The 56478-nt window shown below is 50.0% G+C and carries 56 protein-coding genes (2 of these 56 only partly in view); 43 read left to right on the forward strand and 13 right to left on the reverse strand.

The features are described from left to right. Positions 1 to 169: the 5' portion of a PAS domain-containing protein gene (locus tag IOQ59_RS02755; protein WP_193951730.1), read on the reverse strand. It extends 356 nt beyond the left edge of the window; only the first 169 of its 525 coding nucleotides appear in the window; the start codon lies at positions 167 to 169; its stop codon lies off the left edge, out of view. Between the two features lie 91 nt (positions 170 to 260). Between IOQ59_RS02755 and IOQ59_RS02760 the strand changes: the two genes are divergently transcribed. Continuing rightward, positions 261 to 521: a glutaredoxin family protein gene (locus IOQ59_RS02760; RefSeq protein WP_228050645.1), complete on the forward strand. Its 261-nt coding sequence runs from the start codon at positions 261 to 263 to the stop codon at positions 519 to 521. A 45-nt stretch (positions 522 to 566) separates the two neighbouring features. Here IOQ59_RS02760 and IOQ59_RS02765 read toward each other — a convergent pair whose 3' ends face one another. Together IOQ59_RS02765 and IOQ59_RS02770 are read right to left on the reverse strand one after the other, a co-directional pair. After that, positions 567 to 1358 (reverse strand): TatD family hydrolase, encoded by a 792-nt coding sequence (locus IOQ59_RS02765; protein WP_193951731.1) that lies wholly within the window; start codon positions 1356 to 1358, stop codon positions 567 to 569. Positions 1359 to 1429: 71 nt separating this feature from the next. Continuing rightward, positions 1430 to 3382 (reverse strand): transglycosylase SLT domain-containing protein, encoded by a 1953-nt coding sequence (locus IOQ59_RS02770; RefSeq protein WP_193951732.1) that lies wholly within the window; start codon positions 3380 to 3382, stop codon positions 1430 to 1432. 272 nt (positions 3383 to 3654) lie between these two features. Here IOQ59_RS02770 and IOQ59_RS02775 point away from each other — a divergent pair, with 272 nt between their 5' ends. Then, on the forward strand, positions 3655 to 5559 hold the full coding sequence (locus IOQ59_RS02775; protein WP_193951733.1) for an ATP-binding cassette domain-containing protein: 1905 nt from the start codon (positions 3655 to 3657) through the stop codon (positions 5557 to 5559). A 90-nt stretch (positions 5560 to 5649) separates the two neighbouring features. Here IOQ59_RS02775 and IOQ59_RS02780 read toward each other — a convergent pair whose 3' ends face one another. Continuing rightward, a complete protein-coding gene (locus IOQ59_RS02780) occupies positions 5650 to 6096 on the reverse strand; it encodes a universal stress protein (protein WP_193951734.1) in 447 nt (148 codons plus the stop codon). 97 nt (positions 6097 to 6193) lie between these two features. Here IOQ59_RS02780 and IOQ59_RS02785 point away from each other — a divergent pair, with 97 nt between their 5' ends. Further along, positions 6194 to 6700 (forward strand): hypothetical protein, encoded by a 507-nt coding sequence (locus IOQ59_RS02785; protein ID WP_193951735.1) that lies wholly within the window; start codon positions 6194 to 6196, stop codon positions 6698 to 6700. A gap of 59 nt (positions 6701 to 6759) precedes the next feature. Then, a complete protein-coding gene (locus tag IOQ59_RS02790) occupies positions 6760 to 6990 on the forward strand; it encodes a DUF1653 domain-containing protein (RefSeq protein ID WP_193951736.1) in 231 nt (76 codons plus the stop codon). Positions 6991 to 6992: 2 nt separating this feature from the next. Here the strand turns inward: IOQ59_RS02790 and IOQ59_RS02795 are convergent, their stop codons facing one another. Then, positions 6993 to 7697, reverse strand: coding sequence for a DNA topoisomerase I (locus tag IOQ59_RS02795; RefSeq protein WP_193951737.1), 705 nt, complete (start codon positions 7695 to 7697; stop codon positions 6993 to 6995). A gap of 200 nt (positions 7698 to 7897) precedes the next feature. On the opposite strand from IOQ59_RS02795, the gene topA reads away from it, so the two are divergent. From topA to IOQ59_RS02810, 3 genes are read left to right on the forward strand one after another with little or no spacing between them, the layout of a single operon-like run. Continuing rightward, positions 7898 to 10561 carry a type I DNA topoisomerase gene (gene topA, locus IOQ59_RS02800; protein ID WP_193951738.1) on the forward strand — a complete coding sequence of 888 codons (2664 nt, stop codon included), beginning with the start codon at positions 7898 to 7900 and terminating at the stop codon, positions 10559 to 10561. A 25-nt stretch (positions 10562 to 10586) separates the two neighbouring features. After that, complete coding sequence (locus tag IOQ59_RS02805) at positions 10587 to 11111, forward strand: DUF6586 family protein (protein WP_193951739.1); 525 nt, start codon at positions 10587 to 10589, stop codon at positions 11109 to 11111. 4 nt (positions 11112 to 11115) lie between these two features. Next, the gene (locus IOQ59_RS02810; RefSeq protein WP_193951740.1) at positions 11116 to 11385 is read left to right on the forward strand and encodes a hypothetical protein; all 270 of its coding nucleotides are present in this window, start codon (positions 11116 to 11118) and stop codon (positions 11383 to 11385) included. Positions 11386 to 11526: 141 nt separating this feature from the next. Here IOQ59_RS02810 and IOQ59_RS02815 read toward each other — a convergent pair whose 3' ends face one another. Together IOQ59_RS02815 and lexA are read right to left on the reverse strand one after the other, a co-directional pair. After that, complete coding sequence (locus IOQ59_RS02815) at positions 11527 to 11985, reverse strand: cell division inhibitor SulA (protein WP_193951741.1); 459 nt, start codon at positions 11983 to 11985, stop codon at positions 11527 to 11529. Then, positions 11982 to 12596 carry a transcriptional repressor LexA gene (lexA, locus tag IOQ59_RS02820; RefSeq protein ID WP_228050646.1) on the reverse strand — a complete coding sequence of 205 codons (615 nt, stop codon included), beginning with the start codon at positions 12594 to 12596 and terminating at the stop codon, positions 11982 to 11984. Before lexA ends, IOQ59_RS02815 begins: the two co-directional genes overlap by 4 nt. 175 nt (positions 12597 to 12771) lie before the next feature. Here lexA and dinG point away from each other — a divergent pair, with 175 nt between their 5' ends. The 8 genes from dinG to IOQ59_RS02860 all read left to right on the forward strand — a co-directional run bounded on the left by dinG (position 12772) and on the right by IOQ59_RS02860 (position 20908). After that, positions 12772 to 14841 (forward strand): ATP-dependent DNA helicase DinG, encoded by a 2070-nt coding sequence (gene dinG / locus IOQ59_RS02825; RefSeq protein WP_371871820.1) that lies wholly within the window; start codon positions 12772 to 12774, stop codon positions 14839 to 14841. A gap of 5 nt (positions 14842 to 14846) precedes the next feature. Next, the gene (rhlB, locus tag IOQ59_RS02830; RefSeq protein WP_193951743.1) at positions 14847 to 16205 is read left to right on the forward strand and encodes an ATP-dependent RNA helicase RhlB; all 1359 of its coding nucleotides are present in this window, start codon (positions 14847 to 14849) and stop codon (positions 16203 to 16205) included. A 24-nt stretch (positions 16206 to 16229) separates the two neighbouring features. Further along, on the forward strand, positions 16230 to 16451 hold the full coding sequence (locus tag IOQ59_RS02835; protein ID WP_193951744.1) for a hypothetical protein: 222 nt from the start codon (positions 16230 to 16232) through the stop codon (positions 16449 to 16451). A 198-nt stretch (positions 16452 to 16649) separates the two neighbouring features. After that, positions 16650 to 17678: an NAD(P)H-dependent glycerol-3-phosphate dehydrogenase gene (locus IOQ59_RS02840; RefSeq protein ID WP_193951745.1), complete on the forward strand. Its 1029-nt coding sequence runs from the start codon at positions 16650 to 16652 to the stop codon at positions 17676 to 17678. After that, entirely contained in the window at positions 17675 to 18118 is a 444-nt protein-coding gene (gene sixA, locus IOQ59_RS02845) for a phosphohistidine phosphatase SixA (RefSeq protein ID WP_193951746.1), read from the forward strand. Before IOQ59_RS02840 ends, sixA begins: the two co-directional genes overlap by 4 nt. Positions 18119 to 18242: 124 nt before the next feature. Next, positions 18243 to 19097, forward strand: coding sequence for an alpha/beta fold hydrolase (locus IOQ59_RS02850; protein ID WP_193951747.1), 855 nt, complete (start codon positions 18243 to 18245; stop codon positions 19095 to 19097). Between the two features lie 47 nt (positions 19098 to 19144). After that, positions 19145 to 19972 (forward strand): DUF4892 domain-containing protein, encoded by an 828-nt coding sequence (locus IOQ59_RS02855; RefSeq protein ID WP_193951748.1) that lies wholly within the window; start codon positions 19145 to 19147, stop codon positions 19970 to 19972. A gap of 9 nt (positions 19973 to 19981) precedes the next feature. Next, positions 19982 to 20908 (forward strand): patatin-like phospholipase family protein, encoded by a 927-nt coding sequence (locus IOQ59_RS02860; protein ID WP_193951749.1) that lies wholly within the window; start codon positions 19982 to 19984, stop codon positions 20906 to 20908. 3 nt (positions 20909 to 20911) lie between these two features. Here IOQ59_RS02860 and IOQ59_RS02865 read toward each other — a convergent pair whose 3' ends face one another. Further along, positions 20912 to 21472, reverse strand: a complete 561-nt coding sequence (locus IOQ59_RS02865; RefSeq protein ID WP_193951750.1) for a Smr/MutS family protein — start codon at positions 21470 to 21472, stop codon at positions 20912 to 20914. A gap of 100 nt (positions 21473 to 21572) precedes the next feature. Here IOQ59_RS02865 and prmB point away from each other — a divergent pair, with 100 nt between their 5' ends. From prmB to phaR, 6 genes are all read left to right on the forward strand, one after another. Next, positions 21573 to 22490, forward strand: a complete 918-nt coding sequence (gene prmB, locus IOQ59_RS02870; protein WP_193951751.1) for a 50S ribosomal protein L3 N(5)-glutamine methyltransferase — start codon at positions 21573 to 21575, stop codon at positions 22488 to 22490. A 75-nt stretch (positions 22491 to 22565) separates the two neighbouring features. Then, the gene (gene aroC / locus IOQ59_RS02875; protein ID WP_193951752.1) at positions 22566 to 23657 is read left to right on the forward strand and encodes a chorismate synthase; all 1092 of its coding nucleotides are present in this window, start codon (positions 22566 to 22568) and stop codon (positions 23655 to 23657) included. 175 nt (positions 23658 to 23832) lie between these two features. Continuing rightward, a complete protein-coding gene (gene speE, locus IOQ59_RS02880; protein ID WP_193951753.1) occupies positions 23833 to 24687 on the forward strand; it encodes a polyamine aminopropyltransferase in 855 nt (284 codons plus the stop codon). A 98-nt stretch (positions 24688 to 24785) separates the two neighbouring features. Continuing rightward, on the forward strand, positions 24786 to 25949 hold the full coding sequence (locus IOQ59_RS02885; RefSeq protein WP_193951754.1) for an MFS transporter: 1164 nt from the start codon (positions 24786 to 24788) through the stop codon (positions 25947 to 25949). 69 nt (positions 25950 to 26018) lie between these two features. After that, a complete protein-coding gene (locus IOQ59_RS02890) occupies positions 26019 to 26273 on the forward strand; it encodes a DUF6489 family protein (RefSeq protein ID WP_193951755.1) in 255 nt (84 codons plus the stop codon). A gap of 47 nt (positions 26274 to 26320) precedes the next feature. Then, the gene (gene phaR, locus IOQ59_RS02895; RefSeq protein WP_193951756.1) at positions 26321 to 26797 is read left to right on the forward strand and encodes a polyhydroxyalkanoate synthesis repressor PhaR; all 477 of its coding nucleotides are present in this window, start codon (positions 26321 to 26323) and stop codon (positions 26795 to 26797) included. Between the two features lie 224 nt (positions 26798 to 27021). Here the strand turns inward: phaR and phaC are convergent, their stop codons facing one another. The 3 genes from phaC to IOQ59_RS02910 form a co-directional block, all read right to left on the reverse strand. Next, positions 27022 to 28086 (reverse strand): class III poly(R)-hydroxyalkanoic acid synthase subunit PhaC, encoded by a 1065-nt coding sequence (phaC, locus tag IOQ59_RS02900; RefSeq protein ID WP_193951757.1) that lies wholly within the window; start codon positions 28084 to 28086, stop codon positions 27022 to 27024. A gap of 3 nt (positions 28087 to 28089) precedes the next feature. After that, a complete protein-coding gene (locus IOQ59_RS02905; RefSeq protein ID WP_193951758.1) occupies positions 28090 to 29082 on the reverse strand; it encodes a poly(R)-hydroxyalkanoic acid synthase subunit PhaE in 993 nt (330 codons plus the stop codon). A 143-nt stretch (positions 29083 to 29225) separates the two neighbouring features. Continuing rightward, a complete protein-coding gene (locus IOQ59_RS02910; RefSeq protein ID WP_193951759.1) occupies positions 29226 to 30095 on the reverse strand; it encodes a LysR family transcriptional regulator in 870 nt (289 codons plus the stop codon). Between the two features lie 189 nt (positions 30096 to 30284). Here IOQ59_RS02910 and leuC point away from each other — a divergent pair, with 189 nt between their 5' ends. From leuC to IOQ59_RS02995, 17 genes are all read left to right on the forward strand, one after another. Then, complete coding sequence (leuC, locus tag IOQ59_RS02915) at positions 30285 to 31706, forward strand: 3-isopropylmalate dehydratase large subunit (RefSeq protein ID WP_193951760.1); 1422 nt, start codon at positions 30285 to 30287, stop codon at positions 31704 to 31706. Positions 31707 to 31720: 14 nt separating this feature from the next. Beyond that, entirely contained in the window at positions 31721 to 32368 is a 648-nt protein-coding gene (leuD, locus tag IOQ59_RS02920; protein WP_193951761.1) for a 3-isopropylmalate dehydratase small subunit, read from the forward strand. Positions 32369 to 32449: 81 nt separating this feature from the next. Continuing rightward, positions 32450 to 33532 (forward strand): 3-isopropylmalate dehydrogenase, encoded by a 1083-nt coding sequence (gene leuB, locus IOQ59_RS02925; protein WP_193951762.1) that lies wholly within the window; start codon positions 32450 to 32452, stop codon positions 33530 to 33532. 142 nt (positions 33533 to 33674) lie between these two features. Next, positions 33675 to 34790 carry an aspartate-semialdehyde dehydrogenase gene (asd, locus tag IOQ59_RS02930; protein ID WP_193951763.1) on the forward strand — a complete coding sequence of 372 codons (1116 nt, stop codon included), beginning with the start codon at positions 33675 to 33677 and terminating at the stop codon, positions 34788 to 34790. Between the two features lie 108 nt (positions 34791 to 34898). Further along, positions 34899 to 35924, forward strand: a complete 1026-nt coding sequence (locus tag IOQ59_RS02935; protein WP_193951764.1) for an aspartate-semialdehyde dehydrogenase — start codon at positions 34899 to 34901, stop codon at positions 35922 to 35924. 121 nt (positions 35925 to 36045) lie between these two features. Beyond that, positions 36046 to 37878, forward strand: coding sequence for a FimV/HubP family polar landmark protein (locus IOQ59_RS02940; protein WP_193951765.1), 1833 nt, complete (start codon positions 36046 to 36048; stop codon positions 37876 to 37878). A gap of 244 nt (positions 37879 to 38122) precedes the next feature. Further along, positions 38123 to 42079, forward strand: coding sequence for a FimV/HubP family polar landmark protein (locus IOQ59_RS02945; protein WP_228050648.1), 3957 nt, complete (start codon positions 38123 to 38125; stop codon positions 42077 to 42079). Between the two features lie 2 nt (positions 42080 to 42081). Further along, positions 42082 to 42921, forward strand: coding sequence for a tRNA pseudouridine(38-40) synthase TruA (truA, locus tag IOQ59_RS02950; protein WP_193951767.1), 840 nt, complete (start codon positions 42082 to 42084; stop codon positions 42919 to 42921). Between the two features lie 42 nt (positions 42922 to 42963). Further along, a complete protein-coding gene (locus IOQ59_RS02955) occupies positions 42964 to 43596 on the forward strand; it encodes a phosphoribosylanthranilate isomerase (protein ID WP_228050649.1) in 633 nt (210 codons plus the stop codon). Positions 43597 to 43621: 25 nt separating this feature from the next. Then, on the forward strand, positions 43622 to 44806 hold the full coding sequence (gene trpB / locus IOQ59_RS02960; RefSeq protein ID WP_193951900.1) for a tryptophan synthase subunit beta: 1185 nt from the start codon (positions 43622 to 43624) through the stop codon (positions 44804 to 44806). A gap of 30 nt (positions 44807 to 44836) precedes the next feature. After that, a complete protein-coding gene (gene trpA / locus IOQ59_RS02965) occupies positions 44837 to 45643 on the forward strand; it encodes a tryptophan synthase subunit alpha (protein WP_193951768.1) in 807 nt (268 codons plus the stop codon). Positions 45644 to 45681: 38 nt separating this feature from the next. Continuing rightward, entirely contained in the window at positions 45682 to 46542 is an 861-nt protein-coding gene (accD, locus tag IOQ59_RS02970; protein ID WP_193951769.1) for an acetyl-CoA carboxylase, carboxyltransferase subunit beta, read from the forward strand. A 90-nt stretch (positions 46543 to 46632) separates the two neighbouring features. Beyond that, a complete protein-coding gene (folC, locus tag IOQ59_RS02975) occupies positions 46633 to 47910 on the forward strand; it encodes a bifunctional tetrahydrofolate synthase/dihydrofolate synthase (RefSeq protein ID WP_193951770.1) in 1278 nt (425 codons plus the stop codon). Then, the gene (locus IOQ59_RS02980) at positions 47903 to 48463 is read left to right on the forward strand and encodes an SPOR domain-containing protein (protein WP_307726986.1); all 561 of its coding nucleotides are present in this window, start codon (positions 47903 to 47905) and stop codon (positions 48461 to 48463) included. Before folC ends, IOQ59_RS02980 begins: the two co-directional genes overlap by 8 nt. Positions 48464 to 48515: 52 nt before the next feature. Further along, on the forward strand, positions 48516 to 49010 hold the full coding sequence (locus IOQ59_RS02985; protein WP_193951902.1) for a CvpA family protein: 495 nt from the start codon (positions 48516 to 48518) through the stop codon (positions 49008 to 49010). A 45-nt stretch (positions 49011 to 49055) separates the two neighbouring features. After that, positions 49056 to 50582, forward strand: coding sequence for an amidophosphoribosyltransferase (purF, locus tag IOQ59_RS02990; RefSeq protein ID WP_193951771.1), 1527 nt, complete (start codon positions 49056 to 49058; stop codon positions 50580 to 50582). An 11-nt stretch (positions 50583 to 50593) separates the two neighbouring features. Continuing rightward, positions 50594 to 51811: an O-succinylhomoserine sulfhydrylase gene (locus IOQ59_RS02995; RefSeq protein WP_193951772.1), complete on the forward strand. Its 1218-nt coding sequence runs from the start codon at positions 50594 to 50596 to the stop codon at positions 51809 to 51811. On the opposite strand, the gene thpR is transcribed toward IOQ59_RS02995, so the two are convergent. Then, a complete protein-coding gene (gene thpR, locus IOQ59_RS03000; protein WP_193951773.1) occupies positions 51808 to 52326 on the reverse strand; it encodes an RNA 2',3'-cyclic phosphodiesterase in 519 nt (172 codons plus the stop codon). The genes IOQ59_RS02995 and thpR overlap by 4 nt on opposite strands. Positions 52327 to 52396: 70 nt before the next feature. On the opposite strand from thpR, the gene IOQ59_RS03005 reads away from it, so the two are divergent. Next, positions 52397 to 53362 (forward strand): tRNA dihydrouridine synthase, encoded by a 966-nt coding sequence (locus IOQ59_RS03005; protein ID WP_193951774.1) that lies wholly within the window; start codon positions 52397 to 52399, stop codon positions 53360 to 53362. Here the strand turns inward: IOQ59_RS03005 and amrS are convergent. After that, entirely contained in the window at positions 53359 to 54426 is a 1068-nt protein-coding gene (gene amrS, locus IOQ59_RS03010) for an AmmeMemoRadiSam system radical SAM enzyme (RefSeq protein WP_193951775.1), read from the reverse strand. The genes IOQ59_RS03005 and amrS overlap by 4 nt on opposite strands. A gap of 170 nt (positions 54427 to 54596) precedes the next feature. Here amrS and amrB point away from each other — a divergent pair, with 170 nt between their 5' ends. The 4 genes in view from amrB to IOQ59_RS03030 are tightly spaced (each overlapping or abutting the next) and all read left to right on the forward strand, a layout consistent with a single transcriptional unit that may run on beyond the window. Next, the gene (gene amrB, locus IOQ59_RS03015; RefSeq protein WP_193951776.1) at positions 54597 to 55376 is read left to right on the forward strand and encodes an AmmeMemoRadiSam system protein B; all 780 of its coding nucleotides are present in this window, start codon (positions 54597 to 54599) and stop codon (positions 55374 to 55376) included. Then, a complete protein-coding gene (amrA, locus tag IOQ59_RS03020) occupies positions 55363 to 55932 on the forward strand; it encodes an AmmeMemoRadiSam system protein A (RefSeq protein ID WP_228050650.1) in 570 nt (189 codons plus the stop codon). The genes amrB and amrA overlap by 14 nt, the downstream gene beginning before the upstream one ends. After that, positions 55922 to 56251 (forward strand): TfoX/Sxy family protein, encoded by a 330-nt coding sequence (locus IOQ59_RS03025; RefSeq protein ID WP_193951777.1) that lies wholly within the window; start codon positions 55922 to 55924, stop codon positions 56249 to 56251. The genes amrA and IOQ59_RS03025 overlap by 11 nt, the downstream gene beginning before the upstream one ends. Further along, positions 56248 to 56478, forward strand: partial view of a cupin domain-containing protein gene (locus tag IOQ59_RS03030; RefSeq protein ID WP_193951778.1) — the 5' portion only. The gene runs 93 nt beyond the window's last position; only the first 231 of its 324 coding nucleotides appear in the window; its start codon is at positions 56248 to 56250; its stop codon lies off the right edge, out of view. The genes IOQ59_RS03025 and IOQ59_RS03030 overlap by 4 nt, the downstream gene beginning before the upstream one ends.

A 56478-nucleotide genomic window follows, 5' to 3' on the forward strand; every position in this document is an offset into this window, starting at 1 on the left:
GAACAATGTTGTGCTGTTTTCCAAGCAGTTCAGCTTCACTGTATCCAGCGATATGCATAAAGACCCGGTTACAGTAGGTAATAATTCCTTTTGTATCGGTTTTGCTAACGATGAACTCGTCATCCCCAAGGCGAATTTCTCGATCAATCGGCGTTATACTAGGCTTCATTTTTCCCTTCCGCTCAACCGGTGGTACGGCTACAGTGCCGGCATCGGAGCTTTAAACCTACAGATTGTAAGCATATTTTCAGGTGATTTGAATGAGAGAGATGTTGCTAATGAGCACCTTGGGGTGCCATTTGTGTGATGTGGCAGCAGAAATACTGATCCACCATATGGATCCGGCGCGGTTTGTTGTGGATGTCGTTGATATCGCAGAAGACGATGCGTTGATGGAAAAGTACGCAGTACGCATCCCTGTATTAGTTGATGAAGTGTCGGGTCGGGAGCTGGGTTGGCCATTCGATCAGGCGCAGTTAGGCGAATTTATTGCCGGATTGCCTGCCGATATGGGTGAGTAGTGCTGGATGTTGAGATCGTTCCCGGCAGTGGCTACCGGGATTGCTTTAGAGATTAAAAAAACGCTGGGTGTTTGCCACTGTTTCTGCGCTGAGTTGCTCTTCTGGCTTATCCAGTAACGTAGCGACTTTTCGGGCAATGTGTGGCAGGTGATAAGGCTCATTGCGACGGGATTTAGGTTTGGGCTTGATATCTCTTGGCAATAAATAGGGCGCATCCGTTTCCAGCATCAGTCGTTCAGCAGGAATATCTTTTAATAGCGGATGAAGGTGGGTCCCACGACGTTCATCGCAAATCCATCCTGTAATGCCAATATGGAGATCCAGATCCAGGTACCCGTACAGGGCCTCTTTTTCTCCGGTAAAGCAGTGAGCTACCGCGTTGCTGATTTGGTCCCGATAGGACTTCAGCATCTCAAATTGTGTCTTAAAGGCGTCTCGTTCATGCAGAAAAAGGGGAAGCCCTGACTCAGCGGCAAGCTCTAGTTGCACTTCAAATGCTTTGATCTGTTGTTCGGGCGTAGAAAAGTTTCGATTGAAGTCTAACCCGGTTTCTCCCACCGCGACAACGCAAGGCTCTTTATACAGATCTCGCAGAGTGTCTGCGGTGGCTGTCGTAAAGCTTTTCGCGTCATGTGGATGCACGCCGGCAGTACAGTAAAGTAAGTCGCTATATTGCTGACAAAGCTTAACCGCTTGCTCACTTCCATCGATGGCGGTCCCTGTGACCACCATTTTTCCGACACCCTGATCAACTGCCCGTTTAAGCACGGCCTCTATATCGTTTCGAAAAGAGGAATCGGTCAGATTAAGGCCGATATCGATCCATTGCGTTTGCATCAGTGACAAATCCGGTTGCTGGCTAAAGTCGGGCGGGATTATACGGAGGCCAGCAGAAGCTGGCCACACCGCTACAGGGATTTGGGTTTTTCGGGTTTAGCGTTCAGCGCGAGTAGCTTTTCTTCATGCTCGCTGAGTAAACTGCCGTTTCTGCCAGACATTCGGTCATAAATCACCCGAAAAGCCAGCACGTTTTGAACATAGCGACGCGTTTCTTTAAACGGAATTGTTTCAATCCAGATATCGAGCGGTAGGTGGCCGCGGTCATTGAGCCATTTTTTTACCCGATGCGGACCTGCGTTATATGCGGCAGTTGCATAGGCTTTGTTGTTGCCAAAAAGATTATACATCTCTCCCAGATAGGCGGTCCCTAAGGCGATGTTTATCTGTGGTTGGTTTAGCTGACTCAGACGCTTATAGGAAATTTTGTGTTTCTTAGCAGTCAGTTTGGCGGTGCCTGGCATTAATTGCATCAGGCCGCGGGCACCAGCATGAGAACGGGCGTTTTTGAGAAACGCACTTTCCTGACGTGCGATCGCGAGTGGCCATGTCAGGTCGATCTTGCGCAGCTCTGCGTTTTGCTCGAACAGTTGTTTATGAGGGGCGGGGAAGCGAATCATCAGTTCATCCCATTCTCGGGTTGAGATCGCTGCGTTGATGGCCCGGTTGTGCCAGCCCCAGCTCAGTGCAAGATAGCCTGCCATCAATTTCTGATCTTTGGTCAGGTTTTTTTCTACACGTCGCCATTCACGGTTCGCATCTACAATGCGATTCAACAGGAACAGTTCTCGTGCCCGAATGAGGCCGGGAATTGATTCCAGTTTCACCAATGCAGGTTTTTGCAGTGGAATGGTTTGTTTGTTGAGTGCGAAGGGTTGGTTGTTCAGCTCCGCAGCAAGAAACCCATAAAAGCTGCGTTCTTGTGACAGTGTGCTCAGAGGCTGCTTTAGCGGAGCCTTTAGACTGAGTTGACGATTGGCAACCGTATTCCAGTAAAGCCAGCGATCAGACTTTTGTTTGGCGTCAGGCAGCTGAAGGATGTACCGATTAACAGACTTCCAGTCTTGCTTACTAAGAGCGACCCGGATACGCCATTCAGTAACCTCCTCAATTTTGAAGAAGGGATCCAGTTTCTGAATCAGAGGTTCGGCCTTCGCATCGAAGTTTGCCGCCAAGCGCAGCGCGAGCGTGCGGTTGAGTTTATCGACGTAACTTTGTTCAGTTTTGGCGAGGGTCTTGCGTTGTTTTAGCCATGAATTGGTGGCTGCAACGCGATCTCTACGTGACCAGCTTTTATAAGCGTATTGGAGTGTCACTGCCCGCGCTTCGCCAGACAGTTGCTTTGTCGTCAGTGTGTCAGCGAGATCAGGTGATTGGCGAATCTTCCAGAACAGTTCAATTTGCTTTTTTTGAGCAGGATCGGTTACTGAGCGTTCGATGTAGCGAGCGAGCGTAACGTTACCCTTGCCAGCAGCCATCCAGAAACGGGTTGACGCCATATCGGATGTTGGTTGCCCTGTTTTTTTCCATGCGTCAAACAATGGGTTGCAGTCGTCTTTCTGAGAGTGTCCAACGAGCCATAACGTTTTTGCCGCTTTTAGTGCTGCTTTCTTCTCGCCGCTGTTCAGGCGGGCTACCTGTAAACGGCAGCTATACAGGTCGTTGTATACCGGTTTTTGGGCGTAGGCAGTTTTATAGTCCGCCCAGCGTTTGTTCTTGAATAAGTGTGACAACCACGCGCGATTTAAACGATAGGCCAAAGGGGTATCTGAATACTGTTTGGTAAACGCAGTGATTTGGCCTTGATTGGTTTTACCCAACTGTTTTCGGAGTAGTTCGAACTCCAGGTAGGGGTAAAGCGGGTAATCGGCCAGCACGCCTTTTTGTTGGTCAAGAGTGGTGAGCGTGCCCATCTCTATGAGCTTGTGACTGGCTAAGAACTGGGTGCGTTGCTGATCGATCGTAACAGCCTGGCTTGTCTGACTGGTGACAAGCAGGGAGAGGCACAGAGCCAATGTTCGCATTAGGGCTTCCTTATGCTGCAGTGTGGTCCGCATGACGTATTGAGTATAACCACATCCGGATATATTGCGGTGTAATCCGGCACTCCTGATATCTAACCCGCTGATTGCCCAGCCAGTCCTTAGTGTTTGCTCAGCCGGAATAGTTCAGATGATGGGCTAAGTCTGTATATCTTTATACGGCAGTGGGGCTATGTTTTTAAATCATTTTTTCACTGAATGAGTGTATTTCAAGTAGAATATGCGCTCTTAAGAAAAGTAGACCAGAGAGTACTATGCCCCTTATTCGTCTCGATAAAGTTTCTGTAGCCTTCGGCGCAAAACCGCTAATGGATCAAATCGACTTTCAGATTGATCCTGGCGAGCGTGTGGCGTTGGTTGGATTGAACGGCGCAGGCAAATCTACATTGCTGAAAGTCATTGGTGGCCATCAGAGTACGGATAGTGGTGAATTCTGGTGTGACCCGGCATGCCGGATTGCTGAATTGCCACAGGCAATGCCTGCTGCAGATGAGCGTACAGTACGACAGGTCGTCAGTGAAGGACTGGCTGATGTTGTTCGTTTGCGTGAAGCATACGATGAGCTGGCGTCGCAGGCTGATGGCGCGGATCTCGCGAAACTGGAAGTGTTGCAGCATCAGATTGAAGCTAGAGACGGCTGGCATCTGGAGCAGCGTGTTCAGAAAATACTGGAACGTCTGGACCTGCCAGGCGACAAGTTAATGTCTCAGCTGTCCGGTGGTTGGCGTCGTCGTGCTGCGCTGGGCGCTGCGCTGGTTCAGGAGCCTCAGCTGCTTTTGCTGGATGAGCCAACCAACCATCTGGACATCGAAACCATCGAGTGGCTTGAGCAGCAATTGATGTCCTTTACCGGCGGTTTGTTGTTTATTTCCCATGACCGCGCATTGGTTGAGAAGTTATCGACACGTATCGTTGAGTTGGACCGTGGTCAGCTCACTTCATTCCCCGGCTCTTATACCACTTACCTCGTGCAAAAAGAGAAGTTGCTGGAGGAAGAGGAGCGCCACAATGCCTTGTTTGATAAACGGTTAGCGCAAGAGGAAACTTGGATTCGTCAGGGTATCAAGGCGCGCCGTACCCGTAATGAGGGCCGTGTGCGTGCGCTCAAAGCGATGCGCAACGAGCGTTCCGATCGACGTAATCGTCAGGGCAAAGCAAACTTTAACCTTGAAGAGGCAAAGAAGAGCGGCAAGATTGTTGCTGAGCTGACGGGGGTGTCGCATGCATATGATGGTCGCAGTCTAATTTCTAATCTGGATTTCATGCTGCAACGTGGGGACCGTGTTGGATTGATCGGACCGAACGGCGCGGGTAAAAGTACGTTGCTCAATATTTTGTTGGGCAAGCTTGAGCCTGAGAATGGAACGGTGCGTGTTGGTACGAATCTGAAGGTTGCCTATTTCGATCAGTTGCGTAGCCAGCTTGATATGGAAAAAAGTGTGATGGATAACATCGCACAAGGCCGTGAAAGCATAGAGCTGAATGGGCGTCAGCGACATCTGATCAGCTATTTGGGTGATTTCTTGTTTGCGCCTGAGCGTGCTCGAACGCCGGTTAAGGCATTGTCTGGTGGTGAATGTAACCGTGTCATGCTGGCTAAATTGTTTAGTCAGCCTGCCAATATTCTGGTGCTCGATGAGCCAACCAACGACCTGGATATTGAAACACTGGAGTTGTTAGAAGAGATTTTGCTTGATTTCGATGGCACCGTCCTGCTCGTGAGTCATGACCGGTCTTTCCTCGACAACGTTGTCACCAGCACGTTGGCATTTGAAGGTCAGGGCTATGTGCGTGAGTATGTTGGTGGTTACAACGATTGGTTGCGTCAGCGACCGGAGCAGACAGCCCTTACGAAGGGGAAATCCCAGGCCAAAGCTGTAGACAGCAAACCTGAAGCAGTGGCTACGCCAGAACCGGCAGCGAAAAACAAGAAGAAGCTCAGTTACAAATTGCAGCGGGAGCTTGATGGTCTGCCAGCACTAATGGAAGCGGCTGAGCAGGCTCTGGAATCGTTGCAAGAGGAGACGGCTGCCGCGGATTTCTATCAGCAGGACCATCAAGTGGTGACTGATAAGCTTGCGGCCTTGCAGGCGCAAGAGCAAAAAGTTGAAGAGCTGATGGAGCGTTGGGTCGAACTGGAAGCGATGCAGGAAGACTGAATCATTCCACCGGTCCCTGTAGCTGGGGAGCAAATTTGATAGTAATACGGGAGGCAAAGCCTCCCGTATTATGAAATGAAGCGGAAAGCGTTACTCTTTTTCTGCGTCCTTCACGCGGACTGCCAGCACATCACAGTTCGCTCCGTGTAATACACTATTCGCGGTGGAGCCGAGCAGCAGGGCTAAGCCGTGGCGCCCATGGCTACCAACGATGATCAGGTCGATCTCTTTCTCTTGGGCAAGTCGGTGGATTTCGGTTTCTGTGTGTCCTGTAATAACCAGTTGCTGTGCCACAGGATAATCCAGTCTTTCAGAGTACTTTTGCAGACGGCTGTGAGCGTGATCATCTAACTGTTCCTGAATGGTGGTCAGATCCATCGGCACGTCGCCACCGTAGGCGAAACTCAGCGGTTCAATTACATGTAAAAGATAGAGCTCTGCCGAGTTAGCAGATGCGATATCCCGTGCTTTGTCGATCAGCTGATCGCATTCAGCAGAGAGGTCTAGTGCAAGAAGAATTTTTCCATACAGGCTCATTGTCGCATTCCTTCTGTTTGGCTCACTTAGAGAGTAGCATAGGGCCCGCCGCTAGGGTGGCAGAGACCTTGATCACCATCAACAACGGAGAGTTTTCATGAAGTGGGCAATCATCATTCTGGTTATGCTATCACTGCTTGGTTCAATTATGTGGGTTATGCCAACACCTCGGCAGCGTTTTCAAGCCGAGTTACGTGCAAAAGCAAAGCCTTTGGGATTTCAGGTCCAGATGGTGAGGTTGACCGCACCTCGAGCAAAAGGGGAAACCGAGGAGGGTCAGTCTTCTGTTATGGCTTACCGGTTGCCACGTTTGAATGTTGATAAAAAAACAGCAAATACCATTGTTCCTTGGCATGCATTTAGGGTCGAATCAATTGCGAATACTGGGCTGCCGGAAGGGTGGAGCTGGGGGTTCGGTGAAAATGTCCTCAGTGATGAAGCGTTGGCATTGCTAAAAGATATGATCGATATATTGCCCGCGGGTGTGTCATCAATCGAATCTACTCCAATTCACGCGACTGTGCATTGGGATGAAAATGGCAGCATTGAAGATCTGGAACTGATAAAAGGGCAGTTGGATCGTATTTTGGAAGCCAGAATCTGATCTCTGAGCTGCATGGCGCCTCGCCAGGTGTCTCTCAACGCAATTTAATAGGAATCAAAATGACGCAAAATTACTTACCTGAACCCGGCCGATATAAGCATTACAAAGGCTCAGAGTACGAAGTGCTGCATTGCGCGCGTCATTCTGAAACGGAGGAGTGGCTTGTCGTCTACAGACAGTGTTATGGCGATGAGGGTATCTGGGTGCGGCCGCTAGCCATGTTCTGCGAGCAGGTGATCCTGGATAGTGGTGAGAAAGTCGAACGTTTTAAGGCGATAGACGTCAACTAGCGTCACATCAACTTATCAATACTGTCAGCCAGGGTGCCGCGTCCGTGATTGCGCTTTGGCTGAATCTTCTCAATTTCATGGTTGACCTTTTCTAGCCGGGCTTGCCTGTCCTGATGGGAAATTGCGCCTTTCAACAGAATAGCTTTCGCGTGTTTATAGTGAGACAGCGCAGTGTTTTTGTCACCTTGTAAAAGCAGGTTGTTTCCCTGAGTCAAATGAGCGTCGGCAACGACGGTGACTTTCAGTAAATGAAGGTCTCGGCGATAGCTTTTTGCGAGTGCTGGACTAATCTTTCCAGCATATGCCATCTGTAAAACGAGCTTTTCGACAAAATTTATATAAATTTGCACGCGTTTGAGTGCGCGGTCGCTGTCGAGTATTTGGTTTGCTGGCAGAGACTGGTCAGCGTCCTCTTTTAGCTGGGTCATCGATGCCAGCAGATCAGAGTCAGGGGCGAGCATTGCAATCTCATCGTACATCGCCATCGCATGAACGTTGAGTTTGTCGATGATCTCAGGGTTGCAGTCGATTTCACGCAGAACTTTCAGGGAGGTGAAAACGGTCTCAGACTGCTGTCTAAGCCAGTTTAGACGGTGCTCCTTGGCTTCGGCTTGCTGCTCACGAGTCGAGATCAGATAGTTGACTGTGATGGCAACTATACCGACGACGCAGATTAAAATGACATACAGCAAATTGTCTTGAAGCATAGAAATATTCTTATGAACCAGCCGTTATAAATTGTTGTAAAAATCAGCCGAATTGTCCCTTTAATATGGGGTTCGGTAAAGTGTATTAGCCTAATTAAACGAACGAAAAAACGAATTCTTTCTTGACCGAACCATTTTCAGTACTTATATAATGCACCGAAATTAAGTTTATAGCCGTTCGCCCGAAGGATCATACCCGTATGGGAAAGTCTCTGGTAATAGTCGAGTCACCAGCCAAAGCCAAGACCATTAATAAATATCTTGGTAATCAGTACGTTGTTAAATCAAGTGTAGGTCATATTCGAGACCTGCCGACGAGTGGCAGCGGCCCTAAAAGCGATCCAAAAGAACGCGCGCGTCAGGCAGCGTTAACCCGGAAGATGAATCCGGATGAGAAAGCTATCTATAAAAAGCGTAAAGCAAAGGCGCAGTTAATTACCCGAATGGGTGTTGATCCCGAAAATGATTGGGAAGCGGCTTACGATATTCTGCCCGGAAAAGAAAAGGTCGTAGATGAGTTACGCCGCTTGGCAAAGTCTGCTGATCAGATCTATCTCGCGACCGATTTGGACCGCGAGGGGGAAGCGATAGCATGGCATTTGCGTGAAGCCATTGGTGGCGATGAAACGCGATACAGTCGCGTGGTATTCAATGAGATAACCAAGAAAGCGATCCAGAACGCCTTTGAAGCGCCGTCAGCGCTCGATATGGATCGTGTGAATGCCCAGCAGGCGCGTCGCTTCCTCGACCGTGTGGTGGGTTATATGGTGTCTCCGCTGCTATGGGAAAAAATTGCACGTGGTCTGTCTGCCGGTCGTGTGCAGTCTGTTGCTGTACGTTTGGTCGTCGAGCGTGAGCGAGAGATTCGGGCGTTTATTCCGGAAGAGTTCTGGGAAATGCATGCCGATACCGCGACGGATGCGGGAGAGGCGCTGCGCCTTCAGGTCGCAAAAGTAGGTGGTAAAGAATTCCGACCGGGATCTGAAGCCGAAACCACAGCGCACCTGAACACATTGAAGGCAAGTGCTTTCAGTGTCTTGAAGCGCGAGGATCGCCCGACAACCAGCAAGCCGTCTGCGCCGTTTATTACTTCTACGCTACAGCAGGCAGCAAGTACCCGAATGGGGTTTGGCGTTAAGAAAACGATGATGCTGGCTCAGCGCCTCTATGAGGCGGGTTACATCACCTATATGCGTACGGACTCCACCAACTTGAGTGGCGAAGCCGTTGAGGCATGTCGCGGTTATATTCAGAAGCACTACGGCGATGATTATCTGCCGGGTGAGGCAATTCGTTACTCCAGCAAGGAGGGGGCGCAGGAAGCGCACGAGGCCATTCGACCTTCCGATGTAACGGTGCCTCCAACATCGCTGACAGGTATGGATCGTGATGCTGAACGCCTGTATGACCTCATTCGTTGCCAGTTTATTGCGTGTCAGATGACACCTGCGCAGTACACCAGCTCACGTATTATCGTAACGGCGGGTGACTTTGAGCTGCGAACTAAGGGGCGTATTTTGCGCTTTGATGGTTACACGCGCGTACTGGCTGCCCGTGGTAAGGGCGATGAAGATGTGATCTTGCCGGATGTGAAGGCAGGTGAAACGCTGATCCTGTCTGAATTGACACCGAAGCAGCATTTCACTAAGCCAACTGCTCGCTTTACCGAAGCAAGCCTGGTTAAAGAGCTTGAAAAGCGTGGGATTGGTCGTCCGTCAACTTACGCATCTATTATTTCCACCATTCAGGATCGTGGTTACGTCGAAGTGCAGAACCGTCGTTTTTATGCGCAAAAAATGGGTGACATTGTTACCGAGCGTCTGACGGAAAACTTCACCGACCTGATGGACTATAGCTTTACTGCGCGCATGGAAGAGTCATTGGATGACATCGCCAGCGGAAGCGCAGATTGGAAAGAGCTGCTGGGGCGTTTCTACGAAGGCTTTGTTCGCCGACTGGATGAAGCGCAGAGTGCCGAAGGCGGGATGCGTCCGAATGACCCAACTGACACCGATATTGAGTGCCCGGATTGTGGTCGTAACATGATGATCCGTACAGGTAGTACTGGTGTGTTCCTTGGGTGTTCTGGATATAGTCTGCCACCGAAAGAACGTTGTAAGTGCACGATCAATCTGGTGCCTGGGGATGAGGTTGTTAGCGTTGATGGCGATGAGGAAGAAGAGTCCCGCATTCTGCGAAACAAGCATCGCTGCAAGTTGTGTGATGCAGCGATGGACTCTTACCTGATTGATGCGAGCCGTAAGTTGCATGTTTGCGGTAATAATCCCGACTGTTCAGGTTTTGAGGTTGAGGGCGGTGAATTCCGCTTGAAAGGTTATGATGGCCCAAGTATCGAATGCGACAAGTGTGGCAATGAGATGCAGCTCAAGACAGGTCGTTTCGGTAAGTTCTTTGGCTGTACGAACTCAGAGTGTAAGAATACCCGCAAACTGCTGAAGAGCGGTGAACCTGCGCCACCTAAAATGGACCCAGTGCCTATGCCTGAGTTGCAGTGTGAAAAGGTAGAAGACACCTACATTCTGCGAGATGGCGCCAGTGGTTTGTTCCTGGCTGCGAGTCAGTTCCCTAAAAATCGTGAAACACGTGCACCAAAAGTGTCCGAGATCATTCCTCATCAGAGTGAGATTGATCCAAAATATAGCTTCCTGTTTTCAGCGCCTGTGAAGGATGCTGAGGGTAATCCGGCAATTATTCGATATAGCCGTAAAACCAAAGAGCAGTACGTAATGAGTGAGGTGGAAAGTAAAGCCACTGGCTGGAAGGCATATTACGTCGACGGTAAATGGGTTGAGGAACAGCCTAAGCCGAAGAAAGCTGCGAAGAAAACCACGAAGAAAAAGTAAACCTGTATAGGTTCAGGGGAAGTTGATGAGCGGTATCTATCTGGCACGGACTAACCAGAAACTGAATTTTTCACGTATTCATATTGAGGCGTTGAAAGAAGCGCAAGGTACAACGGGCTGGAGTAAGCATGCGCTGATCGAATCGTATAATGAATCAGTGCTTTTTCATCTGGCGTCAACGTATGATGCATTTTTGCGTGAAGTGGCAGAGCTGTACCGCTTTGATACCGAAACCTTTGTGGGTTACCGTGCCCTGATGGAGCAGTTTGAGAAGTCGGGTTTCGAAGGTGCGGAGCTTAACGAGCTAGGACAACTGGAAAAAGACCATACAAGTTGGTTGCACAAAATGTTGGCAGCCTATGAGGCTTGTTGGCACGGCAGCGATAAGCGTGTACCGGTAACGGAGACGAGCAGTGTGTCTGAGATACACGTGGTGCAGGTAAATCCTGATCACGCTGAGGACGGTCAGATTATCGTTGAGTATGAAGGTTGGTTGAACGAAATGCGGGCGTTGATTGAGCGGTTGCGTAACGGTATGCAGGAGTGGTAAGTCAGTGTCATTAGTGGATGAAAAGCTGGAAACGTTGCTAGAGATTGTCGAGCTGGAAAACGGAGATCTGGCAATTCGTCGAGCTGAAGATGAAGAGAGTGAGCCGTTGATGGTGGTTGGATTCTCTGACGAGCTGCGCGAGACGCTGGAAGAAAAGTGTATCGAGGTTGGCCGGATGATGCTGACTGCAGGTATTCATATGGTTGCTGAGTCAGGTCACAACTTATCACCGGTTAATGAGCCGGTTGTTGAGACTTTACCGACAATTCACTAATTTTATTCATTCTAAAAAAATACCGTCCTTATTCTGGGCGTCGGTAGGCGTTCGGGATGGGCGGTTTTTCGTTTAATCCTGTCAACAGATCCCTCTGTTTGTGTTCACGTTCCGTGTGAGTGCTGTCGTTTCATGTGTCGTTTAGGCGTTTTGGCGTCCGCGAATTACAATGCCGTGGCTTGAGCCAGTGCGGGCAGCGTCTTCGAGTCCATTCAATTCATCTTCGGATAAATATCCAGGCCAGGTGATGACTGCGTGGCAGGTGCCTGCTTTTAATGCCTGGCATGAGAGTTCGTATACTGAATGGTTGTCATCAGGTTTGAGCAGAATGACCTTGCTCAGGTCTATTCCTGCATCGGCAAGTAGCGCCTTGGGCAAAACAATGGGAGGAGCGACCCAGACAAACCAGCGGTCATCCCTGCTTAGTTGTGCCAGCAAGGGCATGAGCATGGGCATGTTGCTGAGTTCATCATCTCGCATAATGATCTCAGTTACCTTGCCGGAAGCTTGTTTGCTCCTAATGAGCGCCGCAGAAGCTTGATTTGACGTGGTTAGGCTTGGGCGAATCAGTTTAGGGGTTGCGGTCTGATAGCTAATCATAAGTCATTACCTCTGCGTATTACGCCAACGCTCAGTCCCTCTATTGCCAAGCTCTGTTCGCGAAGGTCGACCTCAATCGGGTCGAATTCCTCGTTCTCGGCAATCAGGTACACCATATGTCCTTCCTGCTTAAAGCGCTTTACCGTTACTTCATCATCGATACGTGCAACGACGATCTGTCCATCGTTTACTTGTTGGCACTGATGTACCGCAAGTAGGTCGCCATCCATAATGCCGATATTTTTCATGCTCGTGCCACGTACACGGAGCAGATAATCGGCTTTAGGGTGGAAGAAGTCTGATGAAATCGTGCAGTGGTCTTCGATATGTTCCTGCGCAAGAATGGGAGAGCCTGCGGCTACCTGGCCAATGACAGGCAGTCCAAGGTCCTTTTCTTCTTCCATGACAGGTACGCGAATACCGCGAGACGTACCGGGTATGATCTCAATGGCACCTTTACGGGCCAGGGCTTTCATGTGTTCTTCAGCCGCGTTAGCAGACTTAAAGCCCAGCTCTCGCGCAATATCAGCACGCGTCGGCGGGTAACCGGTTGTTACGATGTAGTGCTTGATGCAGTCCAGAACTTCCGTTTGTCTTTTTGTCAGCTTCATAATCGTATCTGTTTTTTTATACAGTACATGTGATTATATACAGTATCGGAGTTCTGTAAAGCAACTTCTGTTTATATATCCAGTATTTTGATAACATTGCGCAAAACTTGGTTGGACGACGGCGTTGCTCGATAAAAAACTAAAATCAGAAATCCAGTCTGCTTACAGCGCCTTTTTGCAAAACCGTGGACTGAAGCCCCGAGTAAGCCAAAAACTAATGGTTGCTCAGATCGCTCGTACCATTGGTGCTATTCAGCAAACCTCCGAAGGCGAGCGTAACGGCGATAATCATATCTGCGTAGTGGAAGCGGGTACCGGTACCGGAAAAACGCTGGCTTACTTGTTGGCATCAGTACCCATTGCGCAGGCCCGCAAAAAGAAGGTTGTGGTAGCAACAGCGACGGTCGCTTTGCAGGAGCAGCTGGTCATGAAGGACTTGCCGCAGCTAATTGCTGATGCGGGTCTGGTTGTTCGTTACTCTCTGGCCAAAGGGCGGGGTCGATATTTTTGCTTGTCTCAGGCTGAGCGCCATCTGGAAGATCAAAACGAACTGGGGCAGATTGCCTTATATGAAGACGAGATTGCGCGAAAGCTCGATCCTGTCGTTATCGATCAGTACCGAACGCTTTTAAATGAGTTTGCTGCAGGCCGTTGGGATGGCGATCGAGACACGTTAAGTGATGCCATCGATGAGGATGTGTGGCGGCCACTGACCAGTGATCACCTACAGTGCACCAACAGACGTTGTCCGCATTTCAGTATCTGTCCGTTTTTTCAGGCGCGGCAGGCACTTGATAGCGTTGATCTTATCGTTGCGAACCATGACCTTGTTCTTGCAGACTTGTCTTTAGGCGGCGGTGCTATTTTGCCCGATCCGTCAGATACCATTTACATTTTTGACGAAGGTCACCACCTCGGCGATAAAACCACGGGACACTTTGCTTACAGTATGCGGGTACGTGGGTCTCAGCGTTGGTTAAGTAAAACGACCCGTACACTCAATAAGATGCTGCAGGACTGTGGAGGTCATATTGTACTGACGGACTATGTGCAGAAGCTTTCAACGCCCTTCAGCGATATGGAAACATCGTTGGAGCAGCTGCAATTGTTGCTGGATGGGATGTTCCGTGAACGCATAGGGAGTGGTGAAAAACGCTTCCGTTTTGCCCAGGGAGTACTGCCGTTAGAATTACAGGACGTTTGCTCTGGCTTGGCAGGCTCGGCCGAAAAGGTGGTGGCAAAATTCGAGCAAATCGTTGATGTGTTGAAAGAGGCGATGGATGGCGAACTTGCCGATATTCCCCGAGATGTGGCTGAGCGGTGGTATCCGCAGGTTGGGATTTTGTTATCACGGGCGCAGTCGGTGTATTGGTTGTCTCGCTCTTATTCCAAGGCTGATCCCCAAGGGAAATCTCCGACAGCGCGGTGGATTAGCGCATTGGACACCGCTGACGGTGATGATATGGAGTGTCGTAGCAGCCCGGTATCGGCAGCAGATACACTGCGAGAGCATCTTTGGCAGGTCTGTTATGGTGCTGTCCTGACATCTGCCACATTAACGGCTCTTGGAAGTTTCTCGCGAATGAGTGCTGATCTTGGTCTGCCTGACGGATCCAGCTATGAACGTTTGCAAAGCCCGTTTGATTTTTATAGTTGCGGGGAGTTATATGTACCTGCAATGAAAACAGATCCAAAGACACCGGATCAGCACACTGAAGAGGTGGCTGAGTATTTGGAAGAACATCTGCCAAAAATGACATCAGTGCTGGTTTTGTTTAGTTCCTGGCGGCAAATGTTCACAGTGCTTGAACGAATACCTGATTCCATTAAGAATAACGTACTTGTGCAGGGAGATTTGGCGAAACATGAAATCATCTCCCGCCATAAAAAACAGATAGATAAGGATGAGGCCAGCATTATTTTCGGGTTGGCGTCGTTTGCAGAAGGGGTTGATCTACCTGGTTCTTACTTGACCGAAGTGATTATTACCAAGCTGCCGTTTGGTGTCCCGGATGATCCGGTTGATGCAACAATGGCAGAGTGGATTGAGATGCAGGGCGGTAATGCATTTGAAGAGTGGGCAGTGCCCATGGTGTCTATGCGTCTCACTCAGGCCACGGGTCGTTTGCTTCGAACAGAGCAGGACCGGGGCACCATTACCTTGTTGGATCGTCGTGTGGTCAGTCGTCGTTACGGACGAAAGCTACTGGATGCGCTGCCGCCATATCGACGCAACTTTGCTTAATACGGATGAATACTTTGAGTATCGAAGAGAAACAGAACGAGACTACTGCCCCGGTTGAAGCGTCAGGATCAGGTGCTGATCGACCAAAACAGCGTCGCCGCCGTCGGGGTAATAACTCCCGTAATAAGCCGCGTCAGGAGAAAGAGATCCGCGCTGACTGGGATGCATCTAAGTATTCCGTACCTGTGGTTGAAGGCAAAATGCGTTTTCAGGACTTCAACCTGCCGGACGTTGTGCTGCATGCTATTGCTGATCAAGGCTTCGAGTACGCGACGGGTATTCAGGCGGAAACAATTCCTGCGGCGCTGGCGGGAAAAGATATCATCGGCAAGGCGCAGACCGGTACGGGTAAAACAGCTGCTTTCCTGCTGGGGATTATTACCGACCTGCTGGATTTTCCAATTACAGAGCGTCGACGTCTGGCAGAGCCGCGTGCATTGATTGTTGCACCAACCCGTGAACTTGCAATGCAAATTGCAGCAGATGCGGAAGGTTTGTCCAAGCATGCTGATCTGCATGTCGTGTCATTGGTTGGTGGCATGGATTATGACAAGCAACGTCAGTTGTTGAAGAAGAGACCGGTTGATATTTTGGTGGCGACCCCCGGTCGTTTGCTGGATTTTGTGAACAACAAAGAGGTGGATCTCTGGAACGTTGAGGTTTTGGTTCTGGATGAAGCTGACCGTATGCTGTCCATGGGCTTTATTCCAGACGTTCGCAGTATCATTCGTGCGACACCGCGTAAAGGTCAGGATCGCCAGACGTTGCTCTACAGTGCTACGTTTTCGGACGACATTATGAATCTTGCGCGCCAATGGACACTGGATGCGGTGCAGATCGAAATTGAGCCAGAAAAGAAGACCACTGATAACGTTGCGCAGAAAGTCTTTTTGGTGTCCAGCGAAGAGAAGTACAAGCTGCTGCGTAACTATATCCGTATCAACAATATCGAAAAAGTTATTGTGTTTGGCAATCGTCGTCATGAAACTCGCTCGTTGTCTGAGCGTCTGCAGAAAGACGGTATTCGTGCGGCACTGATGTCTGGTGAGATCACTCAGCAGCGCCGTATTCGTACACTCGAGGACTTCCGTAGTGGGAAGATACAGGTGTTGGTTGCAACGGATGTAGCGGGCCGTGGTATTCATATTGATGGCGTGACTCATGTCATCAACTATCAGCTGCCTGACGATCCGGATGATTATGTACACCGCATAGGGCGTACCGGGCGAGCAGGTGCATCCGGTACTTCTATCTGCTTCGCGTGTGAAGATGACTCGTTCATGATTCCTGAAGTTGAAGCGGAAACCGGCGTCAAGCTGGAGTGTGTGCACCCGGATGAAGACTTGTTGGCTGAGCTGAATTAAACACATATAAGTTAAGGAGGCCGTGTGTCTGACGATAAGCACAATACTTCGAAACTCAGTAATATTATTGCGATTGTTGTCAGTGCACTGTTCGCTGCTGTAGCAATCGGGGGTTATCAGCGTACTAATGACATCACACAGCTCATGCTGTTTATGGCGTTGGCGGTTGTGGCATTTGGTATCGTTAAGTTGTTGTTTGTCGGTATCAATAAGCTGCTTGATAGCATCGGTGACGACCGTCCTTAGCTGCATAGGTATCGAATGGTCCTAGAGACCGGCATACCCGAGTGTGGTAAATAAAAAGGCAGTGCTGGCAGTGCGAATCTGCGGTACTGCCTTTTTGTTATCTGTGTTCAGAGATAAAATACGTACATACATTCCGGTCTCTGGTCAACGGGGTGTCGTGAGGCAGGAAACAATGGATCGAGTTCAAGAGGTCGATGAATGTCTGAAGTAACAAAAGTCGCGGTATTGGGTGGTGGGAGTTTTGGCACCATTATCGCGAATATGGTCGCGGAGAATGGAATCCAGGTGAGTCATTGGATGCGCGATCAGAAACGTGTTGATGAGATCGAGACGGGTCGTGAAAATACGCGTTATCTCCCTGGCTATAAGTTAGCTGAAGGTCTGCTGCCTACGACGGATATGCAGGAGGCAGTGACTGGCGCACAGCTTATTTTTGTTTCTATCCCAAGCCATTCGTTCCGATCAGTTGTCAAGCAGGCGCGAGAATGGCTAACGCCATCTCAAATGTTAGTCAGTACCACGAAGGGTATTGAAGCAGAAACCTTCAGTTTAATGAGCGAAATTCTTCGCGATGAGTTACCTAAAGGTCGCATTGGTGTTTTGAGCGGTCCCAATCTTGCGAAAGAGGTCGCTCAGCGGCAGTTAACCGCAACAGTCATTGCCAGTGATGATAATGAATTGCGTGAGCTTGCGCAGAAAGTGCTACATAGCGCGTACTTCCGCGTCTATGCCAGCGATGATACTTACGGTGTGGAATTAGGCGGAACACTTAAAAATATCTATGCGATTGCGGCGGGTCTCAGTGCAGCAATGGGTATGGGTGAGAATACGAAAAGTATGCTGATGACTCGTAGTCTGGCTGAGATGAGTCGATTTGCAGTCTGTATGGGCGCTAACCCCATGACTTTTATTGGTCTAGCGGGAGTAGGGGATCTGATCGTAACCTGTATGTCGCCGCTGAGCCGGAATTATCGCGTTGGATATGCTCTCGGTGAGGGCAAAACACTGGATGAAGCGGTTGAGTCTTTAGGTCAGGTTGCTGAAGGTGTGAATACCTTAAAGCAGGTGAAGACTAAAGCGCAGGAGATGGACGTATATATGCCGCTGGTGTGGGGTTTGTACGAGGTGGTATTCAACCATGCTCCTGTCGCTGAAGTTGTAAAAACACTGATGCTGAATGAGCAAAGTACCGATGTCGAGTTTGTATTGCCCAGGGATGCGGTGTGAAAGTCTACTTCATGCGTCATGGGGAGGCCTCATGGAAGGCGTTAACTGACGCGGATCGCCCGTTAACGGACAACGGGGTTGTTCGGTTGCGGGCGACGCTTCTGGCAAATGCAGAGCGTATGCAGGATATTGACCATATTCTGCACAGCCCTTATTTGCGTGCGGTTCAGACGGCCCGGCTCGCTGCTGATGTTTTGGCGGTTAAATCGCTCTCCGACGATGCGCGCTGGACGCCTGATTGCGACCCTCAGCAGGCGCTGGAAACGCTGGAATCTTTTTCAGATAAGACGATACTGGTCGTCACACATAATCCACTGGTCAGCCAGTTAGTAGGGGGCTTTTGTGGTACGGGTGTTGAGCCTTTTGATACCGGTACGCTGGCGTGTGTTGAAGCGGATTGGCCTGCAATGGGGCTGGGAACGCTGCGCTGGAAATCCTGACCTAACGGGTTTCCTGATGTCGGGTGCTACAGTCCTCCTGAACCCGGTTTTTATTTTTCTCTCTCTGACGTTCCCCTGTTTTTTGCGTTATGCTTTTCAAATCAGTTAATTGCAGGGATTTTGCGTGTCATATTCTGAAGAACTTCGCTTTGAGGTGAACGGTCACGTCATTGCCGCATTAGCAAGTGGCGACCCGGATGCACCGGTCGTACTTGCTTTGCACGGATGGCTTGATAATGCGGCAACCTATAACCGAATGGGGCCATTGCTCGAAGGTGTGCGGTTTATCGCGCTGGATTTGATGGGGCACGGCTTTTCCGATCATCGGCCTGCCTCGATGCCGTATTACATTTGGGATAATGTGGCGGATGTGATCGCGATCGCGGATGAGTTGGGGCTGGATAAGCTTAACCTTATCGGGCATTCGATGGGTGCCAGTATTGCCAGTTTGTTAGCGGGTGCATTTCCAGAGCGGGTTGAAAAGCTCTGTCTGATAGAGGGTGTTGCGCCTCTGGTGTATGAGGCGGATAAGCTGCCGGAACTCATGGCGGAGGCGTTAAATAAACGCAGCAAGATGCGGAACCGACGCCTCAAACCTTATGCATCACTCGATGAGGCGGTCACTGCTCGGGTCAATGGGCGGTTTCCTGTGAGCGAGCAGGCATCGCGCTGGTTAGTCAGTCGCGGTGCTGTACGTGGGGAAGATGGTGTTTACTGGCGTAACGACCCAAGTTTGGTTTTGCCATCTATACTGCGCATGACGGAAGATCAGGTTCAGGCTTTTTTGCGTAGTATCAGTGCAGACGTTGATTTAGTGCTTGGTGAAGCTGGCTTGGATCTGGATCGATTGGATGAGCGAGTTGCCTGTATCAAGTCGCTCAAAACGCACCGTTTTCCGGGTAATCATCATCTACACCTTGAGCCTGAAGCGGCGCAGTTGATTGCGGATCTTGTGAATAGTTGGTGTGTGGATAAATGACCTGATCCCTGCGGTCTAACAGGGTGTTGTTATGCATGGAGGTTTCGATGTTGCGTTGGCTGCCATTTCTGGCTGTATTACTGGTTTCATCTGTTCAGGCTCAAACTGATCGAAGAGGGTCGTCGGATGATCCTTCAGTTGAGCGTTTTCCACTGTCCTATATTGTTAATTTTCGGCAAAGCAAAATACCAGAATATCGCCTCATTCTTGGGGGGCTGCAAAAAGTTGATGGTGTGGTGCGTCCTGAGCGTGAGTTGCGTGTGGCGGGGGATCTCACGCGTATTACTTATCGTATCCCTGACGGTCATACATCGTCGGAGCCTTTTAAGTATCTTCGAAGTCAGCTCACGGCTAAAGGGGCAGAAGTCTTATTTGAATGTCAGGGACGAGATTGTGGTAGCAGTAACTACTGGGCCAACTCCATATTTCGTTACTCTAAGCTTTATGGCGTGGATCCGACGCAGCACTACCTTGTCGCTCAGCTGGGGCAGAGCTATTTCGTCATCTATACTGTCATTCGAGGCAACAAGCGGGTTTATGCTCATCTGGAAGTGCTTGCAGGGCAGCAGCGAGACCTCACAGAGGACCTTATTGGGCAAGGTTATGCTCAGGTGCCTCCAAATGGGGAGCTTCCTCAGTCTCTGTTCGATTATCTGGAGCAAAACCCGCAATTAAAGATCTGGTTGGTTGGCTTTGATCGGAAGGACGGCGAAGTGGATGACATCATTGAGCGTTCTGAAGGTCAGGCGAGGCAATTAAAGCAAGTGCTGCAACAGCAGGTGGATGCAGATCGTATCCGGATATTTGGTGTTGGGCCGCTAGCTCCACTCATGATGAAGGCAGGTGAAGCAGGGGTCTATATAATCCGCGAGTAGGAGGCAGGGATGGCAACAGTCTCATTGGTTCTGGGTAGTGGTGGTGCAAGGGGATACGCACACATTGGTGTCATCGAAGAAATAGAGCGTCGAGGCTACGAGATTATTTGTATCGCTGGAAGCTCTATGGGCGCGCTGGTTGGTGGCGTGTATGCTGCGGGTGGTTTGGAGGCATACAGGGAGTGGGTTGTCGGTCTAACCAAGTTTGAGATCTTCAGGCTGCTTGATGTCACGCTTACGCGAGGCGCCATACGAGGTGAACGCTTGTTTCAGCGCCTTAATGATATGGTGGGGGATCCTGCCATTGAGGATCTGCCGCTAACGTATACTGCTGTTGCGACAGATATCGCACGTCAAAAAGAGGTCTGGTTCCAGTCGGGCTCACTGCAAACTGCAATGCGTGCCTCCATCTCGGTTCCTGGTTTCTTTACGCCTTATGTTCACGAAAATCGGGTATTGGTTGATGGTGGGGTGCTTAATCCGTTGCCGATTATTCCCACCGTTGCTGCTCATGCCGATCTGATTATCGCGGTGGATCTTAATGCCCGCGATCCTAAGCATGACGCCTTGAATCTACCTGATAATGCCTACTTAAACCGCAGTGGCGTCAGTGATAGCTGGCATTTAGATTCCGTCTCGGCTGCTGGAAGCGCGAATGGAAACGGCAATGGGCACGCAAGCAATGATGCAGAAGGTCAAAAGCGTGAACCTCCTCGGGTGGGTGGGCGAATTGATATTCTGCTGGATTCGGTAGAAGTGATGCAGGGAAGCCTGTCGCAGTACAAAATTGCCGGTTATCCACCTGATCTGGTGGTGCCCATTCCGCATGATCTTTGCCATTTCTTTGAGTTTTATCGTGCGGAAGAGGTTATTGAGGTGGGGCGTCAGATTACTCGTGAGCGTTTGGAGGCACTTGAGAAAGGTGCGTTGCTCTAACGATTAGCTGTTATCTCGTTTTAGCAGTATGTACAGTGCACCTGTGCCGCCATCCCTGTCTTGTGCGGATGTGAATGCCAGTACGCCAGGCATTCTGCGTAGCCATTCATTTACATAAGATTTCACCAATGGCTGTTTGCCTGACTGGCTGTACGCTTTGCCATGCACGACAATCACTGCGCGCATTTTCCGGTTTCGGGCCGTGCGAATAAAGCGGCTCAATTCGTCGCGAGCATCATCAATGGTGTAGCCGTGCAGATCAAGCCCTTCTTCCCAAGGGATATGCCCTTGTTTCAAGCGCTTCAGTACGCGAAGTTGAACGCCGGGTGCGGCGAAGATCAGCTCCTCATTAGACTCGACCAGATCGGCGGCTTCACTGGATAGGTTGTCGATTACTTTTTCTTCCTCAATCAAGGCCGCAGCGCGTTTGGCGTCGAGATTGATATCTTTGCGTCGCTTCGGTTTCAGATCGGCACGATCGTGAGAGTGTCGTTTGACGCCCTGCATAGCATCAGCAAAGGAAAACTCCTCATCGGAGTTGTCAGGTTTGGCGCGGTCTGACATGGCTTTTCAACCCAAATTTCATTAACATAGCGGCCCTTCTGCGGAGTCTGTCGTACATACTCCCTGTGACCCTTAACGGGGCGATATTATCCGGTGAGTAATGATGAACGATCAAGACCCGATTAAAAATGAACTGCATACTTTGCGTGATTATATACGTTGGTGCATGAGTGCGTTTGGTGAACACGACGTGTTTTTCGGCCATGGCACTGACAACGCATGGGATGAGGCGGTGCAGTTGGTATTGGGTGCCGTGCATCTGCCGTGGGATGCAGATAAGGCTGTGTTGGATGGTCGTCTTACCTCCCCTGAGAAAGATAAGATTCTGGCGTTCATTGAAAAGCGGGTACATGAGCGTGTGCCATTGCCTTATCTGACGAATGAAGCATGGTTTTCGGGCATGCCATTTTATGTCGATGAACGCGTGATTGTTCCGCGCTCACCGATTGCTGAACTAATTGATGCACAATTCGCCCCGTTTCTGAGGGAAGGGGCGGTGAACCGTATTTTGGATCTGTGTACGGGAAGTGGTTGTATCGGCATTGCGTGCGCGTATGCATTCCCGGAATCTGATGTGGATCTGGTGGATCTGTCTGATGATGCTCTGGATGTTGCGAGTATTAACGTAGCGCGGCATGAACTGGAGCAGCGGGTAATCCCTCGCCAAAGTGATCTGTTTAATGCACTGAAAGGCGAGCGTTATGATCTAATCGTATCCAATCCGCCGTATGTAGATGCTGAGGATCTGGCGTCGATGCCGGATGAGTACGCTCATGAGCCTGAGTTGGCGTTGGGCTCCGGTGATGATGGTCTGGATATCACTAAACGTATCTTGCGGGAAGCCAATGATTATCTGACTGATGATGGACTGCTTGTTGTTGAAGTGGGCAATAGTGAAGTGCATCTGATGGAGCAGTATCCTCAATTACCACTGATCTGGCTGGAGCTGGAGCAGGGTGGAAATGGTGTATTTGCCATTAGTGCAGCTGATCTGAAAGCGCACCGGGAAGAAATTTAAGCGAGGCGGTATACTTAGGCCTCTGTTAGCTGGCGTGAAAACGCTGGACGATGTTTATAAAAGTGGATTGAAACGATGTCAGGAAATAGCTTCGGAAAACTCTTTACTGTGACGACCTTTGGTGAGAGTCACGGCCCAGCGCTGGGTTGTATTGTTGATGGTTGCCCTCCTGGTATTGAGCTGAGCGCGGAAGACCTTCAGGTTGATCTGGATCGCCGTAAGCCGGGAACGTCTCGTCATACGACTCAGCGTCGCGAAGATGATGTAGTAGAGATTCTTTCGGGTGTATTCGAAGGCAAAACGACAGGCACGCCGATTGGTCTGTTGATCAAAAACACCGATCAGCGATCGAAAGATTACTCTAACATTGCTGAGACGTTCCGACCGGCGCATGCTGATTATGTCTATTCTCACAAATACGGCTTCCGGGATTACCGCGGTGGCGGTCGTTCTTCTGCGCGCGAGACAGCGATGCGCGTTGCTGCCGGTGCAGTAGCGAAGAAGTTCCTGGCATCGAAAGGGGTTCAGGTGCGAGGGTACCTGTCTCAGTTGGGTCCAATCGCGATTGATATGGAAAGCTTCGATTGGAATGAAGTAGGTAACAATCCCTTCTTTTCGCCTGATGCTAAAAAAGCAGAAGAGATGGCGCAGTATATGGATGAGCTGCGTAAAGAGGGTAACTCTGTTGGGGCAAAAATTTCTGTTGTCGCCAGTGGAGCACCTGTTGGATTGGGTGAGCCTATCTTCGATCGGTTGGATGCCGAGTTGGCTCATGCGCTGATGAGTATCAACGCCGTAAAAGGCATTGAGATCGGAGATGGTTTTGCATCGGTGGCGCAAAAAGGTACTGAGCACCGCGATGAGATGACTCCGGAAGGTTTCTTGTCCAATCATGCGGGGGGTATCTTGGGTGGTATCTCAACTGGGCAGGATATCATTGCTCATATTGCCTTAAAGCCAACATCAAGCTTGCGTTTGCCGGGTCGCAGTATTAACGATCGCGGTGAGGAGATTGAGGTCGTGACGAAAGGTCGTCATGATCCTTGTGTCGGTATTCGGGCAACACCCATTGCAGAGGCGATGATGGCGATTGTGTTGATGGACCACTTCCTGCGCAATCGCGGGCAGAACGCAGACGTGACATCTGATTTGCCGGTGATTAAGTAATTTTCGGATTACCACTGGTTCGGCTGTAGTTTCAAATTGCAGTTTTTGATATGCCCGGTGTTGCAACCGGGCATATTGCGTATGGATAGTAATAAGGTGGGCTGCTTTTGTGGCCTTAACGCTTTTTTTGTGCGGCTGATATGCAGCTTGTGCACGAAGATGGTGAAAATAGAAGATGACAACTTTGTACACTGAAAAATTATACGATGGTTACGGCCAGAGCTTCGAGATTGATGAAGTGCTGTTTGAGCAGCAAACAGATTCATGGCATCTGATTATCTTCCGTAACCGTTTTTTCGGTACTGTGATGGCGCTGGACGGAATCATCCAGACGACAGAGAAGGATGAGTTCGTATACCATGAGATGCTGACGCACGTGCCATTATTTGCACATGGCGATGCGAAAAAAGTCCTGATTATCGGTGGTGGTGACGGTGGTATTCTGCGTGAGGTGCTTAAGCATCCTGAAGTAGAGCAGGTGACGCAGGTTGAGATTGACCAGGCTGTTATCGATATGTGTAAAGAGTACCTGCCGGGTCATTCCGCAGGCGCTTTTGACGATCCGCGTGCAAAAATTGTGATTGCAGATGGGATGGACTTTGTTCAGCAGGACGGTGAGAAATACGATGTTATTATTTCTGACTGCACTGATCCAGTGGGTCCGGGTGAAGTGCTGTTCTCCAGTGATTTTTATCAGGGATGTAAAAAACACCTGAATGACGGCGGCATCTTTGTGGCGCAGAATGGTGTGGCATATATGCAGGTCGATGAAGTGGTTACAACGCGTCGACGTTTGAGTCCGTACTTTGCTGATCAGACCTTCTATGCGGCGGCGGTGCCAACCTATGTAGGTGGTGTGATGACGCTTGCATGGGGGGCTGATGATAGTAGTTTGCGTCAGCAGTCGCTGGATGTTCTGCAGGAACGTTTTGCTGCAAGTGGTATGAAGACCCGCTACTACAATCCTGCGGTACATGCTGGTGCATTTGCATTGCCGCAGTTTGTGTTGGATGCGCTGAGCGAGGCCTGATACGGCCACTGATTGTGCTCTGAAAAGCCGGCGAAAGCCGGTTTTTTTGTTTTGCTCTTTTCTATTCTATTCTGTCGCATCTATCCAGATGGAGCTTTATGGTTAGCTTGCCTTACGCCCAATTGTCCGGATTCTATTTTTTCTATTTCGCATTGCTGGGTGCGTTGGTTCCGTATTGGAGTCTGTATCTCAAATCTTACGGGTTCGGTGCAGAGACCATCGGAATACTGATGGCGCTGTTGCACGCTACACGTATCGTCGCGCCCAATATATGGGGATGGCTGGCGGATAAAACCGGGCAGCGGTTGCGTATTGTGCAGGCGGGATCGTTTGTTACGTGCCTGATTTTTGTTGCTATTTTCTGGCAGGACGATGCCTTGGGAATTGCGATGGTGATGCTCGGGTTCAGCTTTTTCTGGAATGCAGTGCTACCACAATTCGAAGTCATTACGTTGTCTCATCTGGGTGAGAAGCGTGACCGCTACAGTCGTATCAGGCTTTGGGGGTCGATCGGGTTTATTGTTGCGGTACTGGCCGTGGGCTGGGTGTTTGATTGGATCAGTGTCCGTGCGTTGCCGATAATCATGTTGGTTATCATGGTGCTTATCTGGATAAATTCATTGTTTGTGCCAGCGCCTCCAGTGCTTGCGGCGAGTAAAGAAGTGGGCGATGGATTTTTGAAGCTGCTGTTGCGTCCGCAGGTGATTGCGTTTTTTGTGATCTGCTTTCTTGTGCAGTTTAGTCATGGCGCCTACTACACCTTCTATAGCGTACTGATGGAAAGTGTTGGCTTTAGCCGCGGTGAAATAGGTGTGCTGTGGGCTATTGGGGTTGTCGCAGAGGTAGTCATTTTTATTTATATGCATAGCCTGATACAGCGCTTTGGCCTGAGATGGATCATGATCATCAGTCTGATGCTGTGTGTAGTGCGCTGGCTGATGATCGGATTGTGGCCGGAAGAGTTGGTGCTGATGGTCGTTGCACAAACGCTGCATGCTGCGACCTTTGGTACGCTTCATGCGGTTGGTATTGCACTTGTTCATCATTACTTTACGGATAAAACTCACGGTCAGGGACAGGCGCTTTTTTCGAGTTTTGGGTTTGGGGCTGGCGGTGCATTAGGCGCAGTTGTTAGTGGTTATCTGTGGGATGGGCTGGGTGGTAGTTGGACATTCTATGTTTCAGCGGCTGTCGTTGCTGTCGCTATTGTGTTGGCTCTGGTCTGGATCAGGCCGGAAAAAGTGCAGCAAAATCCCGTTTAAAGTTGTTTTGCAGTGCAGTTTGTATAGTATTAGAGAAGATAACAAATAAAGTAGCATCAAGGAGTCGGGATGAAATTCAAGATAGATATCGAGATGAAACCCGAAGAGCTGCGTAAGGTTCTCGGGCTGCCAGATGTTGAAGGATTTCATGAGGATATGATGAATCGGATTCGCGAGCAGATGGAAGCTGGCGTAGAAGGTTATGATCCTCTAACACTGTTCAAGCCGTACCTGAGTAGTGGGCTTGGCTCCATGGACGCGCTGCAAAAAATAATGCTGAGCATGATGACTAACCCCTATGGCGGGGGTAAGAGTTCCGAATAGTCGTATGTATCAGGGATTGGGTGGTCTTCGGAAGAGAGAGAACTGCTTTGCGTATTTTAAGAAAGTACACTAACCGTCGTCTATATGACACTTCACGCAGCTGCTATGTCACATTGGAAGATGTTAAAGCGCTGGTTTTGAGCGGCGAGGCATTTCAGGTTCAGGATTCAAAAACCGGTGCTGACCTGACGCGTAATATTTTACTGCAAATCATTAGTGAGCAGGAAGCTCAAGGGCATGGAACCTTGCTGACTAATCAGGTGTTGCAGCAGCTAATCCGTTTCTACGGGGATAGCATGCAGGGTATGATGAGCCAGTATCTGGAGCAGAGTATCGCAGCTTTTTTAGAGCATCAGGAGCGCATTCGCGAACAGATGCAAACGATGATGGGAGCGGCGAACCCGCTGACCATGATGAACCGCATCGCTGACCAGAACATGGCGATGTGGGGCGGAATGTTTACTCCTGAAAAAGGCGATGAGCCGTACGTTGCTCCTGAGCCTGAAAAAGAGCAGGACAAGTAACTGCTCCATTGCGCCTGAGTCCTCAGGGCAATGAATCAATGAATACGCGTTCGATTGTTTAGCGGCGGTCGAATGCGTACCTTTCTTTATGGTTTTCCATCGTGTTACATCTAATTCGCATTGTGCGGCTTAAGCGCAGTGCAGGCCTGTTGCGAGTCGAATACCTTTAGGTATGAGGAGCGTGGAGAAAGGTTGAGCACCTGTCGGCGAACAGGTGCGATTGATCAGTCGTGAGCGGTTAGCCAGTTTACAATTTTGGGGGCGACCAGGGTCTGTGCTTTGCCAGATACAAAGACGCCGATATGTCCACCGTGAACCTTCATCTCTTCGTAGTCAGAGCTGCTGACATGGTTGGCCAGTGCCACTGAAGCAGCGGGCGGGACAAGGTGGTCAAAACTACCGTATATATTCAGAACAGGCTGCGTGATGTTCGATAAATCCACCTGCTTGTCGCCAATCATCGCTTCGCCTTTGATCAGCTTGTTGTCATGGAAGAACTGCTTGATGAACTGTCTGAACGCTTCCCCGGCCTGATCAGGGCTGTCATAGATCCATTTTTCCATGCGCAAAAAGCTCAGGGCGCTTTCTTCGTTTTCAAGCTGGTTTGGCATCCCAAGATTTTTCTGAATGCCTAAGCGCATTGGCATGAGTGAATTGTAGGAGTCGTTGAGCATGCTGCCCGGGATGTTGCCGTAGGTGTCGACCGCAAGATCTGCATCCACTGAGCGCGCCAGGTGGGCGAGCAGGTTGTCCGGCGTATGGAAGTCGACCGGAGTGACCATGGTGATGAGGTTTTTGATCTTGTGCGGATTCATTGCGGTATAGCACAGGCTAAATGTCCCGCCCTGGCAGATCCCCAGCAGATTAATCTGGTCTTTGCCGCTACGCTCGCGAACGTGATCTACACAGTTGTTAAGGTATTCATTGATGTAATCGTCGAGATCAAGATAGCGGTCAGCAGCATCCGGGTAGCCCCAGTCGATGACATAAACCTCCTGACCTTGTTCCAGCAGGCGTAATAGAATGGAGCGTTCAGGCTCTAGATCAATCATGTACGGGCGATTTACCAGTGCGTAGCAGATTAGTACTGGCGTGGTGTTGGCTGGTTCGCCAATGGGGGTATAGCGATGGAGGCGTAACTTGTCTTCGCGATACACTTCCTCTTTAGGTGTTTGGCCAACATCGACCTCTTTCAGCTTCTGAAGTGTGTTGTAGCTTTTCAAAAGCTTTCGGTTGAAGTCGAATAGCTCTTCGGCAACCTTTGCTGGCTTAAGGTGTATTGAGTCCATCGATTACTCCTTCAGCTTTTTCTTCAGGGCGGTGACTTCGCCACGCAAATTTGCAATCTCGTTGCGCATTTCATCCAGCAGCTCTTTGAGCGTCTGGCTTTGTAGCTCGCTAACCGCATCATTAAGCGTGTTGATTTGGCGACGGGTTTGACGCATCTCTTTACGCAATTGGTGCTGGCGGTGCAGGGCGGTGTCTAGTCCTTTGCGAGTTGCTAATCCGGCAGACTGGAAGTAAACATCACGTGCATTTTGCGCAAAGTTACGAAGTGACATCAGAGCGTTGCTGATGCGGCCGTGGGCTTGTTGATACACGTCTGTGAACACGGTGTCTGAGTATGCTGATTCGTAGCTTTCAACCCAGATGTTGTGCAGTTCATGAAGGGTGTCGATGGGCTGTTCGCGCTGTGCAATCCTGGTTGTCATGCGAGCGCTGGCTTCCTGATTGATCTCGCCGTAATGACGGATATAGGCTGATAGCGCTTCCTGATACTCAAGCAACAGGCGAATGGCTTCGCGGCTGTTTGCCTGCAGCTCCGGGTTAGACCCGACAACAGGTGTTTCCAGCAAGCTTTTCATTCCGCTGATGAACGGATTCTCAAACAGCAGGTCGTCATGGAAGCTGTGTGTCTTAAACAGGGCTGCCACTTGTTCAGGAAGTTGCCATTGTCGCATCAGCAGTTCAGTGGTCTGCTTCTGCATGTACTTCTGAAACTCACTCACGGCTGAGTCTACCTGCTGATCCCCGGCGCTATTTCGAAACTGCCGGATCAAGTCCTCACCGTACGTGTTGAAGTTGTGTGACTGGGCGCTGAGTACGTCCATCAGTTGGGAAAACTGTTGCGGCAGGGCTTCTCCGGCAGAGGACTGATAGCGCTTGATAAACTCAAGCCAGCCTTCCGGATTCTTCAGCTCGTCTGAACTTTCTCCCAGTGTTTGCCAGTAGGCATTCTGGGCTTCAAGCCAGTTCTTCATCTGCTGATTCAGCTCATCTGACACGGCAGTTCTCTCCTTCGGTAATGCCAATACCCTGCAATTTCGAGGAATTGGCGTATGGCTCGTCACTGATTAGCCAGCAAAGCCTAACAAACTTAGGAAATACTATTACAACTAAGCGGCAACTTATACCTGTGTAACGATTTCTATTTTGCGACAGGTAGCATGTCAACAAGATGTCGGGCGGCGTTCGATAAGGTTCTGTCCCGGTGATGGATCACACCTAATTGCCGATAAACCAGCTCTGCATCAACGGGTAGTACCTCCAGATCTTCTTTAATGAGTGATTCTGGCAGCAGGCTCCATCCAAGTCCGATAGAGATCATCATGCGGATAGTATCGAGATAGTTGGTCGACATGCCTACGTTTAGTTGTAGGTTGTGGCGATCAAATAGCTGTTCAACCAGCTCCCGAGTGAAGGTGTTCTGGTCGGGCAGGATGGCTGTGTATTGGGTGAGCTCTTTCAGGCTGACGCGTGTTTTGTTTGCCAGCGGGTGTTCGCGAGAAACAACGTACCTCAACGCATCGTGCCAGATCGGTATGGAACGAATGGCTTTATCAGGAGAAGGGGAGAGGGTAATTAATGCAAGCTCCAGATCTCCCCGTAATACGCCTTCGTAAGCCACTTCTGATTCATCGAAGCGAAGGTCCAGTTTAACTTTGGGGTAGCTGGCGGTGAACGCGCGTAGAACCGGCGGTAAACGGTGTAAGCTCACATGATGGCTCGCTGCGAGAGAAAGTGTACCTGTAACTTCTCCTGATAAGTTGCTGATCGCTCTGCGGGCATCCTCCAGCTCAAGCAAAATCTGATGGGCGCGCGGTAGTAGGGCCTGTCCTGCCTCGGTAAGCGAGACTTGCCTGCCGATTCGGTCAAATAAGCGACTATTGAGTTGATCTTCGAGTAGTGCGACCCGCTTGCTGACCGCTGACTGCGTTAAAAAAAGCTGGTGAGCGGCTTTGGAAAATGACTCGCTATTCGCAACGGCAACGAATGCCTGCAGGGTATTGGTATCCATAAAAATTCCTCAATAGATGTGTGTATTGTTTGTTATTCCTATTTGGAATTCAATGAATAAAAAATATGAATTTGTGTTGTTTGAATGCCTGTTCTAGGATGGTTCCAGCAGATGACGAGATGAACTGTTCAGTGAGCAACGATGGTGGTCTCGATCATCGACCGGAATAAGAAAAGTGAGGACATCACAATGGCTGGCAAGACCCTGTACGACAAGCTTTTTGATGCGCATTTAGTGCGCCAGAATGACGACGGTAGTTCTTTGATTTACATCGATCGTCAGGTTCTGCATGAGGTAACTTCTCCGCAGGCGTTTGAAGGTCTGCGTCTGGCGGGTCGTCAGCCGTGGCGTGTCGATGCGAATATTGCAACACCGGATCACAACGTGCCTACAACGCCGCGTGCGGGTGGTGTAGATGAGATCGTTGATCCGGTATCAAAAATTCAGGTTAAAACCTTAGATGCGAACTGCGATGAGTTCGGCATTCTTGAATTTAAGATGAATGATCAGCGTCAGGGTATCGTTCATGTCATGGCGCCGGAGCAGGGTGCAATTCTGCCGGGTGTGACCGCAGTGTGTGGTGATTCCCATACTGCAACATTGGGCGCTTTGGGTGCGCTGGCTCATGGTGTAGGTACTTCTGAAGTTGAGCACGTATTGGCGACGCAGTGCCTGATCACTAAAAAGATGAAAAACATGCTGGTGCGTGTTGATGGTGAGTTAGGAGCGGGTGTTACACCAAAAGATGTGGTGTTGCATGTGATCGGTGTTATTGGCACGGCGGGCGGCACAGGTTATGCCATCGAGTTTGGCGGTGATGTATTCCGCAACATGTCGATGGAAGGCCGTATGACTGTATGTAACATGGCGATCGAAGCGGGCGCGCGAGTGGGTCTGGTCTCCGTAGATCAGATTACGCTGGATTATGTTGAAGGTCGTCAATATGCACCAAAAGGTGAGCAGTGGGATCAGGCGGTAGCTGCATGGCAGGGTCTGGTTTCTGATGACGATGCCGAGTTTGATGAGCTGGTTGTGATCAATGGTTCAGATATTGCGCCTCAGGTCACTTGGGGAACGTCTCCTGAGATGGTTGTCAGTGTTAATGATCAGGTGCCTAATCCGGCAAATGAGTCTGATCAGGTGAAGGTTGATGGTATCAACCGTGCATTGGCGTATATGGGGCTGGCTGCGGATCAGAAGATCACTGATATCCAGTTGGATCGTGTGTTTATCGGTTCCTGCACTAACTCCCGTATTGAAGACCTGCGCTCTGCTGCTGAAGTTGTGAAAGGCCGTCAGGTTGCCGGAAATATCATTCAGGCACTGGTGGTGCCGGGTTCCGGCTTGGTGAAAGAGCAGGCTGAAAAAGAAGGTTTGGATAAGATCTTCACTGAAGCAGGATTGGAATGGCGTGAGCCGGGTTGCTCCATGTGTTTGGCGATGAACCCCGATAAGTTGGGTGCCGGTGAGCATTGTGCGTCTACCTCTAACCGCAACTTCGAAGGCCGTCAGGGCTTTGGTGGTCGCACTCATTTGGTGAGTCCGGCTATGGCGGCAGCGGCAGCGATTGCTGGTCACTTCGTCGACGTGCGTGAATTTGTTAAGCAGTAAGAAGGAGAGCGATAATGAAAAAATTTACCAAGATGACTGGTATCGCGGCTCCGCTGGATCGCGCAAACGTTGATACTGATATGATCATTCCTAAGCAGTTTTTGAAGTCTATCAAGCGTTCTGGTTTTGGCCCGAACTTGTTTGATGAGCTGCGTTATCTGGATGAAGGTCAGCCGGACCAGGATTGCAGTGGTCGTCCGCTGAACGAAGAGTTTGTTTTGAATAAACCGCGCTATAAGGGCGCAAGTGTGCTGCTGGCGCGTGAAAACTTCGGCTGTGGTTCCAGCCGTGAGCATGCGCCTTGGGCGCTGGAAGATTTTGGTATCCGTACCGTGATCGCGCCAAGCTTTGCAGAGATTTTCTTCAATAACTGCTTTAAAAATGGTCTGTTGCCAATCGTACTGAGCGAGGAGCAGGTTGATCAGCTGTTTAAGGAGGTTGATGCTGCTGAAGGTTATGAGCTGACTGTTGATCTGGATGCGCAAGTGGTTGTGACGCCTTCCGGTGAAACAATGGCGTTTGAAGTGGATGACTTCCGTAAGCACTGCTTGCTGAACGGTTTGGATGATATTGGTCTGACATTGCAGTACGCTGATGACATTAAGGCGTATGAAGAGAAAGCTCGTCAGCACTCTCCGTGGCTGTTTGACGCAATCAAATAATTAGGTGTAGCGCTGGCTACACTGTTTAAGAATATGTACGGCAGCATGCGTGCTGCCTTTTTAACATAAAGGAATTACACAATGAGTAAGAAAGTCCTGCTGCTGCCGGGTGATGGTATTGGTCCTGAGATCGCTGCTGAAGCGCGTAAAGTACTGGATCTGGTAAACGATCAGTTCTCTCTGGGTCTGGAGATGGATGATGCGCTGGTGGGCGGTGCTGCAATCGATGCTGAAGGTGACGCGTTGCCAACAACAACCTGGGAAAAGGTTGAAGCGGCAGATGCAATCCTGTTGGGTGCAGTGGGTGGTCCTAAGTGGGATACACTGCCTCCGTCAGAGCGTCCTGAGAAAGGGGGTCTGCTGAAGATTCGTGCGCAGCTGGATCTGTTTGGCAATCTGCGCCCTGCAATCCTGTACCCTCAGTTGGCGCATGCGTCTACGTTGAAAGAAGACGTTGTATCCGGTCTGGATATCCTGATCGTGCGTGAGTTGACCGGTGGTATTTACTTTGGTGAGCCTCGTGGTATCAAAACCAAAGAAAACGGTGTGCGCGAAGGTTATAACACCTATGTATACGACGAAGAGCAGATCCGTCGCATCGGTCGTGTTGCATTTGAAGCAGCAATGAAGCGTGGTAAGCGTCTGTGTTCCGTCGACAAAGCAAACGTGCTGGAAGTCACCATGCTGTGGCGCGAAGTGATGGAAGATCTGTCCAAAGAGTACCCGGAAGTAGAGCTGTCCCACATGTATGTGGACAATGCAGCGATGCAGCTGGTGCGCGCACCTAAGCAGTTTGACGTGATTGTAACGGGCAACATGTTCGGTGACATCCTGTCTGATGCGGCGGCAATGCTGACCGGTTCTATCGGCATGCTGCCATCGGCGTCTTTGGATGTGAACGGTAAGGGTATGTACGAGCCTTGTCACGGCTCCGCGCCTGATATTGCAGGTCAGGGTATTGCAAACCCGCTGGCGATGATTATCTCTGCAGCGATGATGTTGCGTCACTCTCTGGGTATGGAAGCGCCAGCAGCGAAAATCGAAGCTGCCGTTGACGTTGTACTGGATCAGGGACTGCGTACAGGTGATATCTGGTCTGAAGGTATGCAGAAAGTTAGCACTGTTGAAATGGGTGATGCTGTCGTAGCTGCGTTGAAGAGCTAAGCTCGGCGCAGAAAGACTGATAGCTTGAAAGGGCTATTTATTGCATAATATCTGCCGCTATAAAGGCAGTGTAATCGGCCTCTGCTGGTGAGTAGGGGCCGATTTGTTATTTTTAGAACAATCCAAGTTTTTGGTGAAATAGATGAAACGTGTAGGTTTTGTTGGCTGGCGTGGAATGGTGGGTTCCGTGTTGATGCAACGCATGATGGAAGAGCGTGATTTCGATCAGATCGAAGAACCGGTCTTCTTCACCACATCTCAGGTAGGACAGGCTGGACCGAATATTGGTAAAGATATTCCAGCGCTGAAAGATGCAACATCCATTGATGACCTCAAACAGATGGATGCCATTATTTCCTGTCAGGGTGGTGACTACACGAAACAGGTTTACGGCGCGCTGCGTGAAGCGGGCTGGAATGGTTACTGGATCGATGCGGCATCCTCCTTGCGTATGGATGACGAAGCGATCATCGTACTGGATCCGGTAAACATGAACGTCATCAAAGACGGTCTGTCCAGCGGTGTAAAAACCTATGTTGGCGGTAACTGCACCGTATCCCTGATGCTGATGGGTTTGGGTGGTCTGTTCAATGCGGGTCATATCGAGTGGATGACCTCCATGACGTATCAGGCGGCATCCGGCGGCGGTGCGCGCCACATGCGTGAGCTGATCTCTCAGATGGGTATCATCAAAGAGTCCGTTGCTACCGATCTGGCCAACCCAGCCAGCGCTATTCTGGATATCGATCGCCAGGTAGCTGAAACCATTCGCAGCGATGCTATGCCGACAGACAACTTCGGTGTGCCATTGGCAGGCTCTCTGATCCCTTGGATCGATACTAAGCTGGATAACGGTCAGAGCCGTGAAGAGTGGAAAGCATACGCTGAAACCAACAAAATTCTGGGTCTGGGCGATAGCCCGATTCCAATCGATGGTACCTGTGTGCGTATTGGTGCGATGCGCTGCCACAGCCAGGCGTTCACAATTAAGCTGAAGCAAAATCTGCCGATGGACGAAATCGAAGGCATGCTTGCTGAAGCAAACGACTGGGTTAAAGTGATTCCGAATGATCGTGATATTACTGCGGCAGAGTTAACACCTGCGAAGGTGACGGGTACGCTGAGTGTGCCGGTTGGCCGTCTGCGCAAGATGAATTTGGGTGATGAGTACCTGAATGCATTCAGCGTCGGTGACCAGCTGCTGTGGGGTGCTGCAGAGCCTCTGCGTCGTATGCTGCGTATTCTGCTGGAAGACTAATTCAGGCAGATATACCGTCATACAATCTTTCAAAGGCGAGTGTGTTCATTTGTCTTTATAAAAATCCAGCCCGGCATTGTTCGGGCTGATTTGTTTCCGGGGTTTTAAATGGAAAGACGTTTTAATATCGCAATTGTAGGCGCCACGGGTTTGGTTGGTGAAGCGATGCGAGAGATATTGGAGCAACGCGAGTTTCCTGTTGGTGAGTTGTATTTGCTAGCCGGGGAGCGTTCAGCGGGGCAAAGTCTTCAGTTTTGCGATAAGTCCTATAAGGTGGGTTTGTTACAAGATTTTGACTTCTCTCAAGTTGAAATTGCACTGTTTTCCGCAGGTAGCGACGTGTCCATGCAGTATGCTCCGATTGCAGCAGATGCAGGATGCGTGGTGATTGATAATACCTCTTGTTTCCGCTATGACCCTGATATTCCGCTGGTGATTCCAGAAGTTAACCCGGAAATGGTGGGTGAGTATCGCAATCAGGGCATTATCGCGAATCCGAATTGTTCAACGATTCAGATGTTAATGGCGCTGTCTCCTATTCACCGTGAGGTGGGTATTGAACGTATCAATGTTTCTACTTACCAGGCTGTTTCAGGTTCTGGTCGTAAAGCGGTAGAAGAGCTTGCGGGCCAGACTGCGCGTTTGCTCAATGGTCTGAGTATCGATCCGGACGTCTATCCAAAACAGATCACTTTTAATGTGCTGCCGCAGATTGATGCCATGCAGGACAATGGTTATACCCGCGAAGAGATGAAAATGGTGCTGGAAACCCAGAAAATTCTGGGCGATGACAGCATTCGGGTAAACCCAACGTGTGTGCGTGTTCCTGTATTCTTCGGGCACTCTGAGTCGTTACATGTAGAAACGCGTGAACCGATTTCCGCAATGGACGTGCGCAACTTGCTTGAAGTGATGCCGGGTGTTCAGGTGGTTGACGAGCTGGACGAAGAGGGTGGTTACGCGACGCCGGTCACAGAGGGTGTTGGTAAGGATGACGTATTTGTCAGCCGAATTCGCGAAGATATCTCTTCTCAGAGCGGTATAAACATGTGGGTCGTGTCAGATAATGTGCGCAAAGGTGCTGCATTAAACAGTATTCAGATTGCTGAACTCTTGATCCAACAGTACCTCTAGGGTAAAAACATAAAGTAATTTCTGGGAGTTAGGTGACCTTCAGCGCTGGCTTAGGTTAGGATTGGCTGCTGTGCCGGGCTCCCGGTTAATTATTTCTCTGGTTTACACAGGAAGAATGGATTTGCGCAAGCTGGTTACCAGTCTTGTATGTGCAGGCGCACTAGCGGCTTCTTCGGCTCAGGCGCTGGATTTAGGCGCACTGCACGTATATTCCGCAGCAGGCGAACCGCTTGATGCAGAAATTCAGCTTCTCGATGTTGAAGGCTTGTCTGCTGACGACATTCGTCCTCGTTTTGCTGGCGTGGATGATTTGGCCATTTCTGGCCTGGATAGTAAGCGTTATCTGTCTGATGTGCGTTTTTTCGTGGCGATAGAAAACAATCAGTCGGCAACGTTGCGTCTTGTTTCAGATGAACCTATCGATCATTCTTTTTTGAGTTTTCTGCTTGAGGTTAATTGGACCGAAGGACGATTGTTGCGTGAATATACCGCACTCTTGAAAGAACCTCTGAAGAACCCCTCCCGCCAGGTATCACTGGCAACACCAAAGCAAGAATCGCAGTCTGTTCTGATTGCAGAGGCTGCGAAGGCATTGCCTGCGACTCAGCCCGCGATTAACGTCCCAGTTCCGAAAGCTGATCAGCCTGATAAGGTAGCGTCGCCAGTCTCCCCGGTTGAGGAGGCTGATGTGCCAAGCCCGGCTTCGGCAATCAGCAAGGCAGAGGTGAGCGCCAAAAAAGCGGAAAACGTATCGTCAAAAAGAGAAAATACGGATGAGCCAAAAGCTTATGCCGTCGATATGACGATTGATGCCGTAGAAAGTGAGCCTGAATTTTTAGCCGTCAAGGCTGACAGATCAAATGCAGACCTACAGCCCGCGGAAGTTGTAGAGCGTTCCCGCCATATCGAGGTTCAGCAGCCTGTTATGGTACGTTCTTCTGAGCAGATTGTTCTTCATCGAAAAGAGCCTGAAAACCGTTTGTCTGAAACGCAGGTCAGTATTGCGGCGGAGCAGCTTGCGGTTGGGGCGAAAAACGTATCTGAGAACAAAGAAACTAGTATATCAGCGGTGTCTGAGCCTGCACTCAATGCGGATTTGATTAAGGTGGGTGCAAAAGAAACGCTGTGGGATATAGCGAAACGCAATAGCCCATCGGCAGCGTATAGCAATCAGCAAGTGATGGTGGCGCTGTATAAAAAGAATCCTCAGGCGTTTGTTGATGGGGATATCAACCGTATGAAAGGCTCTGCTGTTCTGTTGCGTCCGTCTGAAGCTGAGATCAACGGACATGATACGTCTAGTGCTTTGCAGTTTATTCGGCAGAGGCTAAATGAATCTCAGCTTCTAGCTGCGAAAGAGTTGAATGTAGCGTCTTCAGCAAAAGAGGTTGTTGTAGGTGCAAAAGAGACGCTTTGGGACATCGCGGTTAAATACCGTGCCGGGCCTGAAGTAAATACGCGTCAGATGATGCTGGCGATCGTTAAGAAAAATCCGCGTGCGTTTGATAATGGAAATATCAATAGGATGCGTAAAGGCGTTGTGTTGCACATGCCGTCAGCGGAAGAGCTTAAAAAGTGGTCTGAAAAAGAAGCATCTGCAGAGGTGCGTCGTCAGATTTCAGATTGGCGTCAGCATAAAGGATTGGTTGATGCTAAGGCGTCTGATGAGCCGCCGCTTGTTAATACAGCATCTCTTAACTTGCCGCCTGTTAAAACCGTAGCGCTGAGTCCAGTAGACACATCTGATGCTCGCGAACTTGTTATCGGTAAGCAAGAAACGCTGTGGAGTATCGCAATTAACAACCTGCCTGATGCGTCCGTGACTACCGGACAAATGATTAAGGCCATTATACGAAAAAACCCTCATGCGTTTGTGAATGGTGACATGAACTCAATGCGTGTTGGTGAAACACTTGAAATGCCCTCGCTCGCAGATATAGACAGGGTGAGGTAGCGGTTAATTGTGGGACATATCGGCCGATACATAATGCTTAATGAATGGCAGTAGGCTGGTTTTACGGTGATGAGGTATGAGACAAAAGCAGTATTTTAGAGTCTGCTTGCGTCTATTTGTTTAACCGTTGTCATGAGTCGCTTGACCCAGCTGTACCATATAAATAATACTTCTTCGATATTTTCGGAATCGGCAACTCTATGATTTTTACGAAAATTTTAGAGAAAACGTAACAAGGAAACTGATGATGCTGCGCAAACTCGCTGTAAGCCTTGCTCTGGCAGGGATACTGAGCACGTCAAATGCTTATGCGCTAGGCCTTGGGGAAATCAAAATCAATTCGGCATTGAATGAGCCGCTTGATGCTGAGATTCAACTGCTGGAAGCCCGTAAGCTGAACCCGCTACAGATTCAGCCGCGCATGGCGGATATTGATGAATATGTGCTTGCTGGTATTGATAAACAGCGATTTCTATCTGATGTCAGTTTTAAGGTATTTGTTGGTCCGGATGGGCGTGGGCGTATCCGGCTGACCAGCCCGAATCCGATCAAAGAGCCATTCCTGAATTTCCTTGTTGAGCTGAATTGGCCAAACGGGCGCTTGGTTCGCGAATATACCTTGCTTTTAGACCCTCCGGTTTATAATCCTGTTCGGCAGCGCCAGACTGTCCAGCCTACACTTCCTGCTCGAGCACAAGCCGTTGTAGCAGCCCCAGTGCGCTCAGCCAGTCCCGTTAAGAACATTCGTACGGAGATGGATGCCCAGCGTGAGGTTTTTGTTGATGTACATGATTCGCTTTGGGGGATTGCTGATAAGCATCGCCCTGGTGAATCTGTGACTAAAAGTCAGATGGCGTTGGCGTTACTGAAGAAAAACCCTGATGCATTCGTAGATCAGAATATTAACCACATGAAAGCGGGCGTTGTACTTAAGCTGCCTACGTTGGATGAGGTTAACGCATTGACGCCGCAGCAGGCCGCGGCAGAAGTTCAACGGCAGAACCGGCAGTGGAAGAATCGCAATAATAAACCGGTGCAGGCCGCTAAGCCGCTGGTTGCGACGGTCAAGCCAAAGCAGCCTGCCAAGCCAGTAGCTGCACCTGTACTAGTTGATAAACCGCTTATTGTGGCTGCCCAGCCTGTTGAAGAGAAGGAAGAAAGCTCCTCAGAGGCAGATCGTGAAGCAATCAGTGCACTTGAGGATGCTCGTGTTGCGCTGGAGCAGGAGTTGGAGGCCACTAATGGAGAGTTGACGGAGCTGCGGGCAGAAAATGAGCTGCTCAAAGATCGGCTCGACATGATGCAGACTGAACTGGCGGCTATTCAGGATACGTTGGCAGGTAAAGATCAGACCATTGCACAGCTTGAAGCGATAATTGAAGATCAGCGTGTTCGTCTTGAAGAAAAAGAAAAAGGTTTCTTCGCCAAACTGATGGAAGATCCGATATTGCTGGCAAGCATCGGTGGTGGTTTGGTCGCAGTTCTTATTGCAGTGTTGCTTATTGTGTTCCTGCGCCGCCGCAAGGCGAAGAAAAAGGCTGAAGATGAATCCAGTTCCGCTGGTGATCTTGCCGCCGCTGCAGCGGCAGGAGCTGCGGCAGTTGTCGCTGCAGATGCCGTAGCGGAAGACAGTGAAGCAGAAGACGCGAAGCCTGAAGAAGAGGCTGATACGTCAGAGATGGGTGACGACATTGCTGATGTCTCCGTTGATGATGATATGGATGACCTGTCGGATCTTGACCTGGATATGGATCTGGATTTGGATCTGGAAGCGGGTTCTGCTGATCTGGCTGACGCCGATGCTGACGATGATCTGGATGCGTTATTAGAAGACGACGAGTTTGACTTGGGTCTGGACGAGTCAGACGTTGCTGGTGACTCAGTTGGTTCTGTCGCGACTGAAGTTATTGAAGAAGATGTAGACGACGCTGAACTTGAGAAGTTATTGGCTGAAGATCTGGGAGAAGACCTATCTTCCAGTTCGCTTGATCTTGACGCAGATATTGAGTTCAGCGCAGGGGATGATGTCGTTTCCGGTGATAGTGATGCGTTGGATGACATTCTGAGTGCCAATGATTCGGAGCTGGAGCTTACGCCACAAGACACCGCAGACGAAGGAGATATCGACGAGGTTGAGTTTGATCTCGAGGGTATGGGGCTGGATGATCTTGCAGCGGACAGTGCTACCAGTGATGAGTTAGATTTTAACGTTGGTGAAGATCTGGATGCTGATGATCTGCTGGAAACTGCGGTGGATCTGAGTACTGAACCCGATGTTGATGTGGACGATATAGATGCCCTGTTGGCTCAGGCGTCTAGAGATATCGAAGACTCCACCGAATTGAGTGTTGATGAGACTGAAAGCGAAGAACCTCTGGATGAAGCGCTGGACACGTCTGCGCTTGATGCGGACCTGGAAGCCTTGCTCGCTGAGACAGAACAGGTCGCAGATGAAACGGATCAGGAAGCGTCTCTCGAAGAAAGTGATTTTGATATTGATGATTTGCTGGATAGCGTGTCATCTGTCGAAAATGAAACTGTTACTGAATCGCCAGAGGCTGAAACACTTGATGTTTTGATGTCCGAGACTGCTGAGGTTGAAACGCCTGAGCAGGCTGAAATGCTTGATGTTGACGATATTGATGCGTTGCTGAATGAAGTGTCACTTGACCAGCCATTAGAATCTATAGCAGACGCTGATGAGCGGGCAGATGACGTAAGCGCTGATGATTCGATTGATGATATCGACGATATTCTCGCAGAAGTGCAGGGATCCGACGAAGACGCGGATGTTGATGTGCTGATGCAGGATCTTTCAGACTTGGCGTTTGATGAGCCTGAAGAACCAACTGAAACAATTGAAACTGAGGTGTCTGAGTCGGTTGGTGACGTTGATCTTGATGAGCTGTTGGAGCAAAGTGAGCCCTCTGAGGGCGACGCAGTTGAGGTTGATGATCTAAATGCATTGTTAGCCGATGTTGAAGCCGGAAATCCAGAAGAAGTTGAAGATCTTCTGGCGTTGGATGAAGATCTGGATGATCTGACTTTAGATGCTGATTTGAATGATGTGTCTGCATCGCTAGACGAAGATCAGTTATCTGCAGTCGATGTTGAAGACGATTTGACGGAAGACCTGGATGCGTTGCTTGAGCAGGTTTCGGATACAGATGCTATTGAGTTGGAATCTGACACTGGCACTGGCTCTCAAGAATCGACTGAATCCGATTTCGATGCAGAGATAGAGTCTCTGCTCAATGAAGTTGTCGAAAAAACCGATCAACCTGCAGGCTCTGTTGAGCCAGAGCCAGAGCCAGAGCCAGAGCCAGAGCCAGAGCCAGAGCCAGAGCCAGAGCCAGAGCCAGAGCCAGAGTTCGACTTGGGTGATTTGGACGATTTGGATGGGTTTGATCTGGATGCAGTATCAGGTCTTACTTCCGCGCCGGATGCTACTCCAGAATCTAACATCGATGAGTTGGAATCAGTACAAGAGAATACTGAAGCGCAAGCAGTTGAGCTCGATTCCCCGCTGGAAGTCGAAAATCTGGATGACGTTGATCTGGATCTCGGCGATATGGATCTGTCTGATCTTCTGGACGAGGTTGCAGCGTCAGACGAAGTCGATGCGCCGGAAGAGCCGGAGTTGCCCGCGGAGGTTGAGAGCCCGGCTAGTGATGAGTTAGATGCTCCTCAGTCTTCTGACGAATCTTCACTGGATGAGTTAGCAGAATTAGACGACCTTGATCTTGCTGAAATGATGGCGGATTTGGGATCGGTTGAAGAGGTTGACCTGTCTGAGGTTGAGTCTGACCTGGATAGCGATCTTGCCGCATTGGACAGTTCTCTTGACGATTTAGAGAATAAGGCAGTTCCTGCAAACCCTGTAGAGGAAGAACTGACAGCTAATATTGTTCATGACCTTGATGCAGAATTGGACAGTGAACTGCAATCTCTATTGGATGGCTCGGATGGTGATATTGAGCTGGAGGAGGTTGATGCAGATGAGGAAGATCTTGCAGATATCGACGGCTGGTCTCTGCTTGAAGGTGCTGATGAGGTCGAAACTAAACTTGATCTTGCGCGTGCGTATATGGATATGGAAGACGCAGATGGCGCAAGAGATATCCTGAAAGAGATTGTTCAAGAAGGCAGTGACAAACAGAAGCAGGAAGCTGGTGCCTTGCTGGAGAGTATTAAGCAGTAACTATGTCTGAAGTATCTCAAGAAACATCTGGAGCGATTTCGATCGCTCCTTATCGTTATGCCCTGTGTATCGAGTATCAGGGAACCCATTACCGCGGTTGGCAGATCCAAAAAGATGTCGTCAGCATTCAGGAAACGCTTGAGAAAGCGTTATCTGTCGTTGCTAATGAGCCAGTGCATGTTATTTGTGCAGGACGTACTGATGCGTGCGTTAATGCCACTTATCAGATTGTTCACTTCGAAACGTATGCAAAGCGTACAGAGCGTGCCTGGATCATGGGGACTAACACCAATCTGCCGGATGATATTGCCGTTAAGTGGGCAATGCCGGTGCCGGATAGTTTTCATGCTCGCTTTTCTGCACAGCAACGTCGTTATCGTTACGTCATTCTGAGCGCCCCTGTGAAGCCTGCCTTAATGGCTAAAGGTGTTACCTGGACGTTTAAAGAGCTCGATTTGGATCGTATGAATGAGGCCGCTGCTTATTTGGTGGGGGAGCATAACTTTAACTCCTATCGGGCCGTGAATTGCCAGGCTAAGAGCCCGATCCGGGAAGTGCGCGAACTGAACGTATATAGAAGTGGTCAGTTGATCGTGATTGATGTCGCTGCGAACGCTTTTTTGCATCATATGGTGCGTAATATCGCGGGCGTGCTGATGGAAATTGGTTGTGGTGAAGCTGATCCTGTTTGGGCAAAAGAGGTTCTGGAAGCTCAGGATCGTAGGCAAGGCGGTGTGACTGCACCACCGTACGGTCTCTATTTTGTGGATGTGCATTACCCTGAAGAGTTTTCATTACCTAAATCTGAGCTAGGGCCCTATTTCCTTACCGCTGCGGACTGACACTCCGCTTAAGCATCTGATAGTATATTGGGTTTTCCGGGCATGAATATCGTGAATAGAACACGTATCAAAATCTGTGGGATTACGCGACAAGAAGACGCGGATGCTGCAGTAGCGGCAGGTGCTGACGCACTGGGGTTTGTATTCTATGATCCGAGTCCGCGCAATGTGAACGTGGACCAGGCCGCTGAGATTATTCGTAACCTGCCTGCATTTGTTACTAGTACTGCTTTGTTTGTGAATGCAGATGTTGCGTTTGTTCAGCGTGTTATTGATTCAACAGGTTTGGATCTGCTGCAGTTTCACGGTGACGAAGATGTTGCCTATTGCGAGCAGTTTGATCGTCCTTATATGAAAGCGATACGCATGAAGCCAGGTGTTGATATACAGGCTGAGTGTGAACGTTATGCCAGTGCAACAGCGATCTTGCTCGATGCTTATCGTCCGGGTGTTCCGGGTGGAACCGGAGAATCTTTTGACTGGGATCGTATCCCTTCAGAATTGAAGAAACCTATAGTACTTGCCGGTGGTCTGGAACCGGATAATATTCGTAGAGCGGTTGAAACCGTGCGTCCCTTTGCCGTTGATGTCAGCGGTGGTGTAGAAGCCAGTAAAGGGATTAAAGATAAAGCAAAAATTGAGAAGTTTACGTTAGAGGTAACCCGTGCCAAATAAAGCTGATCTCTCCGCAATTGCGCAGATGCCCGATGAACGTGGGCATTTTGGTCCCTATGGTGGTCGTTTTGTATCCGAGACCCTAATGGCTGCCCTGAAACAGCTGGAGGAGACCTACGAGCGCTTGTGGCGAGACCCAGACTTTCAGGCCGAATTTGATCACGATCTGGCGCATTACGTAGGTCGTCCTTCACCGCTGTATCATGCGACCCACCTGACAAAACTTTGTGGTGGCGCGCAGATCTATCTTAAACGTGAAGATCTTAACCACACCGGTGCGCACAAGGTGAATAACACCATCGGTCAGGCGTTGTTGGCGAAATACACCGGTAAACCGCGTGTTATCGCTGAAACAGGTGCCGGACAGCATGGTGTTGCATCGGCGACAGTTGCTGCCCGTCTAGGTCTGGAATGTCAGGTATATATGGGTGCTGAAGACGTCCAGCGTCAGGCACTCAATGTGTATCGCATGAAGCTGCTGGGTGCAGAGGTGATATCTGTTGAATCCGGTACGCGCACGCTGAAAGATGCTATGAATGAAGCGATGCGTGATTGGGTGACCAACGTAGACGATACCTTCTATATCATTGGTACTGCTGCAGGTCCTCACCCGTATCCAAAACTGGTACGTGATTTCCAGTCGGTTATCGGCCGTGAAGCGCGTGCTCAGTGTCTGGAACAGGCAGGCCGTTTACCTGATGCGCTTGTTGCGTGTGTTGGCGGTGGTTCTAACGCGATTGGATTGTTCCATCCGTTCATCGAAGACGGTGATGTTCGTATGGTCGGTGTCGAAGCAGGTGGTTACGGTGTTGAAACCGGACAGCATGCTGCACCGCTGACGGCGGGTCGTCCGGGCGTATTGCATGGTAACCGTACTTATCTGATGGAAGACGATGCCGGTCAGATCATTGGTACTCATTCTGTATCAGCAGGTCTGGATTATCCGGGTGTAGGCCCTGAGCACTCCTACTTGAAAGACACCGGTCGGGCGGAATACGTTGCAATCAATGACGACGAGGCGATGGATGCTTTCCGTACGCTGACCCGTGTTGAGGGTATTATGCCGGCAATTGAGTCCAGTCACGCTGTTGCGCATGCAATGAAGATGGCAAAAGAGATGGACGAAGACCAGATCATCGTAGTGAACCTGTCTGGTCGTGGTGATAAAGATATTCATACTGTCGCACAGCTCGACGGTATTAAGGTCTGAGCTTCAGGCCTGAATAGGACGGTAATGGAAATGAATCGAATTGCAGCGTGTTTTGAACGCCTGAAAGAGCAGGGTCGTCAGGCCCTGATCCCTTATGTAACTGCCGGTGACCCAGCTCCGGGCGTCACTGTGCCATTGATGCATGCGATGGTTGATGCGGGTGCCGATCTGATTGAATTGGGTATCCCATTCTCTGACCCAATGGCGGATGGTCCAACCATTCAGCTGGCGTGTGAACGAGCGCTGGAGCACAACACGCGTTTGATCGATGTGTTGGCTATGGTGAAAACCTTTCGTGAGAAAGATCAGCAAACCCCGGTTGTGTTGATGGGCTACCTGAACCCAATTGAAGTGCTGGGTTATACATCCTTCGCAGAGCAGGCCGCAGCGGCTGGTATTGATGGTGCGCTGATCGTTGATTTGCCGCCTGAAGAGGCAGAGGGTGAATTTGATAATGCAATGAAAGCCAATGGCTTGGATACGATTTATCTGTTGGCTCCGACAACAGAAGAGAGTCGTATTGAGCAGGTCTGCAACGCGGGCAGTGGCTATCTATACTATGTCTCTGTCAAAGGTGTGACGGGTTCTGCATCTCTGGATGTGCAGGCCGTAGCCGATAAGTTGGACGTGGTACGCAAGTATACAAACCTGCCTGTGGGTGTTGGCTTCGGAATTAAAGATGCTGAATCTGCAAAGGCAGTATCTGAAGTTGCAGACGGTGTTATCGTCGGCAGTGTACTGGTAAATAAAATTGCCTCGTTGGTCGAGCAGCAGGAAGATATCCCTGCTCAGGTTTCTGCTATTGTAGCGGAACTGCGCACCGCGATGGATGCGTGATTGAACTGACGCTTTAGTAAAGATTTGGAAATACATACATGAGTAACTGGCTGGAAAAAATCGTTCCCTCTCTGGTGCGTAGCGAAACTAAGCGTTCCAACATCCCGGAAGGTTTGTGGAAGAAGTGTCCTAAGTGTGATGCGCCGCTGTATCGTCCTGAGCTGGAAAAAAACCTGAGCGTATGTCCAAAGTGCGATCACCACATGCGTCTGGGCGCACGTAAGCGTTTGGAAGTATTCCTGGATGAGCAGAATCGTACTGAAATTGCGGCCGAAGTCGAGCCAGTGGATCGTCTCAAGTTTAAAGACTCCAAAAAGTATAAAGATCGTCTGACAGCAGCTCAGAAAAATACTGAAGAAAAAGATGCGCTTGTGGCTATGCGTGGTGAGCTGAACGGTCAGCCGGTTGTAGCCGTGGCCTTTGAATTCCAGTTCATGGGTGGCTCTATGGGTGCGGTTGTTGGTGAACGCTTTGTGCGTGCAGCAAATATCAGTCTGGCTGAAGGTATTCCTCTGATCTGCTTTGCTGCTTCTGGTGGTGCGCGTATGCAAGAGGCGCTGTTCTCTCTGATGCAGATGGCTAAAACCAGTGCAGTATTGGAGCGTTTGAAGTCAAAAAGCATTCCATATATCTCCGTACTGACTGATCCGGTTTACGGTGGCGTCTCTGCGAGTCTGGCGATGCTGGGTGATTTGAATATCGGTGAGCCGAAAGCCCTGGTCGGTTTTGCCGGTCCGCGTGTTATTGAGCAGACCGTGCGTGAGAAGCTGCCGGAAGGCTTCCAGCGTAGTGAGTTTCTGCTGGAGCATGGCCAGGTTGATATGATCATCCACCGTCACGAAATGCGTGAACGACTGGATTCGATCCTGCGTAAGCTGACACGTCAGCCAGACGCCTGATATCGGACCTGTTTGATCGCAACGCAAGTTAAAAATAGCCGGCAGTGATTTCCACGCTGCCGGCTTTTCTGTTTTTTGTAGTAGGTGTTTATGACACAACTAACTGATCGCTTTTCATTGGACGAGTGGTTGTCGTGGATTGAAGCATGCCATCCGTCTGAGATCGAACTTGGTCTGGAACGTGTGAGTCGTGTTGCTGATGATCTGGGTGTTCGTGCACCTCAGTCTAAAGTCATTACGATTGCGGGAACAAACGGCAAAGGGTCTACGGTCACCTATTTGGAGACGATTCTCGGCAAGGCAGGTTATAGCGTCGGGTGTTATACCTCTCCGCATTTTCGACACTACAACGAGCGGGTGCGTCTTAACGGTGAAAATATCTCTGATGAAGAACTGTGCCAGTCTTTCCGTGCAATCACTGCTGCCCGCAAAGATACACCGTTGACCTATTTTGAGTATGGCACCTTGGCCGCGCTGGAGATTTTTAATCGTAAGCAGCCCGATGTGATCTTGCTTGAAGTTGGGTTGGGCGGACGCCTGGATGCTGTAAATATCGTCGATGCAGATGTGGCGGTGGTTACCAGTATCGCCATCGATCATGTGGATTGGCTTGGTGATGATCGTGAAATCATTGGCCGGGAAAAGAGCGGGATTTTCCGGGCAGACCGTCCGGCGGTATGTGGTGAAGCAGACCCAACGTCATCTGTGGCATCTGTAGCTGATGAAACGGGTGCTGTGTTGTATCAGGTGGGTGAACAGTTCGCATATCAGAGCGATGCAGATAAATGGAACTGGCAGGGCGTTTGTCCGGTCGGAGAAAGCCTGCAACTAGAGAGTCTGCCAATGCCTGCGTTGCCTTTGCCAAATGCTGCCACTGCATTGCAAGTGCTGGCCGTATTAGGTCTGGATGTGCCTGTAGACGCTATTCGTGAAGGTCTGGCTGGCGCTACGATGACTGGCAGGATGCAGCGTGTTGAATTAAAACAGGGTTGCTGCTGGCTGGATGTGGCACATAATCCTGAGGCAGCGGAGTTGTTGGCAAAGCGCCTGGCGGCAAAAGGCCAGCAAGTGCATATGGTGCTGGGGATGCTGGGCGATAAAGATTTTGCGTCGGTTATCGAGATTCTACGGCCACAAGTGTCATACTGGTATCTGGCAGATTTAGATATACCTCGAGGCCAAAAGGCAGAAATGCTGGCGAGTCATTTGCCTGACGAAGTCGCTGCGGGGCGTTGCCTTAGTTTCGTGTCTGTAGCGGATGCTCTGGATGCTGCTCAGGTGCATTTAAGCCAAGACAATTGTTTGTTAGTTGCGGGTTCATTCTTTACGGTAAGTGATGCCCTCAATCATTTGGGAGTGGATGAGTAAGATGCAAGAGAAGCTGAAATACAGGTTGATTGGTCTGTTCGTTATCGTGTTGTCAGCCGGTATTCTGTTTCCACTGTTTTTTAATGGCGACGGGTATCGCGAGCGTCACCTGGAATCTGCGATTCCAGAAGTGCCTCTATTGCCGGAGGTGGTGGCGATTGAGCCTCAATCGATAACGCTTCCCGATACATCCGAAGTGGCTGCGCCTGAAGAACCTCGTCCTGTGGTCAAAAAGTCGGCTGAGCTGGTGAAAAAGATTGAACGCAAAAAGCCGGTTATTAGTGTCGATGAAGATAAACCCGTCTTAGATAAACAGGGTGTGCCTGTGGCTTGGACGCTACAGCTGGCAACTTTCAGTGACGAAGGTAACGCCAAAGAGTTGCGCACGCAATTGATCGGGGCAGGGCATAAAGTGTACACCCGTAAAAACGGTACGTTGGTTAAGGTGTATGTTGGTCCGGACTTTCAGCGCTCGAATCTTGAATCACTCAAGACCCGGCTGAAAAAAGACCTGAATCTTGATGGCATTATCGTGCGTTTCTCTACTCGCTGAAGATAAAGGCCTCTGGTAGAATGCGCGCATCTTTCTTGGGTTGTTACAGATGATGAATTGGGCTGACTGGGTCATACTGGCGATAATCGCCATCTCCTGCTTATTTAGTGTACGGCGGGGCTTTATCAGAGAGGCTCTTTCCCTTGTCACTTGGGTTGCTGCCTTTATGGTCGCGCGTACATTTTCGGGGCCTATGATCGAGTTGCTTCAACCCTATATCGAAACCCCTTCTCTACGTGTTGCAGCGGCATTTGCTAGTCTGTTTATAGTGACCCTTGTTGTAGGGGCACTGATTGGACAACTATTTACAATGCTGATTCAGGCGACGGGCCTGAGTGCAACCGACCGACTTCTTGGTATCGCATTTGGCGCCGCACGAGGTGGACTCGTGGTCGTGGTGCTTGTGATGCTGGCAGGCCAGACGCCTGCCGTAGATGATCCCTGGTGGCGTGAATCACAACTGATTCCCCATTTTGCGTTGATGGAAGCCTGGACCAAAGAGGTTGCAGGCGATGTTGCAGATTTGATCTGGAACGCAGGACGCTAAGAATAAAATTTTTGAGATTACCATTTCCCTTCGAGGTGAGTTCGGATGTGCGGTATTGTCGGCATTGTTGCCAAATCTTATGTTAATCAGACAATCTTTGATGCGCTGACGGTGTTGCAACACCGTGGCCAGGACGCTGCAGGTATGGTTACCTGTGAAAGCGACCGCTTTTTCATGCGTAAGGACAATGGTCTGGTTAACGAAGTGTTCCGTACGCGTCATATGAAGCGTCTCGGCGGTAACATGGGTATTGGCCATGTGCGTTACCCGACTGCGGGTTCCTCCAGCTCTGCTGAGGCTCAGCCTTTTTACGTAAACTCTCCATACGGCATTGCGCTGGCACACAACGGCAACCTGACAAACGCCGACGAAGTTGCCGAGACAATGTTCCGTGCGGACTTGCGTCATATCAATACCACGTCAGACTCTGAGGTGTTGTTGAACGTATTTGCTCATGAACTGCAGCAGCAAGGTAAGTTGAAGCCTGAGCCTTCTGATATCTTTACCGCAGTAGAGCGCGTTCACGGTCGTGTTAAAGGCGGTTATGCCGTTGTTGCCGTTATTACCGGCTACGGTATTCTGGCTTTCCGTGATCCAAATGGCATTCGTCCTCTGGTGTACGGTAAACGCACGCTGGCTAACGGTCAGGAAGAGTTCATGGTGGCATCTGAAAGTGTTGCACTGGATGTCTGTGGCTTTGAGTTGGTACGTGACATTGAGCCAGGTGAAGCGATTTTCATCTCAATGGAGGGTGAAGTATTTACCCAGCAGTGCGTGAAGGACAGCCGTCTGACCCCATGCTTGTTCGAATATGTTTATCTGGCACGCCCTGACTCGATCATTGATGAGGTTTCCGTCCATAAAGCGCGTATGCGCATGGGTGTGAAATTGGCAGAGAAAGTATTGCGAGAGCGTCCTGATCACAACATTGATGTGGTTATTCCGATTCCTGATACCAGCCGTACTTCCGCATTGGAGATGGCTTACCATCTGGATGTAAAGTTCCGCGAAGGCTTTATCAAAAACCGTTATGTGGGCCGTACGTTCATCATGCCAGGTCAGGCTCAGCGCAAGAAATCAGTGCGTCGCAAGCTAAACCCGATAGAGATGGAGTTTAAGGATAAGGTTGTCATGCTGGTGGATGATTCTGTCGTACGTGGTACGACGTCCCAGCAGATTGTACAGATGGCACGTGATATGGGTGCTAAGAAAGTATACTTCGCGTCAGCTGCGCCTGCTGTACGTTACCCGAACGTTTACGGTATCGATATGCCGTCAGCGACTGAGCTGATTGCGCACAATCGCAACGATGAAGAGATTGCTCAGGAAATCGGTTGTGACTGGATGTTGTATCAGGATCTGGACGATCTGAAAGAGAGTGTTCTGGCCGGTAACCCAGAGATTCAGGACTTTGATACCTGTGTATTTGATGGCAAATACGTAGCAGGCGATATTGATCAGAGCTATCTGGATCGTTTGGAACAGAAGCGCAATGATTCTGCTAAGGCTGAGAAAGACGGCCAGCAGACTAAAAGTAACGAATCGTCTGATCTGCATAGCCGGATCGACTGAGGATATCCCTGATGTCTAAAACCGGATTTGAACGCGAAGAGCGTATCCAGTTTGAAGGTGAGGATTACGCCTTTGATACGCTGGCTGTACGCGCGGGTCAACGTCGTACCGGAGAAGGTGAGCATAGCGATCCTATCTACCTGACCTCGAGCTATGTGTTTTCATCGGCACGTGAGGCCGCTGCACGTTTTAACGGTGACGAAGAAGGGAACATTTATTCCCGTTTCACCAATCCAACGGTGCAGGCTTTTGAGCGTCGTATTGCGGCGATGGAAGGTGCTGAGCGTGCGGTGGCAACATCCTCAGGTATGGCTGCGATCATGTCGCTGGGCATTGCATTGTTGCAACAGGGTGACCATGTCGTTTGTTCACGCAGTGTATTTGGTTCTACCGTTTCGTTGTTTAACAAATACCTGACGCGAGCGGGTATTGAAACCTCGTATGTTGATCCTACGGATCTGGATGACTGGCGTGCGGCGATTAAGCCAAATACCAAAATGCTCTTTATGGAGACGCCGTCCAATCCTTTGGCTGAACTGACGGATATTGAAGCGGTTTCTAAGATTGCTCATGATCATGATGCGCTGCTGGCCGTTGATAACTGCTTCTGTACACCGGCATTACAGCAGCCACTGAAACTGGGTGCAGATATTGTTATCCATTCAGCGACTAAGTATCTGGACGGTCAGGGCCGCTGCGTCGGTGGTGTGGTTGTTGGTTCAGATAAGTTAATGGAAGAGATCTTTGGCTATGTCCGCACCTGCGGTGCCTGCCTGAGTCCATTTAACGCCTGGAATTTCCTGAAAGGTCTGGAGACGCTTAAGTTGCGAATGACAGCTCAAAGCCAAGCGGCAATGGAGCTGGCTCAGTGGCTGGAACAGCAAACGGGCATCGATAAAGTGTACTACGCCGGTCTGGAAAGCCATCCGCAGCATGCTTTGGCGCTGAAGCAGCAGAGTGGTTTTGGTGGTGTGCTGTCGTTTGAGGTTGCGGGCGATAAAGACGCTGCATTTGATTTCATTGACGCCACAGAGATGCTGTCAATTACGGGTAACTTGGGTGATGTGAAAACCACAATCACTCATCCTGGGACAACAACTCATGGTCGCATGAGCCCGGAAGAACGTGCGGATGCGGGTATTAAAGATAACCTGATTCGTGTGTCAGTAGGGCTAGAAGATATGGATGATATCAAGGCTGATCTGTTACGCGGTTTGGCCGTTATCTAATCGGCTAGAAATTCCGCTTCTATCTGATGTACTGCGCCGTCCTGGCGCAGTACGCTGCTTTTAAGCAGAAACCTGTCCACTCTAAATGTAAATCGTTGATGATTCAGTTGCCGTTGCAGATGTTCTACTGCAGGCGCAGGATTTGATCGGCTGCGACCGAGTGTCAGGTGTGGGTGAAAGCGACGATGTTCCAGTCGGATTGCGATAGTGTACAGGGATCGTGCAAGCTGCTTTTGTAACCGTGCGAGTGACGGGTTGGATTGAAAACCCAGCCATAGGGCGCCGTGTCGGAAGCAGCCCATATCCAATGTTTGTAACTCAAAAGGTTGAAAACGGATCTCGGCAAGCTGCTCGCATAGTGCATCTAACTGATTATCCGCTTGCTCCCCAAGAAACGCTAAAGTCAGATGAAACTGATCAGCGTTATTCCAGCGAATCTGATCGGATGGAAATTGCAGATCACTGATGGCATCCCGGATGTCGGAAGGTGGATCCAACGCGATAAATAAGCGCACTAACGTCTCCTTCAGTGGCGTATAGAGTTAATCATCGTCTGATGTTTATAAAACAGCAAGAGAACAGCAAATGAAGATAGTCCTTGCCCCCATGGAAGGTTTGGTGGATCCGATTATGCGGGACATTCTGACCCGCTTGGGCGGAATTGATTACTGCGTGACGGAATTTATCCGGGTATCAGTGCGCGTGTTACCGCCGCATATCTTCAGAAAAACCTGTCCGGAGCTGGATCATGGCGGCAAAACGGCTGCCGGTGTTCCTGTACACGTACAGCTGTTGGGCAGCGATCCACAAATGATGGCTCACAATGCCGCTCGTGCAGCGCGCCTGGGTGCACCGGCGATTGATCTGAACTTCGGTTGCCCGTCAAAAGGCGTTAATGCGAATCGCGGTGGGGCAATATTACTGGAAACACCCAACGAAGTTCATGATGTTGTCAGCGCGGTGCGTCAGGCAGTGCCGAACGATATCCCTGTTACTGCGAAGATGCGATTGGGTTTTAAGGACAAATCGTTGTATTTGGATAATGCGGCCGCGATTGCTGATGCCGGTGCGGCGCATGTCACTGTCCATGCCCGTACTAAGGTGGAAGGGTACAAGCCACCAGCTCACTGGGAATATATTGCGCGTATTCGGGAATGCGTCAAGATTCCGGTAATTGCGAATGGTGAAATTTGGAACCATGATGATTATGCCCGTTGCCGGGAGGTGAGTGGGTGCAGTGATGTAATGATTGGGAGGGGACAGATCTCGCAACCCGATCTATCCAAAGTGATTAAGGCAGAACGTGACGGAAAACCGATTGAACCCATCGGCTGGGACGTCATCGTGGGGTTTCTTCTTGATCTGGTTGCGCAATCGCAACACCGCATGCAGCCGCGTTATGTGCATGGTCGGGTGAAACAGTGGCTACACCATCTGAAGCGTCGTTTCCCCGAAGCAAAAGTGTTGTTCGATCAGGTCAAAGTGGTTAATGACCTGGACCTGCTAAAGCAGATGCTGCTTGATGAGCAGGCACGTGCAGAGCAAAACTAATTTTTTAAGATGATGGGCTGGCGGCGAGCGCCCCAGTCTCCGGGCAAGCTGTCAAAGTGACCGGGTAAAGTGGTGCCGCAACCCCGACAGCAACCATTGACCAAGTTCCACTCTCCTAACACGTACCAATCGCGCTCAATCAGTCTCAGGCCACATTGGTGGCAATATGTTGAACTCCCCACATTGTCATGCACATTACCGGTGTAGACATATCTCAAACCATGTTCAGTCGCAATTTTGCGGGCGCGCGTTAACGTGCTTGCAGGCGTGCGGGGTTTATCCAGCATTTTCCAGTCAGGGTGAAACGCAGTGAAGTGCAAAGGCACCGACGGCCCCAGATTGTCGGCTATCCAGCGACACATAGCGGTCAGTTCTGTGTCGCTATCATTTTCATCCGGGATCAGCAAAGTGGTGATCTCAAACCAGACGTCAGTCTCATTGTGAAGGTACAGTAATGTGTCTAGGACGGGCGCTAAGCTGCCGCCACAGATCCGCTTATAGAAACGATCGGTGAATGCTTTTAGATCAATGTTTGCCGCGTCCATATGTCGGAAGAAGCGGGGACGGGCCTGATCGGTGATATAACCGGCGCTGACGGCAATCGATTGAATGTCGTACTTATGACAGGCCATCGCAACATCTTCTGCGTATTCCAGAAAGATAACCGGATCGTTATAGGTATAGGCAATGGATCGACAGTCATGTTGATGACAGTAGGTTGCCAGCGTTTCAGGGCTGGCGGCATCGGCCAGCGTATCCATTTCCCGTGCTTTACTCATATCCCAGTTCTGGCAGAACTTGCATGCCAGATTGCATCCCGCGGTTCCGAAGGACAGGACAGGTGTACCGGGTAGAAAGTGGTTCAGTGGTTTTTTTTCGATTGGATCGATACAAAACCCGCTTGAACGACCGTAGGTGTATAAGTGCATCCGGCCGTTCTCATTGCCGCGTACGAAGCACAATCCCCGTTGTCCATCTGATAATTTGCAGAATCGCGGACACAGATCGCACTGTATTTTATCCCGTTCGACCGGGTGCCAGAAGCCGACGTCAATAACACTCATGGAGCCTCCCGCGGTTCTCACTCTATACTTAAGATTAGCAGTGAGTAGATGTAGTTTCTGGAATGCTCATATGTGATAAACGAGCGGACAATTCTAAAACCTCTAATCGCGGCAAAGGCATCCAGATATCTTCTATCGCGATGCAAAGAGTTACAGTAGGGGAGCTTCCTATGGACACCCGACAACCCGCGGTCGCGGGCTTATTTTACGCAGATGATCCTACGCAACTTGGCCATGATGTGGATCGTTTGTTACACAAACATACACGTCCGACATTGCCTGGTGTTCGGGCTCTGGTTGTACCTCATGCAGGCTATGCGTATTCTGGCGAGGTTGCTGCTGCGGCTTATAGCTGCCTGACAAGAGGGGCGGAATATAAATATATTTTGTTGATAGGCCCGAGCCATCAGGTGCCGTTTAAAGGCATGGCGGTACCGGAGTCCGGGGCCTTTATGACCCCATTGGGAGATATACAACTGGCCGGTGCACAGATTGATGCACTCGTGGCAGATGGTCTCGTCCATTACAACGTTGCGGCACACTATTCAGAACACAGTCTTGAAGTTCAGCTACCGTTTTTACAGCGCGCGGAGATAAAAGCACCGATTGTGCCAGTAGTGATTGGGGACGCGAGTCCGGAACAGGTTGCCACGGTCCTTTTGCCCGCACTAGAAGATTCTCAGGTGTTGACCCTGATCAGTACCGATATGAGCCACTTCCATAGCTATTATGAGGCGCGCCTTATCGACGGGCACACTCACAAGCGTATCCTCGCCGGGGCTGAGGATATTCGTCCTGATGAGGCTTGTGGTTGCATGGGCTTAAATGGATTGCAGCATGCATTAACCCAGAGCCCGTATCGTATGCATTTGTTACAACACGGTAATTCCGGTGATACGGCCGGTGATCAGGATCGTGTTGTTGGATACGCCGCCTATGCCGTCTATTGATTACACTGCCGCACAAAAACGCCAAATGCTTGAGCATGCGCGATCATCCATTGCGCGTGAACTGGGCTATCACATCGCGTATGCGCCTGTAGATGCCGACTGGAAAAAGGAGGAGCGTGCTGCATTTGTTACGCTCTACTATCAAGGAGAGTTAAGAGGATGTATCGGCAGCCTTGCCGCGTATCAAGCGCTTTGGCCCGAGCTGGAACATAACGCCAAGGCAGCAGCATTTGATGATCCTCGTTTTCCTCCCGTGAGCCGAACGGAATTTGCTGATATAGACGTACAGATTTCAATCCTGACACCCACTCAGTCGATAACCGTAACATCCAAAGACGATCTGTTAACCACTCTGCGTCCGCACATTGATGGATTATTGCTAGAAGAAGGTCAGCATCGAGCCACCTTTTTACCACAGGTCTGGGGGCAGCTTTCCGATCCGGCGAAATTCTTGAAACACCTATTACGCAAAGCAGGTTTAGCGGAAGATTACTGGAGTGATACCATGCGGTTTTCTATCTACCAGGTCTTGGAGGTCAAGGAGAATGGCAAATAGTGATGGATTTATCTCATATCTGGTGGATAGCATACATGCACTGGGACCTGTGCAGGCCAAGCGTATGTTCGGTGGGCACGGTATGTTTCTTGACGGATTGATGTTTGCGCTAGTCATTGATGATCAAATTTATCTGAAAGCGGATAAGCTGACAGCCAATCACTTTATTCAATTGGGACTCGAGCGTTTTACCTATATGAAGAAAGATAAGCGTTGTTACATCAACTACTATCAGATGCCAGATGAGTGTCTGGATGATAACGATGCTTTGGTGTCGTGGTGTGGGAAAGCGTACGAAGTGGCAATGAGGGCTGCATGAAAAACCTGTTTGCGGGACTGCCTGATGATCAAACGCAGGAACATTTTCAAGAATTCCTGGCGCTTCCGGGGGCAAAGTTGGAGCGTATCGTCTCTTACGGTCAGAGCACTCCAGAAGGAGAGTGGTATGACCAGGATTGGGGCGAATGGGTGATGGTATTGCAAGGCGAAGCGGGTTTGTTGCTTGAGCAGGATCATACGCTGATACATATGAAACCAGGTGATCAG

The organism is Pontibacterium sinense (assembly GCF_015209595.1).
Taxonomy (GTDB): domain Bacteria; phylum Pseudomonadota; class Gammaproteobacteria; order Pseudomonadales; family Balneatricaceae; genus Pontibacterium; species Pontibacterium sinense.

Excerpts from the sequence above, each read along its gene's own strand:
- IOQ59_RS02760 (WP_228050645.1), top strand. The coding sequence starts at position 261 with ATGAGAGAGATGTTGCTAATGAGCACCTTGGGGTGCCATTTGTGTGAT.
- IOQ59_RS02765 (WP_193951731.1), bottom strand. The coding sequence starts at position 1,358 with ATGCAAACGCAATGGATCGATATCGGCCTTAATCTGACCGATTCCTCT.
- IOQ59_RS02770 (WP_193951732.1), bottom strand. The coding sequence starts at position 3,382 with ATGCGAACATTGGCTCTGTGCCTCTCCCTGCTTGTCACCAGTCAGACA.
- IOQ59_RS02775 (WP_193951733.1), top strand. The coding sequence starts at position 3,655 with ATGCCCCTTATTCGTCTCGATAAAGTTTCTGTAGCCTTCGGCGCAAAA.
- IOQ59_RS02780 (WP_193951734.1), bottom strand. The coding sequence starts at position 6,096 with ATGAGCCTGTATGGAAAAATTCTTCTTGCACTAGACCTCTCTGCTGAA.
- IOQ59_RS02785 (WP_193951735.1), top strand. The coding sequence starts at position 6,194 with ATGAAGTGGGCAATCATCATTCTGGTTATGCTATCACTGCTTGGTTCA.
- IOQ59_RS02790 (WP_193951736.1), top strand. The coding sequence starts at position 6,760 with ATGACGCAAAATTACTTACCTGAACCCGGCCGATATAAGCATTACAAA.
- IOQ59_RS02795 (WP_193951737.1), bottom strand. The coding sequence starts at position 7,697 with ATGCTTCAAGACAATTTGCTGTATGTCATTTTAATCTGCGTCGTCGGT.
- topA (WP_193951738.1), top strand. The coding sequence starts at position 7,898 with ATGGGAAAGTCTCTGGTAATAGTCGAGTCACCAGCCAAAGCCAAGACC.
- IOQ59_RS02805 (WP_193951739.1), top strand. The coding sequence starts at position 10,587 with ATGAGCGGTATCTATCTGGCACGGACTAACCAGAAACTGAATTTTTCA.
- IOQ59_RS02815 (WP_193951741.1), bottom strand. The coding sequence starts at position 11,985 with ATGATTAGCTATCAGACCGCAACCCCTAAACTGATTCGCCCAAGCCTA.
- lexA (WP_228050646.1), bottom strand. The coding sequence starts at position 12,596 with ATGAAGCTGACAAAAAGACAAACGGAAGTTCTGGACTGCATCAAGCAC.
- rhlB (WP_193951743.1), top strand. The coding sequence starts at position 14,847 with ATGAATACTTTGAGTATCGAAGAGAAACAGAACGAGACTACTGCCCCG.
- IOQ59_RS02840 (WP_193951745.1), top strand. The coding sequence starts at position 16,650 with ATGTCTGAAGTAACAAAAGTCGCGGTATTGGGTGGTGGGAGTTTTGGC.
- IOQ59_RS02855 (WP_193951748.1), top strand. The coding sequence starts at position 19,145 with ATGTTGCGTTGGCTGCCATTTCTGGCTGTATTACTGGTTTCATCTGTT.
- IOQ59_RS02860 (WP_193951749.1), top strand. The coding sequence starts at position 19,982 with ATGGCAACAGTCTCATTGGTTCTGGGTAGTGGTGGTGCAAGGGGATAC.
- IOQ59_RS02865 (WP_193951750.1), bottom strand. The coding sequence starts at position 21,472 with ATGTCAGACCGCGCCAAACCTGACAACTCCGATGAGGAGTTTTCCTTT.
- prmB (WP_193951751.1), top strand. The coding sequence starts at position 21,573 with ATGATGAACGATCAAGACCCGATTAAAAATGAACTGCATACTTTGCGT.
- aroC (WP_193951752.1), top strand. The coding sequence starts at position 22,566 with ATGTCAGGAAATAGCTTCGGAAAACTCTTTACTGTGACGACCTTTGGT.
- speE (WP_193951753.1), top strand. The coding sequence starts at position 23,833 with ATGACAACTTTGTACACTGAAAAATTATACGATGGTTACGGCCAGAGC.
- IOQ59_RS02885 (WP_193951754.1), top strand. The coding sequence starts at position 24,786 with ATGGTTAGCTTGCCTTACGCCCAATTGTCCGGATTCTATTTTTTCTAT.
- IOQ59_RS02890 (WP_193951755.1), top strand. The coding sequence starts at position 26,019 with ATGAAATTCAAGATAGATATCGAGATGAAACCCGAAGAGCTGCGTAAG.
- phaC (WP_193951757.1), bottom strand. The coding sequence starts at position 28,086 with ATGGACTCAATACACCTTAAGCCAGCAAAGGTTGCCGAAGAGCTATTC.
- IOQ59_RS02910 (WP_193951759.1), bottom strand. The coding sequence starts at position 30,095 with ATGGATACCAATACCCTGCAGGCATTCGTTGCCGTTGCGAATAGCGAG.
- leuC (WP_193951760.1), top strand. The coding sequence starts at position 30,285 with ATGGCTGGCAAGACCCTGTACGACAAGCTTTTTGATGCGCATTTAGTG.
- leuD (WP_193951761.1), top strand. The coding sequence starts at position 31,721 with ATGAAAAAATTTACCAAGATGACTGGTATCGCGGCTCCGCTGGATCGC.
- leuB (WP_193951762.1), top strand. The coding sequence starts at position 32,450 with ATGAGTAAGAAAGTCCTGCTGCTGCCGGGTGATGGTATTGGTCCTGAG.
- asd (WP_193951763.1), top strand. The coding sequence starts at position 33,675 with ATGAAACGTGTAGGTTTTGTTGGCTGGCGTGGAATGGTGGGTTCCGTG.
- IOQ59_RS02935 (WP_193951764.1), top strand. The coding sequence starts at position 34,899 with ATGGAAAGACGTTTTAATATCGCAATTGTAGGCGCCACGGGTTTGGTT.
- IOQ59_RS02945 (WP_228050648.1), top strand. The coding sequence starts at position 38,123 with ATGATGCTGCGCAAACTCGCTGTAAGCCTTGCTCTGGCAGGGATACTG.
- truA (WP_193951767.1), top strand. The coding sequence starts at position 42,082 with ATGTCTGAAGTATCTCAAGAAACATCTGGAGCGATTTCGATCGCTCCT.
- IOQ59_RS02955 (WP_228050649.1), top strand. The coding sequence starts at position 42,964 with ATGAATATCGTGAATAGAACACGTATCAAAATCTGTGGGATTACGCGA.
- trpB (WP_193951900.1), top strand. The coding sequence starts at position 43,622 with ATGCCCGATGAACGTGGGCATTTTGGTCCCTATGGTGGTCGTTTTGTA.
- trpA (WP_193951768.1), top strand. The coding sequence starts at position 44,837 with ATGAATCGAATTGCAGCGTGTTTTGAACGCCTGAAAGAGCAGGGTCGT.
- accD (WP_193951769.1), top strand. The coding sequence starts at position 45,682 with ATGAGTAACTGGCTGGAAAAAATCGTTCCCTCTCTGGTGCGTAGCGAA.
- folC (WP_193951770.1), top strand. The coding sequence starts at position 46,633 with ATGACACAACTAACTGATCGCTTTTCATTGGACGAGTGGTTGTCGTGG.
- IOQ59_RS02980 (WP_307726986.1), top strand. The coding sequence starts at position 47,903 with ATGAGTAAGATGCAAGAGAAGCTGAAATACAGGTTGATTGGTCTGTTC.
- IOQ59_RS02985 (WP_193951902.1), top strand. The coding sequence starts at position 48,516 with ATGAATTGGGCTGACTGGGTCATACTGGCGATAATCGCCATCTCCTGC.
- purF (WP_193951771.1), top strand. The coding sequence starts at position 49,056 with ATGTGCGGTATTGTCGGCATTGTTGCCAAATCTTATGTTAATCAGACA.
- IOQ59_RS02995 (WP_193951772.1), top strand. The coding sequence starts at position 50,594 with ATGTCTAAAACCGGATTTGAACGCGAAGAGCGTATCCAGTTTGAAGGT.
- IOQ59_RS03005 (WP_193951774.1), top strand. The coding sequence starts at position 52,397 with ATGAAGATAGTCCTTGCCCCCATGGAAGGTTTGGTGGATCCGATTATG.
- amrS (WP_193951775.1), bottom strand. The coding sequence starts at position 54,426 with ATGAGTGTTATTGACGTCGGCTTCTGGCACCCGGTCGAACGGGATAAA.
- amrB (WP_193951776.1), top strand. The coding sequence starts at position 54,597 with ATGGACACCCGACAACCCGCGGTCGCGGGCTTATTTTACGCAGATGAT.
- amrA (WP_228050650.1), top strand. The coding sequence starts at position 55,363 with ATGCCGTCTATTGATTACACTGCCGCACAAAAACGCCAAATGCTTGAG.
- IOQ59_RS03025 (WP_193951777.1), top strand. The coding sequence starts at position 55,922 with ATGGCAAATAGTGATGGATTTATCTCATATCTGGTGGATAGCATACAT.